Source organism: Dyella silvae (assembly GCF_026421305.1).
Classification (GTDB): Bacteria; Pseudomonadota; Gammaproteobacteria; order Xanthomonadales; family Rhodanobacteraceae; genus Dyella; species Dyella silvae.
This window is the reverse complement of sequence record NZ_JAPJBQ010000002.1, coordinates 339,960-396,487: the sequence shown is the minus strand read 5'-3', so window position 1 is coordinate 396,487 and position 56,528 is coordinate 339,960. Positions and strand designations below refer to the sequence as shown.

Below are 56,528 nucleotides of genomic sequence, written 5' to 3'. Positions count from 1 at the left end.
CTGCGTGGTGGCACTGGGTGGCGGGGTCGTGGGCGATCTCGCCGGTTTCACGGCGGCGTGCTGGATGCGCGGCATCGACTTCATCCAGATGCCCACCACCTTGCTGTCGATGGTGGACTCCTCCGTTGGCGGCAAAACCGGCGTGAATCTGCCCGCGGGCAAGAACCTGGTGGGCGCCTTCCACCAGCCGCGCGCCGTGGTGGCCGACACCGACACGCTGACCACCCTGCCCCAGCGCGAATATCGGGCGGGGCTCGCCGAAGTGGTGAAAGGAGCGGCGATTGGCGATCCCGCCGTCTTCGCCTGGATGGAGCAGAACGCCGATGCGTTGAACGCACGCGAGACGGCGCCGCTGATCGAGGCCATCGCGCGCAAGGTGCAGTACAAGGCCGGCGTCGTTGCACGCGATGAAACCGAACTGGGCGAGCGTGCCTTGCTCAATCTCGGCCATACCTTCGGCCATGCACTGGAAACCGCAGGCAAGTACAAAGTGCTGCTGCATGGTGAGGGCGTGGCTATCGGCATGCTGCTGGCCGCGCAACTGTCCGAGCGCCTGGGCATGAGCAACGCGGCCGATACCGGGCGGCTGCATCGGCTTCTCGACGCGGTGGGGCTTCCGACAGCGATCCCGGGCGGCATGGACCCCGAGCAGTTGCTCGCCCTGATGCGACTGGACAAGAAGAACCTGGCCGGCACACTGCGGCTGATTCTGTGGCGAGGCATCGGCCGCGCGGAGATCGTCAGTGGCGTGAATGAAGCGGACGTGATGGCGGTGCTGGAGGCCGCTACTCACTGACAGACCCGCTTCGTCGGTGGTCGCGCACATGTGCGCTCCTACGGGGCGAGCGCTCTTTTGCAGGAGTGCACGTGTGCGCGACCACGCCACGCGACGCATCGCCGCACTCGCCCCTGGGGGGCCAAGCCTTCTAGAATGCGGGTTCTGCGGCATCGTGCCCTCTTCCTTCGACACTGAACTCCATGCGCCTATACCTGCAAGCCATGCCCGCCAACACCGAGGCACCGCGCTATGTCCAGATCGCACTGGAGCAGGATCTGCTGGGCGGCTGGACGCTTTATCGCGAATCTGGCGTGCAGGGCGGCAAGGCCACGCTTAAGCGCGATCAGTTTCTTGAACGCGACGACGCCATCGCCGCCTTCGAGAAGGCTCGCGACGCGCAGCTGAAACGCGGCTTCCGCGTGATGTTCAGCCAGGGCATGGATGGCCCTTATGGTTCTTGAGGAGTGAGTGGAGAGGAGCGAGAAGTGAGAGAAAGGCATGTATTGGCGAGGCGCCCTTTGCTCTCTCTCACCTCTCACTCCTCTTAACTCACTCCTCGCTTTCAGGATTTGTCATGACCGAAGCGCTTCAAAACGACCGTTTCCTGCGCGCGCTGCGCCGCGAAGCCACCGACACCACGCCCGTCTGGGTCATGCGCCAGGCCGGCCGCTACCTGCCGGAATACCGCGCCACCCGCGCCCGCGCCGGCAGCTTCATGGCGCTGGCGCAGAGCCCGGAACTGGCTTGCGAAGTAACCCTGCAGCCGCTGGAACGCTTCGAACTGGATGCGGCGATCCTGTTCTCCGACATCCTCACCATTCCCGATGCGATGGGCCTGGGGCTGAGCTTTGCCCACGGCGAAGGCCCGCAGTTCGCCCACCCTGTGCGCACCAAGGCCGACATCGACAAGCTCGGCGTGCCGGACATGGAAGGTGAGCTGCGCTACGTCATGGATGCGGTGCGCCTGATCCGCAAAGAACTGCATGGCCGCGTGCCGCTGATCGGCTTTTCCGGCAGCCCCTGGACACTGGCCTGCTACATGGTGGAAGGCCATGGCTCCCGCGACTTCGGCCATCTCAAGGCTATGTGCTGGAACGAGCCCGTGCTCGCCCACCAGCTGCTGGAAACCCTGGCGCAGTCGGTGGCGGCCTATCTGATCGCCCAGGCCACCGCCGGCGCCCAGGCGCTGATGGTGTTCGACACCTGGGGCGGCATGCTCGGCCCGGCTCCCTACCGCGAGTTCTCCCTGCGCTACATGGCCCAGGTGGTGGACGCTCTCAAGGCTCACCCGGCTAGCCGCGAGCTGCCGGTGATCCTGTTCTCCAAGGGCGCCGGCCAGCACCTGGCCACCATGGCCGACACCGGCTGTGCGGCGCTGGGCGTGGACTGGACCGTCGACTTGGCCGCCGCCCGTCAGGCCGTGGCAGGCCGGGTTGCCCTGCAGGGCAACCTCGACCCCTCCATTCTGCTGGCCGGCCCGGACGTCATCCGCCACGAAGTGCGCCGCGTGCTCGACAGCTACGGCAACCACCCCGGCCACGTATTCAACCTGGGCCACGGCATCACGCCCGAGGTCAACCCGGAGCACGTGAAGGTGCTGGTGGACGAAGTCCACGCTTACGGGCGCCAGCTGCGGGGCTGAAGCAACCTGTTTAACTCCCTCTCCCCTCCGGGGAGAGGGCTGGGGTGAGGGGCGGGTGCTCGCGAGAGCGCTACCTACCGAAAATCCTCTCCCTTTTTGCACGGTATACCGAGGCAAGCCCCGCCCCCTCACCCCAACCCTCTCCCCGGAGGGGAGAGGGAGCAAATGAGCGGCTCTTTTGGCACCCCACGCCCCCCGCCCGTACAATCGACCCTTCCATAACAATTCCCCCCGCGCCCAGCCCGGCGCGCACTGACGAGCCCCCGATGGACAAGAGTTTCGAGCCCAGCCAGATCGAGTCGAAGTGGTATGCCCGCTGGGAAGCCAGCGGCGATTTCAAACCCTCCGGTCAAGGCGAGCCGTACTGCATCCTGCTGCCCCCGCCGAACGTCACCGGCACGCTGCACATGGGCCATGCCTTCCAGCAGACCGTGATGGACATGCTGATCCGCTACCAGCGCATGCGCGGCATGAACACGCTGTGGCAGGTGGGCACGGACCACGCAGGTATCGCTACCCAGAAGATCGTGGAGAACCAGCTGGCCGCCGTCGACCAGACCCGCCATGACCTGGGCCGCGAAGCCTTTATCGAACGCGTGTGGCGCTGGAAGGAGGAGTCAGGCTCCACCATCACCAACCAGATGCGCCGCATCGGTGCTGCCGCTGACTGGTCGCGCGAACGCTTCACCATGGACGACGGTCTCTCGGAAGCCGTGCGCAAGGTGTTCGTGGAGTGGTACCGCGCCGGCTTGATCTATCGCGGCAACCGTCTGGTGAACTGGGATCCGCTGCTCGGCACGGCCGTCTCCGATCTCGAAGTGAACAACGTCGAGCGTGATGGCCATCTGTGGTCGATCCGCTACCTCACGGTCGATGGCACCGACAGCGTCGTGGTCGCTACCACGCGTCCGGAAACCATGCTGGGCGACGTTGCCGTGGCGGTGCATCCGGAAGACGAGCGCCATGCCCGCCTGATCGGCAAGATGCTGCGTCTGCCGCTGAGCGGGCGCGAGATTCCGGTGATTGCCGACGACTACGTCGACCGCGAGTTCGGCACCGGCTTCGTCAAGATCACCCCGGCGCACGACTTCAACGACTACGCTATTGGCCAGCGTCACAACCTGGCGCCGATCAACATTTTCACGCTGGACGCCAAGGTCAACGAGAACGCGCCTGAGAAGTATCGCGGCATGGATCGTTATGAAGCGCGCAAGGCCGTGCTGGCGGATCTGGAAGCGGAAGGCCTGCTGGTCGAAACCAAGCCGCATAAGCTGCAGGTGCCGGTGAGCCAGCGATCGGATGCGGTGATCGAGCCGATGCTCACCGATCAGTGGTTCCTCGACCTCACCACCGACGTGCAGGCGGATGGACGTCCGGGCGGCCGCAAGGCCATCACCGAGCCGGCGCTGGACGCCGTGCGCGGCGGCGACATCAAGTTCGTGCCGGACAACTGGAGCACCACTTACACGCAGTGGCTGGACAACATCCAGGACTGGTGCATCAGCCGCCAGCTGTGGTGGGGCCATCGCATTCCGGCGTGGTACGACGAGGCGGGCAACATCTTCGTCGGCGAAGACGAGGCCGATGCACTGGCGCATGCCACCATCAAGCCGGTCGGCGCGCTGTCGCAGGATCACGACGTGCTCGATACCTGGTTCAGTTCGGCGCTGTGGCCGTTTTCCACCATGGGCTGGCCGATGCAGGGCCCGGTGAAAAACGAGCGCGGCGAGATCGTGGCCGACTGGCAGCACGACCAGATCTTCCTGCCCAGCGCAGTGCTGGTCACCGGCTTCGACATCATCTTCTTCTGGGTCGCCCGCATGGTGATGGCGACCAAGTATTTCACCGGTCGCGTGCCCTTCCGCGAGGTCTACATCAACGCCATCGTGCGTGATGCGGAAGGCCAGAAGATGTCCAAATCCAAGGGCAATACGCTGGACCCGCTCGACCTCATCGACGGCATTGCGCTGGAGCCGCTGGTGGAAAAGTCCACCAAGTCGCTGCTGATTCCGCAGGTCCGCGAGAAGGTGGAGAAGCGTATTCGCAAGGATTACCCGAGCGGCATTCCCGCCATCGGCACCGACGCGTTGCGCTTCACCTTCGCCGCGCTGGCCAGCTACAGCCGCACCATCAACTTCGACATCAAGCGTGCCGAAGGCTACAAGGCGTTCTGCAACAAGCTGTGGAATGCCGCCCGCTTCGTGCTGATGAACCTGCCGGAAGGCCCGCTGCCCGCGCCGAACGGCGCGCCGGTGACTGAGGCCGAGCGCTGGATTCTCACGCGCCTCAAGCAGACGCTGGCCGACGTGGAACAGCATTTCGCCAGCTATCGCTTCGATCTGCTGGCGCAGGAGCTGTACGAGTTCACCTGGAACGAGTTCTGCGACTGGTTCCTGGAGCTTTCCAAGCCCGCGTTGAATGGCGACGACGCTGCAGCCGCCGCTTCCACCCGCCATACGCTGGTGGTGGTGCTGGAAACCGTGCTGCGTGCGCTACACCCCATCGTGCCGTTCATCAGCGAGGAAATCTGGCAGTCCGTTGCGCCGAAGCTCGGCCTCACCGGCGACGTGCTGATGCAGCGCCCGTGGCCGCGTGCTGACGACATCACCGCGGACGACGCGGCGACCGCCGAGATCGAATGGTTCAAGAACGTGCTCAGCGGCATCCGCCGCATCCGCGCGGAAATGAACATCGCGCCGGGCAAGACCATTCCGTTGCTGCTCGCCGACGGCGACGCCACCGATCGCGCGCGTGCTGCCAAGTTCGCCGCGCAGATCAGCTTCCTTGCACGCGTCGATGCACCCCAATGGATCGAATCCGGCGCCAACGAACCTGCCGCTGCCGCCGCCGTGGTGGGTTCGATGCGCGTGCTGATTCCGCTCGAAGGACTGATCGATCTGGGTGCGGAAAAGACCCGCCTGAGCAAGGAAATTGCCCGCATCGAAAGCGAGATCAAGAAGTGCGAAGGCAAGCTGGGCAACGCCAACTTCGTGGCGAATGCACCGGCGGAAGTCGTGGCGCAGGAGCGTCAGCGCATCACCGATTGGAGCATGCAGCTCACGGCGCTTCGCGAGCAGTCGCAGAAGCTGGGCTAAGCGGGAGAAAATAGTGAAGAGGAGTGAGAAGTGAGAGAAAAGCGGCCTGCTCTCTCTCGTTTCTCACTTCTCTTCACTCACTCCTCTCGACAAGGTCGAACGCCATCACAATGGCGTCCTCCCGCCCATCCTTGGCCGGGTAATACCTCGGCCGGCGGCCAATCTCCTCGAAGCCGATCGACCGGTATAGATTCTGCGCCACCGGATTCGACGGACGCACTTCCAGAAACACACGCCCTGCGCCGTTCCAGCGCGCAATATCCAGCAGGCGCCGCAGCAGCACTCGCCCCAGCCCCAACCCGCGATGAGCAGGCCCGACACACACGTTGAGCACATGCGCCTCGCCGGCAGCAACGGACAGCACGCCGTAGCCGGCCATGACACCTTCCACCCACATCACCCAGCACGGATGGCCTGCTTTCAGGCAGTCGCCGAAGATGCCCTGGGTCCACGGAAAGTCATAAGACGCCGCCTCCATGGCCGCCACGGCCGGAAGGTCATCACGCCGCATGGCACGGATCTCAGCATGAGGGCGGGCTACGGCGACCATAAGCGGTCACTCCGTTGGCTGCGCCAAGGCGCGCCGCAGGCTACGCAGCGCATTCCAGAGGCGACGCTTGCTTACCGCCGAGCCCAGCACACTGGACGGCTCGTCAGCCAACACGATGTGCGCCTTGCTGAGCGCCGCAGCGGGCAACTCACGGCCCAGCGCATGCGCCTGCGCTTCGCCGAATACCAGATAGGCACGCGCCTCGGGTGTAGCAGGCAACTTGCCGTCTGCGACTTCGATGCGCGGAGCTCGCGCCACGGCCGGGCCAAAGCTCAACAACGCGCGGCCAACCAGATCCAGTTCTCGCGGCGAGCAGCCTGCAGGCAGCAATACCACACACTCGCCCGCGACCATGGCGCCCACGGCTTCGGGCACCAGCTCCTCAGCGACCACACTGGCTGACGCAGCCACACGGCGCACCCACGGCGTCACGCCCAGCGCGCGCAACACGCGTTCGCGGTGGGCCATGGGAGCGTGGGCAGCGGCCATCAGGCCACACCCCGGCGGCGGCGATGCGTGGCGCGACCCCACAGGGTCATCACCGGGCCGGACAAGAGATACAACGTGAACACCACAAACAGCACGCGCGGCGGATCAATAAAGAACGGTATCAGCACCAGCACGCCGATCAGCACCCACAGGAACGGCACGCGGTCTCCCATCGGCAACGACTTGAAGCTGTAGTAGCGGAAGCGGCTGACCATCAGCAGGCCCACCACCACCGCGATCACCGGTGTGATGAAACACAGCTCGGCGCCCAGGATGCCGAACTTGTCCATGCTCCAGACAAACGACATGCACACTGCCGCCGCCGCCGGACTGGCCAGGCCCTGGAAATACCGCTTGTCGATCACGCCGACCTGGGTGTTGAAGCGGGCCAGGCGCAAGGCAGCGCAGGCGGCATAGATAAAGGCGGCAGCCCAGCCGATCTTGCCCCAGGTCGGGCCATAGTCGCGCAGCGCCGCCAGCGACCAGGTGTACATCACCAGCGACGGCGCCAGGCCAAAGCTGATCAGGTCGGAAAGGGAGTCGTACTGCACGCCGAATTCGGTCTGCGTGTTGGTCAAACGCGCGACCCGGCCGTCCATGCCGTCCAGCAGGGCCGCCACGAACACGGCAATGGCCGCCGAGCTGTAATCCCCGCCGATGCTCGCCACGATCGCGTAGAAACCCGCAAACATCGCGCCGGTGGTAAACAGGTTCGGCAGCAGGTAAATGCCCCGGTGACGAGGGGCCCGGACGGGCGTACTGTCGCTCATGAATCAATCCGTGACGGAATACGCGCAGTGTAAACCATCCTCCGCTTGAGTCCGGCCGAAGGCAGTGTTAACAAATGCGCACCCTGTCAAAAGCCTCGGAGTACACCATGCGTCGCCTGTTGATTGCCACCGCGCTGCTGCTCGCTGCGCCCCTGGTCGCCGCCCAGGCTTATAAGTGGACCGATGCCAAGGGCACGGTGCACTACTCCGATGCCCCGCCGCCGCAGGGCACCAAATACAGCAAGGTCACCACCTCTGGCGCAGTGGAGCCGTTGGCCTCCCCGGAGCCCGCCTCGCCCAGCAGCAACGCCAGCCAGACCGCTGCCAAGCCGGCCCAGTCCTCGCTGCCGGTGCAGGACACGCCGGAAAACCGCGCCAAACTGTGCGACTCGCTAAAGCACAACATCGACACGCTCAAGGGCAGCGGCCCGGTGGTGATGCAACAGGACGGCCAGGACAAGCTGATCGACGCCGACCAGCGCCAGCAGCAGACCACGACGGCCGAAGCCCAGTACCGGCAGTTCTGCCCGGGCGGCTGAGCCGGGGTTCCACATCGCTGCATAGCCCATCGTCACCCCGCCGCCATCCCTGCGAGGCGCGTTTCAGCAGCCGAAGGCTGGTCAAGCGGGGATGGCGGTAAGGGGTCGATACGGACACGACGGTGGGTAACCCGTGGATTTTGTACGGGCCCCCAGGCACCACGCATCGCTATAATCGGCCTCTTTCACCGCCGGATCCGTTCGCATGCGCCTTAGCCAGTTCCACTTGGCCACCGTCAAGGAAGTCCCCGCCGACGCCGAAATCGCCAGCCATCGGTTGATGCTGCGTGCCGGCATGATCCGCAAGCTGGCCGCCGGCCTGTACACCTGGGCACCGCTGGGCCTGCGCGTGTTGCGCAAGGTCGAACAGGTGGTGCGCGAGGAAATGGATCGCGCGGGTGCCGTCGAACTGCTGATGCCCACCATCCAGCCCAAGGAGCTGTGGGAAGAAAGCGGCCGCTGGGCAAAATTCGGCCCGCAACTGCTGAAGATCAAGGATCGCAAAGAGCAGGAGTTCTGCTACGCGCCCACCGCCGAAGAAGTGATCACCGACTACGCGCGCAATGAGCTCAAGAGCTACAAGCAGCTGCCGGTGAACTTCTATCAAATCCAGACCAAATTCCGCGACGAAATCCGCCCGCGTTTCGGCGTGATGCGCGCGCGCGAATTCCTGATGAAGGACGCCTACTCCTTCCACCTGACGCAGGACTCGCTGGCCGGCACGTATGACGCCATGTACCAGGCCTACTCGCGCATCTTCACCCGTCTGGGCCTGACGTTCCGCGCGGTACAGGCCGATACCGGCGCCATTGGCGGCAACGCCAGCCACGAGTTCCAGGTGCTGGCCGAGTCGGGCGAAGACGCCATCGCGTTCTCCGACGGCTCCGACTACGCCGCCAATATCGAGAAAGCCGAGGCCCTGCCCCCGACCACGGCGCGCCCGGCACCGGCTGCCGCGCTGCAGCGCGTGGACACGCCGATCCAGAAGACCATCGATGACGTCGCCGCCTTCCTCAAGGTGTCGCCGCAGCAGTGCATAAAGACCATTCTCGTGCGCGGCACCGACGGCCTGGTGGCACTGTGCGTGCGCGGCGATCACGAGATCAACGAAGTGAAGGCCGGCAAGCTGGCCGAGATGCCGGGCGAATCGGTGCTGGCGTCCGAAGAAGAGATCCTCGCCCTTACCGGCACACGCCCGGGCTTTATCGGCCCGGCGGGTCTGCCTGCTGGCATCCCGGTCATTGTTGATCGCAGCGCGGCCGTGCTTGCCGACTTCGTCTGCGGCGGCAACCAGGACGGTACCCACTACACCGGCGCCAACTGGGATCGCGATGCCCGCGTCACCCGCGTGGATGACATCCGCAAAGTGGTCGAGGGCGACCCCTCGCCGGACGGCAAGGGCACTCTGCGCATGGCGCGCGGCATCGAAGTGGGCCATGTGTTCCAGCTCGGCAACAAGTACGCCGAAGCGATGAAGGCCACGGTGCTCGACGAGAACGGCAAGGCCCAGGTGATGCTGATGGGCTGCTACGGCATCGGCGTCAGCCGCATCGTGGCTGCCGCTATCGAACAGCGCCATGACGAGGCCGGCATCATCTGGCCCGAACCCATGGCGCCGTGGCGCGTGGCGGTGTGCGTGATCAACCCCAAGAACTCGCCGGAGATCGCCCAGGCCGCTGAAACGCTCTATCGCGAGCTGCAGCAGCGCGGCATCGAAGCCGTGCTCGACGACCGCGGCCTGCGCCCGGGCGCCATGTTTGCTGACATGGAGCTGATTGGCATCCCGCACCGCGTGGTGGTCAGCGAACGCGGCCTCGCCGCCGGCACGCTGGAATACCGCGCTCGCCATGAAGCGGAAGCGCGTGCCATTACCCAGGATGAGCTGTTTACGCTGCTGGGATAAGCGGCATTGTCATGGGTGACGGAAAACGGCCGCTATAGCGGCCGTTTTCTTTTTGCACGCCAGAATGCGAGCTTCAGCCCATGAGTGGGCCCTGCATTGCGCGAAATAATCCCAGCTGCAACTAATTCATTTGCATCTTCATTAATACTTCTTAATGTTTTGCAATAAGCGTATCTATCAGCGAGAATCAAAAACCCCTAAAGATGTCCCGCCTAATGTCGCGGCACACGCTTTATGCAGCCACACTTACCCCCGGGAGTCACGTATGGCAGTTGACATCAAGAGTCTCAACCATAATCAGCTGAACGACCTGATCAACAAAGCCCAGCAACGCCAGAACGAATTGCGCAAAGAAAAAGTGGCCAAGCTGCGCGAAAAGATCCATGCGCTGATCAAAGCTGAAGGTTATGCGTTCGAGGATATTTTCGGCCACGCGCGTACCACCAAGGGCCGCCGCAGCGGCGGCACGGTAGCCCCGAAATACCGCAACCCGGCTGACCCGGAGCAGACCTGGTCGGGCCGCGGCAAGCGCCCGCGCTGGTTCAGCGATGCGCTGAAGGCCGGCAAAAAAGAAAAGGATCTGGCGATCTGATCGCCATCCGTTCTGCCAATAAAAAACGCCGGCCATGCGCCGGCGTTTTTCATTTCAATATCCGATTCAAAGAGAGCGGCGCGGCGCGACCAGCAAATCGCCAAACAACAATCCCGCCACCAATGCAATCAACAGCGTAATGAGCAGCATGCCGGTATCCAGTCCCAGCGTGGTATCGCGTTCGAGTAAAGACGATACGCTGCGGAATCCCACACTACCCGGCACCAGCAGGATAATGCCCGGCTCGCGAATGATCGCACCCGGCCGATGCACAAAGCGCGCATAAAGATTGGCCAGGCTGCCCAGCGTAAGTCCACCAAGGAATACGCCAAACGGCGCCGCGGGAATTTTCCCTGCCAACGCACCACCCCAGCGGGTTGCCAGATAACCCAGCACCACCGCCGCCATCACCACCAGCCAATCGCGCCGCGCGGCGCGGAAGGAAATGGCGAAAGCAAAGGCGCCGACGATCAGCGCCGGATAATCCGTCCACGCGGGCAACGGCGGCAGTGCATAGTCTCGCCCTTCAACACCAAACGCATGGCACAGCTGCGTTGCCGCCACCGTACCGAAAGTCAGTTTGATCAACGTCGCAATGGCACCACCCATGCGTGCCACGCCCGACACCAGATGCTGACTGGAAATCTCACGCACCGCCGTGGTCAGCGCCATACCCGGCATCAACACAATCAAGCCCGCCAGAATCACCGACTTGATCGCCAATGGCACCACAAACTGGCTGACCACGATGGCAATGATCGTCCCCACCAGCGCACTGATCGCCTCACTGGCCACCGCCAGCCGGGGTCGCGTCGCCGACAGCACGGTAATGCTGCCGATGATCAGACCGATCAGTGCCGCCGTGATGAGATCCGCCCACGAACTGTGCAACAGCAACGCCACCACGCTGGCGGCCGCCAACCCGTAGCTGGCAATCACACCCGCCTGCGCGCGACGGGTATCGGGACGCCCCAGATCACGCAGCAAGCGAAACCCTTCTCGCAACTCGATATCGCCCGCGATCACCTTGTCGGCGATGGCATCTGCCTCACACAGCCGGGCCAGATTCACGTCGCCCGGCGCGAGCCGCATCACCTGCGTGACCTGCGCCACCTCGTCCTCGCCCTGAGCGAGATCCGTAAAGGAAATGATGATGGCCGTAGGACTGGACCACACATCCGCCTGCAAGCCCAAGCGCTGCGCCGACCCCAAAATGGCGCCTTCCAGGCGAGGTGCCGCCGTACCGTACTGGTGCAAGCGACGCGCCAGCTCCAGCAGAAACGCGATGCGCGTGTTCAGCGGTGCCAAAACCAACGGGGTGACGATGGCGGGGTGAGTCATCGCGTTGCGGTCCACGAGGTGGCGGCCGCGAGCGGCGTGATGCGGGAGATGTGTGAGGCGAGGTGCATGGGGGTAGTAGAACTGATTTGGATGGCTATTGTCAGCGGCGTGGATGCCGGGTGTTTGGGTTTGGTTTGTGTGTCTTCTCGTTTTTATGCACGACGTCTGTTGGCGCTCGTTGCGGACGAAGTGCGCTCTTGGCTCCCTCTCCCCGCCGGGGAGAGGGTTGGGGTGAGGGGTGGGTGCTCGCGGTAACGTTTCTATCTCTGGCCTTTGCTTTTTGGCGCTGATGTGGTGCTTTCGCGACCTGGCTCGCCTGCGGCGGGCTTCCGACGATCTGCCGATCGCCGGGTCACTTTTCTTTGCTTGCTCAAAGAAAAGTAACCAAAAGAAAGAGCACCCCGCTTGGCGCTTGCCGGGCTGATAGCCCGGCAAGTCCGTGAGGGTCGGCCGGGCTTTTCGACAGGGCTTCCTGCCCTGACGAAAAGTGCCTGGCATCCATGCCAGGCACCCCTGCGGGGCCTGATCGTCCAACCCTCACCGCCGCACAGGGGCCCCTCAGATCAAGAGCGTCAGGCTCGCGCAGCGAAGCTGCGCATCGCACTTGGCGAAGCCGTGTCCATGTTCCACGCGCACGTACGCCTCGATGCCCTTTGGCTTTGGCTTTGGCTTTGGCTTTGGCTTTGGCTTTGGCTTTGGCTTTGGCTTTGGCTTTGGCTTTGGCTTTGGCTTTGGCCTCCGCTCTGCACTTGGCTTCTGGCGCGCGTCGCGCGCCGCCCTGGCTCTGGCTTTCGCTCTTGACCTCCGGGCCCCTATGGCGCGGCGGGCGGGTGGAGGAATAGCCCGCAGGGTGGCCGGCATGGATGCCGGCCAGTTTTTCGTCAGGGCAGGAAGCCCTGTCGAAAAACCCCGTAACCCGCCCGCGTACCTTCCGGGCTATCAGCCCGGAAGGCGCGCCATCGGGGTGGCCTTTCTCTTGGTTACTTCTCTTTGGCCACGCAAAGAGAAGTGACCCGGCCTCCGGCAGGAGGGCGGAAGCCCGCCGCAGGCGAGCCAGGGTGCGGTATCGCTAAGTTACGGCGAAAGAGCAAAGTCACTGGATGACCAGCCTTCGGCTGTTGTGAAGCGCTTCCAGCCTTCGCTGGGATGACGGTGAGGGGAATAAACGTTACCGCGAGCACCCACCCCTCACCCCAACCCTCTCCCCGGAGGGGAGAGGGAGCTAAAAGCGTACCTCACGCTTGTCCGACATTCGTCAGAACGACGAGTAAGCGCACAAACCCCCTACTCCACCGCCCTCACCAACAACGTCGTCCCATCCACCCCAACCACCTCCACCATGCTCCCCACCGGCAAATCCGGTCCGCGAACCAGCCACTGGCTATCCCCCACCTTGGCCTTGCCACGCCCGTTAACGATGGCCTCCACCAACACGTAACGCTGCCCGATCTTCTGCTCCCCACGCCGGTTCAGCCGCGCATCGCCCGGCTCATTACGCATCAGTCGCGGACGCAGGCCGTACCAGTACGCAGCGCAGGACAAAAACGCCAACACCACGAACACCAGCGCCTGCCCGAGTGTCGACAGGCCAGGAAAAACCAGCACCACCAGCCCCGTGGCGCCGGCAGCAATGCCGATCCACAACATGAAGTAGCCCGGCAGGATCACCTCCACGGCGATCAGCACCAGCGCGAGAATCCACCACCAGTAATGCAGCGCGACGGCTTCCATCAGGCGACTCCGCTCAGCGCACCGGGGGTGGAGCTTGCCGACCCGTACCACCGCTTTGCTGCTGCCCCAATGACTCCTTGGCCAGCTCAGCAATACCGGCAAGCGAGCCCAGAATGCCGGTAGCTTCAATCGGCAACAGCAACATTTTCTGGTTGGGTGAATGAGCCATTTCCTTCAGCGCCTCGACGTACTTGTTGGCGACGAAGTAGTTCAACGCGTTGACGTTACCGTTGGCGATAGCTTCGGACACCATCTTGGTCGCCTCCGCTTCGGCCTCGGCAAGGCGGATACGTGCTTCGGCTTCGCGGAACGCAGCCTCTTTCTTGCCTTCGGCTTCAAGGATGGCCGACTGCTTTTCGCCATCTGCCTTCAACACGGCTGCCTGGCGAAAACCTTCCGCTTCAAGAATGTTGGCGCGCTTTTCGCGCTCGGCCTTCATCTGGCGTGCCATCGAGTCAACGAGATCGCGCGGCGGCGCAATGTCCTTGATCTCGATGCGGTTGACCTTGACGCCCCAGGGATGGGTCGCTTCGTCCACGACAGTCAGCAGCTTGGCGTTGATGGCATCGCGCTGACTCAACGATTCGTCGAGATCCATCGAGCCGAGCACGGTGCGGATGTTCGTCATCACCAATGCCAGTGCTGCCTGCTCGAGGTTGGCCACTTCATAAGCGGCCTTGGCGGCATCGAGCACCTGGTAGAACACCACGCCGTCGACACGCACCACGGCGTTGTCCTTGGTGATCACGTCCTGCGATGGAACATCCAGCACTTGTTCCATCATGTTCATCTTGCGCCCGATGTTGTAGATGAAGGGCGCCAGAAAATGCAGACCGGGGGTGAGCGTGCGCGTATAGCGACCGAAGCGCTCCACTGTCCATTCGTAACCTTGCGGCACGATGCGCACCAGTTTGGCGAGCACGATAACCGCCACCACCACCACGACCAACGCAAACAGCTGTCCCATTGCCTGACCCTCACATCCTTGAACGATGTCCGGAGTATAGGCGAGGCTTGCGCCCGCCTGACAATGGGTTACCTGGGCCCCAGTGGAAGTAGCAGAGACACCCGCAGGCCACCCTCTTCCCGATTAGCCAGGGCAATGCGCCCGCCATGGGCTTCCACGATCTCGCGTGCCAACGCCAGACCGAGGCCGGTGCCCGAACGCTTGGTGGAATAGAACGGCAACAGCGCTTGCGCCAGCACCGTCTCGCTCATGCCCGGGCCACGGTCGGCCACCTCGATGCGCAGGTCGCGGCCGATCACGATCAGCGCGATGGACACGCCGTCTTCCGCACTGCCCGATTCGTGTGCGTTCTTCACCAGGTTGATCAGCACCTGTTCGATCTGTGCTGCATCGAACCAGCCGGGTTGCTCGGGTATAGCGCTCGTAAGCTGGAATTTGCAGTGCAGCGCGAGGCTATCGAGGAATGGTTGCCATGCGATCGCCACCGGTTGCGGCGCGGGCAGCTTGGCGAAACTGGCATAGCCGGCGATAAACCCGTGCAGATGACGGGCGCGTTCGCCGATGGTCGCAAACACGCCCGGCAAGCGCGTGGTGTCACCGCGACGCGCAAGCTCGGCACCGGAGTGCGCCAACGAGGAGATGGGCGCCAGCGAATTGTTCAACTCGTGACTGATCACGCGGATGACGCGCTTCCACGTCGCCACTTCCTGTCGCGACAGCTCGCGCGTCATGCGGCGGAACAGCTGCAAACGATGCGGGCGGCCTTGCAGGCGGAAGCTGCGCTGCGACAGGTGGAACGTTTCCTCGCCACCGTCCATTTCCACGGTGAGCAACGCATCCTCGCCGCCTTCCACCGCGCGGCGCAGCGCCTCCGGGCTATCGCTGAGCAGCTCGACGAAATTCAGGCCGTGCAGCGTGCGGCCGTCGTTGAACAGGTGACGCGCGGCGATGTTGGCATAGGTGACACGGCCACTGTTGTCGGTAAGTACCAAGGCTACCGGCGTGTTCTGCACCACCGTATCGAGCAGCAACTCGCGTTGCGCCAGATTCTGGCGTTGCTCGCGCAGGGTCTGGCCGAGCGCGTTGTGCATGCGGATCAACTCGCCCAGCTCATCACGGCGCGTGGCCGCGATGGAGAAACTGAAATCGCCGTCGCGGTAACTGGCCACGGCGCCTTCCAGCGCACGCAGCAGGCGCGTGACGGGCGACATCACGCGGTGCCCCAGCCAGATCGACAGCGGCAGCAATACGGCTACCGACACGAGCATGCCGCCGTAGAAGTCGAAACGCTTCGGTGCGCCGAAGTCGATGCCCAGGTCGTGTTTCATCCACACCAGCATCTGCGGCAACGGCCATTGCGTTACGCCGGCAAAAATGAGTGCGCCCGCCACGCCGGCAAAGCCGAGCAATAGCACCATGCGCGACTCGAGCGAACGAAAGCCGCTCAGCATCCCCTCTCTCCCCCTGTACCGGTGTGCATCAATGACACGCGCCGCTTACTCCCATCGGCACGCAATTGATGTGCGGTCCATGTCCGTTATTGATGATCACGCGAATCGGCGTCTGGTCAGGTGGCGCCTTGTCCTTGCCGGGCTGGTCACTGAAATTGAAATGCTGCGCATCAGCCGCCGCAGTACTCAAGGTATCCCGATAAGCGCCGGCTGTGGTCGACGCCGGCGAGGGTACCGGACCCCAACGGTCGCTGCCTTGCACGGCCTTGGGGGCAGCCTGCTGGGCCGCCACGTTGGCGCACAGCAAAGCGGTTATCAGCAGCAGGTGGCGATAGCGCATGGCAGACTCCATCGGCACAACCCACATCATGCTAGCCCGTGGCGCCGGCGGCAATCCGCGAGCCAGCAATCAGGCCTGCGCCAGCCCGTAGCGCTCCATGCGGCGATACAACGCCTGCCGGGACAGGCCCAGCGCAGTAGCCGCCCGGCTGACCACGCCACCGGCTTTTTCCAGCGCCGCCTCCACCGATTCACGGCTGGGCTCGTCCAGGTTGCGCACGGCCGAGGCAGCGAGCTGCGGCAGGTTGAGCTGCTCCGGCGAAATGCGGCCGTCGCTGGTCAGCAGCGCGGCGCGTTCGATCGCGTTCTTGAGTTCGCGCACGTTGCCCGGCCACGCATAGGCCAGCAAAGCTTCGCGCGCGACGTCGCTCAGCTCGGCACGGCCGCCGAGGAAATGCTCGGCCAGCGGCAGGATGTCGTCGACGCGCTCGGACAGCGGCGGCAGATTCACTTCGATCACGTTGAGGCGGTAGTAAAGATCCTCGCGGAAGGTTCCCGCGCGAATCATGGCCTTCAGGTCGGCATTGGTCGCGCTGAGCACGCGCACTTTCACGTGGCGGGTCTTGCCGGACCCCAACCGCTCGAACTGGCCGGTTTCCAGCACGCGCAGCAGCTTCACCTGCCCTGACAGCGGCAGGTTGCCTATCTCGTCGAGGAACAGCGTGCCGCCATCGGCCAGTTCAAAGCGGCCTTCACGCGCCTTGTTGGCGCCGGTATAGGCCCCCGCATCCGCGCCAAACAATTCGGCTTCGATCAGCTCACCGGGCAGCGCGCCACAGTTCACCGCCACGAAAGCGCCGCGTTTGACGGCGGAGTTGGCGTGCACGATGGCCGCAATGCGCTCCTTGCCGGCGCCGTTGGGGCCGGTGATGAGCACCGGCACATCCGAACGCGCTACCTGGCAGGCCAGATCCAGCGTGCGCGCCATGGCCTCGGAGGCAAACACCAGCCCATCGAGCTCGTAGCGGCGCTGCAAATCCTCGCGGCGTTTGCGGCGCTCGTTGCGCGCCCGGGTGACTTCCCGCGTGGACTCGGACAGCTCCAGCAGGTTCTCCACCGTTTGCAGCAGCTTGGCGTCGTCCCACGGCTTGGCGAGATAGTCGGCAGCGCCGGCCTTCACCAGCTCCACCGCCGTCTCCAGGTGGGTCCAGGCGGTAAGCAGGATCACCGGCAGGTCGGTATGGCGCTGGCGGATGGCGCGGAACAGCGCAATACCCTCCTCGCCCGAGGTGGTATCGGCGGTGAAATTCATGTCCTGGATCACCACGTCGATCCGCTCGCTTTCCAGCAACGCCAGGCCCTGTTCGGGCGTCAGCGCGGTCAGCGGGCGGATCTCATGCAGCGATAGAGCGAGCGAAAGCGCTTCGCCCACGGCCGGGTTGTCGTCGATGATCAGTACAGTTCGCATTCGTCGCTTGCACATGTAGACGTGGATGCAGCTCCACGCCAAAAGGTTGCCATGTTCGACACGATTTTTCGCCGGTCAGGCAAATCGTCATCCCCACGCAAGGCTGGATGACGGCTGGAGCGAGGTTCAGCCCTCCCCTGTCTTCACAGGGGAGGGCTGCGGATGTCCTCAGCTCTTCGCCGGATGCGCCGGCGCCTTGCCGGCCTTCACAGCGGCGATCCAGGTATCGATGCGCGTCTCCAGCACATCCAGCGGCAGCGCGCCGCCGTTGAGGATCTCATCGTGGAAGGAGCGGATGTCGAACTGGTTGCCCAGCTCCTTCTTGGCGTGCTCGCGCAGCTCAAGAATCTTCAGCTGGCCCATCTTGTACGCCAGCGCCTGACCCGGCCAGGTGATGTAACGGTCGGTTTCGGCCTGCACGTCCGGCTCGTCCTCGCTGGAGTGTGCGTGGAAGAAGTCCACCATCTGCTGGCGCGTCCAGTGCTTGTAGTGCACGCCGGTATCGAGCACCAGGCGGTCGGCACGCAGCAGTTCGTCAGAGAGACGGCCGTAGTCGGACAGCGGGTCCTTGTAGAAGCCCACTTCCTTGCCCAGTCGCTCGGCGTACAGCGCCCAGCCCTCGATGTAGGCGTTGTAGCCCGCCTGCTGACGGAACGGCGGCAGGCCCGGCAGAGTCTGCGCAATGGCGATCTGCATGTGATGGCCGGGGACGCCTTCGTGATACGCGGTGGACTCGATGGTCAGCACGCTGCGATGGGCGAAATCACTCGTGTTGACGAACACCTTGCCCGGACGCGAACCATCCGGCGTGCCCTGCTGATATTCGGCGGCAGCCGCTTCCTTCTCGCGGAACGCCTCCACCGGCACCACTTCCACCTTGGTCTTGGGCAGCAGGCCAAACAGCTTGGGCAGTTCCGGCTGCATGCCTGCGATGTAGGTGCGGTAACGGTTGAGAATGTCGTCGCGCGAGGTGGCGTGCGTCTTCGGGTTGCTGTTCAGCGACGCGCGGAAGCTGGCCAGGTCCTTGAAGCCCTGCGACTTGGCGATCACCGTCATCTCGTCTTCGATGCGCTTCACTTCGGAGAGGCCAATCTCGTGAATGCGCTCGGGCGTTTCATGGGTGGTGGTCATCGTCGCCACCTGGTGACGGTAGATCTCATCACCCTTCGGCAACTGCCAGACACCCGGTTCGGTGCGTCCATGCGGCGCATAATCTTTCGCCACGAACTGGCCGAGCTTGCTGTACGCCGGGCGCACCTGCTGATCGATCGCGGCAAGAATCGCGTCATGCAGGCGCTTCTGATCCGCCGCCGACACCGACTTGGGGAAATGCTTCAGCGGTTCGGCAAACAGGCTGTCCATGCCGGCCGGCTTGGCGATGCTGTCGATCTGCGTGACCACCTTTTCCAGCAGATACTTCGGCGGCATCATGCCGTCCTTCATACCCAGCCGAGCGGTTTCGGTGGCCTGATCAAGCAGCACCGGCACTGACTTCAGGCGCGCGAGGTAGTCGTCGTATTCCTTGGTGTTGTCGAACGGAATAGAGCTGACGAAACCGGCCAGGCGCAGATGGATACCGCTCATCTGCTCCAGCGGCATCTCGTCGATCTTCAGGTCGTGCTCCTCCACGGCATCGGAGAGGCGGCGCACCATCAGCTGCTGGTTGAGCTTGTCCTCTTCAGAGAAGCCGGTGGTATCGATGGCCTTGAAGCGCTGCAAGAACGCCTTGTCCGCAGCGTACTCGCGGTCGTTATAGGCGGGCGATGCATCCGTCCAGCGGTCGTTGTAGCGCAGATCGCCGAGGATCGTGGCGAATTCGGGCTGCGTTTCCAGGGTGTGTTGCCACTGCTCGGCGAGCAGGTCGTTGAGTGCCTTCACACGCGTGGAAACATCCGCCGTGGCGGCCTGTACCGAGGCGGCGCAAGCCGCCGACATCATCACGCTCGCCAACAGCATGCGCGGTCCGATCTTCATGTAGCCATCCCTCCGGTTGAATTGGACAGTTATTCTCCACCCGCGCCCGCCTGGCAACCCGTGCCGAACTGCACGGTTGGGCTTACCCGAAGCCTACACGGACCGCGTAGCCACCACCGGCGGCACAGCCGCAGCGCGCATGGCCGGGCCGAGCACCGCCAGCTGGCCGATGATCCACAGCAGCACGGCACCCACCGGGAAATAGATGACCGGCAGGCGTGGCAGCTCGTAATGCAGCATCAGCAGCAGGTTGATGCCGTACGCCATCACCATACCGAGCACGATGCCGATGGTGGCCAGCAGGAAGTTCTCGGTCTGGAAGTAACGCAGGATATTGCTGCGCGTGGCACCCAGGGCACGGCGCACGCCGATCTGCCGGCGGCGTTGTGCCACCCAGAAGCTACCAAGGCCCACGATGCCCAGCGCCGTCACCACCAGCAGCGCAATGCAGACGCCCACCAGCAGGCCGGTCATGGCACGGTCATTCTGGAAGAAGTCGTGGCGCATCTCGTCCAGGGTCTGCTTCTTGAGTACGACGCGATGCGAGTTGATCTCTTTGAGCTTGGCCACCGCCGCCGTCAACACGCTGTCGCGATCCTGCGGCGACTTGGTGCGGATGATGTACTCACCCCGCGACTCGCGCATTGGCAGGATCATGCTGTAGCTGCGTTCGGCGTCGTTCTCGATGTACGGACGAATCAGTTCCTTGACCACGCCCACCACGGTCAACGGCCAGTCCGAAATGTAGAGCTGTTTGCCCAGTGCCTGCTGCCCCGGCCACAGCCGTTCCGCCAGGCCCTGCGTGATGACCACCACATGAGGAACCGACTTGGCATCCTTGGCTGCCGCGGCGCGCACGACGTCATCGAAATCGATGTACTCGTCCGGCATCAGGTCACGACCGGCCATCAACTGCAGCCCCAGCGTGCGCACGACATTCACGCCGGAATACAGCGTGGCGTTCAGCGTCGGCTGATTCTGCTTGGGATCGAGTTTGATGCCTGCGTTTGACGACGAATTGCCAAACGGCACCTGCATCACCGAGCTGACACTGGCCACACCGGGAATTTGCCGCAAGGTGGCAAGGTCTTCCTGCGAACGTGCCTTCTGGTCTTTGGTTACCCCGATGTCCGCCATCAGCACATGCACCAGATGGTGCTCATCAATGCCGCTCTGCATGCTCATGCGATCCAGGCGCTGATTGATGATGAACACGGCGTTGCACACGATGGCGCAGGTCAGCGCGATCTCGATGATCACCAGAAATGCGGTGATCTTGTGGCGGCGCAGCGTGGAAAGAATGGGAAGAATATCCATGGCGTAATCCTCACTGGCTCTTCAGTTGCAGCGCGGGGGTGATCTGGCAGGCGCGCCAGGCGGGCAGCAAGCCCGCCAGCAGAGTCGAGCCCACCGCCAGCAAGAACGTGGTCAGCAGCATCTTCAGATCAAGGTGGGCGAGTGAGGCGTAGTCCGACGGCTGCAGACGTACCAGCCACAAGCCGAGAACGGCCAACAGCAAGCCAGCTATGCCACCGGCCAGACCGATCACGCCCGACTCGACCAGCAACTGGATAAACACCTCGCGCTTGGAGGCGCCCAGTGCGCGGCGCACACCCAGTTCGCCAGCGCGGCGCAGGAACTTCGCCAGCATCAGGCCCACCGTATTGACCAGGCACACCAGCAGGAAGCCAAACGCCAACCAGGTCTGCAGCTTCACGTCGCCCGGCACCACCTTGTTGATGTCCAGCCACTCCATGAGCACGGGCAGGCGCACATTCACCGGCCGCTGAAAGCGGCCCAGCGCTTTCTGTTCCTGCGAGTAATGCGTCAGGAAGTCCTTGTAGGCGGCGACCTTGGTGGCGCTATCCAACTGCACCCAGAACTGCAGCCATACGCAGGGTTGGGTTTCCGCGTGCTCTTCGTCGCCACCGCCTGAGCCCCAGCAATCCGTGGAACCGTCATGCTCCAGGCGGGTATCACGCGAGGTGGTCAGCGGAACGAACACATCCTCCGACGCCGAGTACCGCCCCATGTACAGGTCGTAGAAATGTGGATTGGGCCGCCAGGTGTCGAGCACGCCAATCACCTGAAAAGCGACGTCCTTGATGCGCAACGTCTGCCCGGTGCTGTCCTTGCCGCCGAACAATTTGTCGTTGAGCGTGCGCGAAATCACCACCACGCGCGCTTTGGCGTCATCTTCCGACTGGCTCCAGCCATGCCCAAAGAGAAACGGCACGTGGAACATGGGGAAGAACTCGTTGGTGGTGTAACGCGCATTGCTATAGAAGGGATCGACGTTCGACTGGTTCGGCTGCAACGGCACGGACCCACCCGTCATCAGCGCCTGATGGTCCGCGCGCTTGGCGTGCAGCAGGTTCATGCCATCGATCCACGTGACCTGACTAGGTGGCTCCTTGCCCGGTTCATAGCCATCCAGCTCCCGCGGATCCACTTGCGGATAGAACAGCGACGCACTGGTGCCCGGCAACGGATCGCCCGACAACACATGCAGCACGGTCAGCGTGGTCATGCTCGCGCCGATGCCCAGGGCAATAGCCAGCACCATCAGCGCGGTCAACATCTTGTTGCGCCTGAGGCTGCGCAACGCGAGGTCCAGGTAATAACTCAGCATACGTCTCCCCTCTTCTTACGTTGCATAACCTGCGGTCACACCGACCGCGTAGCCTCGACCGGCGGCACTCGCGATGCGCGCATCGCCGGCGCCAGCACCGCGCCCTGACCCAACAACAGCAAAATCACCACGCCTATCAGCAGGTAGACCATCGACAGCCGATGCATTTCAAAGCGCGTCACCAGCCAGAGGTTGATCGCGATCGCCAGGAATGCGCCCAGCAGCACACCGCCGAAACTGATCAGCAGGTTCTCCGTCATGAAGTAGCGCAGGATGTCATCGCGCGTGGCGCCCAACGCACGGCGCACGCCAATCTGCTTGCGCCGCTGACCCACCCAGAAGCTGGTCAGGCCCACGATGCCCGCCGCCGTAATCGCCAGCAGCACGACGCTGATCACGCCCATCAGGATGGCCATGCCGCGGTCGCGCTCGTAAGCACGCGATCGCACCTCGGTGAAGCTCAGCATGCCGTCATCGTCATTGATCACGCGCCGCGGGTTGTGCGCAAACAGCGCCGTGTAGGCCGCACGCATGGCCGCATCCCGCTGCCCCGGCTTGGTGCGCACGATGTAGAACGAACCCAGCGACATGGCCAGCCGCTCGGGGATGATCACCGATCGATAGGCAAAGCCCGAGGCCCAGCGGTCGACGCTCTGGGCCTGCAGCAGATCCACCACACCCACGACGGTGCCAGGGCCGCCAATCAGATAAATGGTCTTGCCCACCGCATTCCCATCCGGGAACAACTTGTCCGCCAGCGCCTTGGTGATGATGACGACCGGCGGCGCGAGCTTGTAGCGCATATCCATACGGCCAATTTCTTCCGCACGGAAGTTGCGCCCCGCGGTGAGTTTCAGGCCCAGCGTGTCGATGAAGTGTTCGTCGGCGAAGTAGATGGTCGCCCCGGAGGTGTCCTGCAGCTGCTCCGGATTAAGCTTGACGGCGTCGTCCCAGCCGTTGCCGCGCAAGGGGTACGAATTGCTCGGCGTCACGTCCTGCACGCCAGGTACTTGCCGCAGCACCTGCAAGTCCTCGCGCATCATGGCATCGACCTTGATGGTATCCGGCGCCCCCACCCATTCGTTTTTGACGACGAAGATGTTGGCCTCGTCGATGCCCGTGGGCTCGGACAAGTGGGCAAGGCGCTCCTGGATGATGAACAGCGCGTTGCAGACGATGGCCAGCGTGAGTGCGATCTGCATCGCAATCAGTAGCGTGCCTGCCTTGTGACGGCGAAGTGCGGCGAGGATTGGTTTGATCTGCATAGTTCGTTCCTCCCCTCAGTTCGACTTCAACTGCCAGGCCGGCTGCACTTGCGCCGCCCGCCAGGTGGGATAGAACGCTGCCAGCACCGTGGCCACGATTGCCACCAGCAGAGTCAGCAGTACCAGCGATGCATCCAGCTGAGCCAGACGCGCGATCTGCGGCTCAAACACCAGCCCAAGCCCCAACATGCCCATCGCCGTGAGCACCAGACCCAGAGCGCCGCCGGCCAGACCGACCATGGCCGCTTCCGCCAGAAACTGGCGATAGATGTCCGCACGCGACGCGCCCAGCGCACGGCGCACACCGATTTCGGGCGCACGACGCATGAATTTCGCCAACAGCAGACCGATGGTATTGACAAGGCAGATCACCAGGAAACCCAGCGCAAGCGAGAGCGAGATGCGGCTCTCCGGCGGCACGGCATGCTGAAAGTCGAGCCACTCACGCACGTCGCGAAGGCGGTTGTTGGGCGCCCAGTTGAAGCGGCCGGCATCACGCTGCTCGCGCGCATAGCCATCGAGGAACTGCCGGTAAGCCTGCACCTGCGCGGCATCGTCCAGCTCTACCCACGGGCTGATCCACACACACTCGCCCTGCAGCCAGCTATCCCAGCTGTCGCCGCGCTTGCCGTCGCTGCCACAATTGTTGCTGCCGTAAGTGTCGATGTGCTGTGTCATGGCATAGGTAAAGGGGATATAGATCTGCGACGGATCGGCATAGAGGTTGCCGTTGAAAATGTCGAAGAAACGCGGCTTGGGATCCCAGGTGTCAGTCACGCCGACGATGCGGTACTGGCGATCGTCCAGCGTAATCTGGCGCCCCACGCTGTTGCTGCCGCCAAACAACTTCTGGTTGAGCGCGCGGCTGATCACGATCACCGGTGCGCGCGCATCGTCCTGTTCGCCACCCCAACCATTCCCGTACAGAAACGGCACGTCGAACATCGCGAAGAAGTCGCTATAGGTGGCGTAGCCGACCGCCTTGAAGGGCATACGGTGCGGGTCGTCAGGCATCACCGAAAGGCCCACCGGGAACAGCATGGTCTGCCGCGCTGCCTTGTGCGCGCGCATCAGCGCCATCGCATCGACGTAGTTGAGCGCCGACGGCGGCTCGCCATGACGGTTGTACTGCGGACCCCGGTTATCGATCAGCGGCACGAACAACCTGGACGACTTCTGCGGAATCGGATCGCCCGACACCGCCCGGAACACGGCGAACGTCACCATCGACGCCGCAACGCCGAAGCCGATCGACATGATCATCAATGCCGTCAGCAGGACGTTGCGCCGAAGGCTGGCCGCGCCCAGTCGCAAGTTATGGACAAACATGCCGCTCATTGATCCCTCGCCACATTCAGGGCCCGTGCCCGTGCCAAACCAGCCATGCCGTACCTGCGCATCATCGTCATGCCTTACACCGACCGCGTCGCTTCCACCGGCTGCACGCGCGAGGCGCGCATCGCCGGCGCGAGTACCGCGCCCTGCCCCAGCAGCAGCAAGGCCACCACGCCAATCGCCACATAAGCCAGCGACAACCGCGCCATTTCGAACTGCGTCACCAGCCACAGATTCATGCCAATGGCCATCAGCGCACCGATCAGCACACCTACGGTGCCGATCAGCAGGTTCTCCGTGAGGAAGTAACTCAGGATGTCGCGCTTGGTCGCACCCAGCGCGCGGCGCACGCCGATCTGCTTGCGGCGCTGACCCACCCAGAAGCTGGTCAGGCCCACGATGCCTGCCGCGGTAATACCCAACAACACCAGGCACACCACACCCATCAGGATGGCCATGCCGCGATCGCGCTTGTAGATGCTCTCGCGCTGATTGGCAAAGGTGCGCACGCCGTTTTCCTTCGGAAACACGCGCATGCGGTTAAGTTTGAACAGCATCTCCGGCGCCGACTTCATTACGGCATCCTGCTGACCGGGCTTGGTGCGGATCAGTAGCACGTTGCCCGAATACATGAGCACGTATGGCTGGAACACAGCATTCTCGGCCCATGCATCGGCCCAACTGGAGTTCCAGGGGACCTGCATGCGCTCGACGATGCCGACGATGGTGCTCGGCTTCTTGGTGTCGCTGACATAGACCGACTTGCCCAGTGCGGAACCGTCCGGAAACAGGTCGTGGGCCAACGCCTTGGTGATGATGATCACCGCGGGCGTATCCACCGCATTGGCCTTGGCGTCCGTGACCTCATCCGGCGTGAAGTTGCGGCCTGCAATCAACCGGGCGCCCATCGTGGGCAACATGTGTTCGTCGGAGAAGTACAGCGTGGTGTGCGCCTTGGATTTCTTGTCATCCACATTGACGCGGACACCGGTAGACCAGCCACCACCGGCCAGCGGATAGGAGTTGATCGAGATCGCGTCCTGCACGCCCGGCAACTGGCGCAACGCCTGCACGTCGCCATGAATCAGTGGGCCGGTCGCTTCGTCCGTCACGCCCACCCAGCGGTTGCGGATGATCACCAGATTCGATTCGTCCAGGCCAGTCGGCCGCGCAATGCGATCGAGGCGCTGATCGATGATGAACAGCGCATTGCAGACGATGGCCAGGGTCAGCGCGATCTGCATGGCGATGAGAATCGTGCCCGCCTTGTGGCGCTTGAGGGCAACGAGAATAGGTTTGATATGCAGCATGGTCGAAAGCCTCAGTTGGATTTCAGCTGCCAGGCCGGCTGTACTTGCGCCGCACGCCAGGTCGGATAGAAAGCCGCCAGCACGGTGGCGAGCACGGCCACTAGCAGGGTCAGGGCCACCAGCGAGGTGTCCAGTTCGGCAAGGCGCGCGATCTGCGGGTCGAATACCAGCGACACACCGATCACCCCGACCCCGGTCAACAGCAAGCCAACCACGCCACCGGCCAGGCCCACCGCACCTGCCTCGATCAGGAACTGCGTGTAGATCTCTTTGCGCGACGCACCGAGTGCGCGGCGCACGCCGATTTCCGGTGCGCGGCGCATGAACTTGGCAAGCAGCAGGCCCACCGTGTTAACCAGGCAGATCAGCAGAAAGCCCATGGAAACCAGCAGCGACACTTTGGCTTCCTGTGGCACGACCTTCTGGAAGTCCAGCCACTCGGTCACATTGCGGAGACGATTGTTCTTCGGCCATTTGAAGCGGCCGCTACGTTGCTGCTCGGCCACATACCCGTCGAGGTACCGGCGATAGGCATCGGCATCGGCCTTGGTAGGCAGCTCGACCCAGAACCCCGTCCACACACACTCCGAATGCACCCAGGAATCCCAGCCATTGCCCGGGTCCTTGTTGCAGTTGTTATTGCCGAACGTGGGCATTTCCAGCTCGATCGCACGGGTGTACGGAATGAACACCTCGGTGGGGTCGGCAAAAGCGTTGGTGTTCACCGGGTCGTAGAACATCGGCTCCGGATTCCAGGTATCCATCACACCCGTGATGCGGTAAGTGCGCCCATTGAGGTTGATCTCACGGCCCACGCTGTTGGCGCCATGGAACAGCTTGTCATTGAGCTCGCGGCCGATCACCGCCACGGCGGCATGCGCGTTGTCTTCGCTGGCTGTCCAGCCGCCACCGAACAGAAACGGCACATCGAACATCGGGAACGCATCCGCGTAGACGGCGTAGCTGTTCTCGCGGAACGGCAGCATATTCATGTCGTCGGGAACGATCGATAGCGCGACCGGGTACAGCGCGGTTTGCCGCTTGGCGCGCTTGTCCCGCATCAGGTTGATAGCGTCGGTATAGCTCAATGAGCTCGGCGGCTCACCCTTGTTTTCGGCAGCCTCCTCCGGGCCCCAGTTATCGATCTGAGGCACGTAGAGCTGCGATGACTTGTTCGGAATCGGGTTATTGGAGGTGGCGCGAAACACCGAGTACGTGGTCATCGATGCCGCCACGCCGCACCCGATCGCCATCACCATCAACACCGTCAGCAACGGGTTCTTTCGCAGACTGCGCAATCCAAGCTGGAGGTAGTAGGCAAACATGTGGTCGTCCGCTCAAGGGCGATAGCGGCCTCCCGTTCCCGGGAGGCTCCCGATGCAAAAGGTTCAGGCTGGCGAGTTGGCGCGCGCCGCGTGCACGGCATGGTGGAAGCGCGGATCCTCGGCGAGATCGACCACCTGGCCGTCGATAATGTGCACGTTGCGCTGTGCGCGGGCCGCAAGTTCCGGATCGTGCGTGACCATGACGATGGTGGCGCCTTCGCGATGGATTTCTTCCAGCAACTCCATCACGCCGCGGGCCATCTGCGTATCCAGGTTGCCGGTCGGTTCGTCCGCCAGCAGCAGACGCGGCGAGCCTGCCAGCGCACGCGCAATGGCAACGCGCTGCTGCTGACCGCCCGAGAGTTCCGCCGGATAGTGCTTGGCGCGCGAGGCGAGACCGACGCGCTCCAGGGCGTCCATGATGCGCTGCTTGCGTTCCGGCGCCTTCATGCCGCGATAGCGCAGCGGCACTTCAACGTTGTCGAACACGTTGAGGTCGGGAATGAGGTTGAACGCCTGGAAGATGAAGCCGATCTTCTCGTTGCGGATGCGCGAGCGCTCGTTGTCATTGAGGTTGCTCACCTCCACGCCATCGAGGTGGTACTGGCCGCCGGTGAAGGTTTCCAGCAGACCGGCGATGGTGAGGAAGGTGGTCTTGCCCGAACCGGACGGACCGGTCACGGCCACGAACTCGCCTTCGTTCACGTTGATGTTGAAGTCGCGCAGCGCATAGGTCTCCACCACTTCGGTGCGGTAGACCTTGGACAGATGAGTCATCTTGAGCATGGTGTTGTCCCTTGGTGGTGGTTAGTTGCTGATGGCGACGCGCTGGGCGCCCTTGAAGCTGTCGGTACCGGAGATCACGATGTTGTCGCCTTCATTCAGGCCCTCGAGAATCTCCACTTTGTCGATGCTGCTGGCGCCGACGCGGATCGGATGTTTCTCCGCCACGCCGTCGTGCACGATGTAGGCGTAGCTGCCGCCGGATTCGTCCACAAAGGAGCCGCGCTGCACGGTCAACACGTTGTCGCGCTTGTCGAGCAGGATGCGCACGGACAGGCGCTGGTTCTGGCGCAACTGCTTGGGCGTCTGGCCGTCGAAGCGCAGGCGGGCAGCCACTTCACCATTGACCACTTCAGGCGAGATGGCGCTGACCAGGCCCTTCCAGGTGCTGCCGTTGCCGCTGATCTCGCCGGTCATGCCGATGCCGAGATCACGCGCGAAGCTTTCCGGCACCTTCATTTCCACTTCCAGCGCACTGAGGTCGATGACGCTCAGCAGCTGGGCATCCTTGGCGACGGTGGCGCGTTCGGCGATAAACAGCTGACCCACCTGGCCGTCTACCGGCGACTTCACGTTGAGGTCGTCCACCTGGCGCTGCAAATCCTTCACCAACAACAGCTGGCGATCATGCGCAAGCTTCTTGGACTGGATGTCGAAGTTGAGGCTGTCGGTATTGGTGGAGAGGTCTGCCTTGGCGTGCTCCATGGTGATGCGAGCTTTCTCCAGCTCGTCCTTGGAGCGATCGACATTCATGCTCGGCACAGCGCCCTGGGCAAAGGCCTTCTGGTAACGCGCGAGGTCGCGCTGCGCGCCCTGCTCGTCGATCTGCGCGTTGTCGTAAGCCTTCTGCAGCTCGCCGCGGGTCTTTCGCGCGTCGATCTGAGCACGCAGGTAATCGACCTGCATGGCATCGGCAGCGCTTTGTTCCTGCGCCAGCTTGTTGGTGAGTTCAGGGCTGTCGACGACAGCAAGCACCTGGCCCTTCTTCACCGCGTCGCCCGCGTGCACCTTGAGCGTTACCGCGCCGCCATAAGTGGCGTAGAGCGTGGGGCTGACTGCCGCCACGACCTTGCCCTCGGCGGAGATATCGCGCACGAACGGACCGCGCTGCACGGTCGCAAACGCCAGGCGCGAACTGCTGACCGACGCGTCCGCCGAAAACAGCCGGCCAATGCGCGGACCAAACAGCGCGAGCAGCGCCAGCGCGGCTACGCCGCAGCCAATCCATACCAGCCGGCGTTTAGGGTTGGCTTTGACCTCAACCAGCCGGTCTTGAGCGGAAGTGTCACGAATCATTGTGGGGTCCCTGGCCGCGGACAATGCGGCCCCTGAACCCATATGAGCAATCTGCGTGCCAAGCCAAAACACGCCAATTAAGGGCTTGTTTTCAATGAGTTGGAACAGGCGCTCGGCGACGGACAGCTGTCCGCGGACACCGGCACGGACAAGCGGACAAGCGTCCGCGAGCCGCTTAGTCGAGCGCGGACACCAGCGAAGCGCTGCGGGCTGCCTCGCGGGCAATGTCGTGGCCCAGCATGGAAACCTGCCTCAACGGCGCGGCGTCCAGCACATCGAACCCCGCGAACCGGCGCGTACTGAAGCAAACCATGTTGGCACTGCCTGCCGAGCAACTCAGTGCGCCGGGGCAAAGGGGCGCGGCAGGCAACGGCCTTGCGTGCTCCAGCAACGCATCCCAGGCGAGGTAGTCGGTGTCCGGCAACAAGTGCAGCCGCACACAGAAATGGCCGCTAGCATCGATGCCGTCGATCCATTCCCGCGGACCGCTGGCGCCGATCATGCTCGACACACGCAGTTCTGCCACGTGCAACAGGGGCGCCAGCTCGCGGCGGGCTACCAGCCAGCCAGGCGAGACGCATGCGTGATTAGGAGCACTCACTCGCGCCGGGAGATACAACACGCATCCGAGCAACGGCAGCTGCGCGGCCAACCTGGCGCCAGACATCGGCACCGCACATCGGCTGATGGTCCACGCCGTGCTGTTAGTGGAAGCGCGAACCGTGGCGAACGCGTGGGTGAGCCAGCCAAACATCATCAAGCTCCTTGATGAGAGGAGACCCGGCTGCCGTTTCGTGGGAACCGCGTGGCGATAGGCCTGGTGGTCGGCTCCGGCCTATGACCGGAAGCCGGGGAAAGGGCATCCATGCCCGCGAAGCATTCCTCGGGGGGGCGGTGGTTACTTGGTCAGGATCAACTTGTCGTTGCGCGTGAGCCGCAGGTGGTATTCGTTACCCTGGTGCTGGATCACCAGCTCGCGCTCGCCGTTGAGCAGCGACTGGCTGGAAACCCGGCGCACCAAGGCGTCCGGCACGGTGGACGCCCTGGGCTTGAGGCTGAGCAGGCGGAACGGACGAACCAGCCCGTCGGTGGTCTGGGGGAGAGGCAGAACCGTCGTAGTCATGGGAGTGCCCGGCGGGAAAGTGGTGACACCTAAATAATAATCATTCTCATTTGAGTGTCAACCCTCTGATTTACAGTGTGGCGTTCTGCCCCGCCCGCTCCTTGGCCAGCCGGGCGTCGAGCCGACGGGTGCCGTCTTCGGCATAGGCGCGGCACGCACCGGTATCGATCAACGGATCCGGCTTGGCCGCGGCGTCGCGACGCGCGACGCGCTCCAGGAAATCGCTCTGGTCGGGGTGTGGCGACATCAGGATGTCGCAAGGCAGCGCCGCCACCACGGCAATGCCATGCCGATAGTTCGTCACCCGTTCTGGATGGGCGGGGTCGCTGAATCGATAGCCGTCCGCCGCGTACGCACCGAAGCTGTCGGCGTAAACCATGTGGAGGCAGCGATCGCCTTCGCACGACTGCCACGTCCATGTCGTGCTGCCCGGCGTATGCCCGGGCGTGTAGTGCGCGGTCACCGCCACGTCACCCACACGCACGACACCGCCATCAGCTACCACCTCGACGTTTGCGACAGGCGGAAACAACGGCGCCTCGCCAAACTGCGGGTCGTCCGGATACTTGCCGCCCGCCATCAGCTCTTTCGCACCCGCATCGCTAGCCGCCACGCGTGCCCCGCTATCGTGCGCAATGGCTGCGATGGCCCCGGCGTGATCGAAATGCGCATGCGTGTTGAGGATCAGCTTCACGTCGTGCAGCTGAAATCCAAGCGCCTTGATGTTGGCCTCTACCTGCGCCGCGTTCTGCGGCAGCGTGCCGTCGATGAGCACCAGGCCTTTCGGCGAACCGATAAGAAACGCGCTGAGTCCGCGCGTACCGACATAGTACGTATCGCCGTAGACACGAAAAGGTTTCTGCGGCTGCTTCCAGTCTGGATGATCGTCGGCATGGGCCGATGTGACGGCGAAGAGGGCGAGACAACCAAACAGTGCGTTACGAATGGGTTTCATGCGATGACCTTCCCTGAAGAGTCTGCGCAGCATGCCCGCGACGCGCGAACGGATGGGACGGTAACGAGGCATGCCGCGGGCAAAGTCTGGCAGGACCCGGGCAATGACTCGTTGGCACCGGATCCCACATCACATCGCTGTTGTTACGCCACCGCTTGCTCGATCTGCCGCAGCACATCGCCCGTCAGGCGCGGCAACACGTCCAGCGCGCCGAGGTTCTGCTGCAACTGCTCCAGCTTGCTCGCGCCCAGCATCACCGTCGACACGTGCGGATTGACCAGACACCACGCAACGGCCAGCTGCGCCATCGACACACCCAGCTCCTGCGCGACCGGCACCAGGCGACGCACCTTGTCGAGCCGGGCCGGGTCGTTTTCCAGAATCGCCTCGCGCAGCCACTCATAACCCGGCTGGCTCAGGCGCGCGTCGGCAGGCAGGCCCTCGTTGTACTTGCCGCTCAGCAACCCCGACGCAAGCGGCGACCAGATGGTGGTGCCCATGCCGTAGCTGTCGTACAACGGCGCGTACTCGCGTTCTACGCGCTCGCGATGCAGCAGGTTGTACTGCGGCTGCTCCATGACTGGCGCCGTCATATGGTTCTCGCGCGCCACCTGATGCGCTTCGATAATCGCCTCGGCCGGCCACTCGCTGGTACCCCAGTAGAGCACCTTGCCCTGCCGCACCAACATATCCATCGCCGCCACGGTTTCGGCAATCGGCGTGTCCGGGTCGGGGCGATGGCAGAAGTACAGGTCCAGATGCTCCACCCGCAGGCGTTGCAGTGCCTGATGGCAGGCCTCGATCACGTGTTTGCGCGAAAGGCCGCGCTGGGTCGGCAGCGGATTGTTCACCGCGCCGAAGTACACCTTGCTCGATACGCAATAGCTGTCGCGCGGAAAGCGCAGATCGGCAAGCACATCGCCCATAAGGGTTTCGGCAACGCCGTTGTTGTAGGTCTCGGCGTTGTCGAAGAAATTGATGCCGTGGTCATGAGCCATCGCCAGCAGATCGCGCGCCAGCGACCGCCCCACCTGCGTGCCAAACGTTACCCAGGCACCAAACGAGAGTGCCGACAGTTGCAAGCCGGATTTGCCTAGACGTCGATACAACATGGGAGGGCACTCCATAAGGGGATGGATCAGCATGCCAAGAGCAGGCCGCTCGCGTCCATCGCTATCGCCTGCGCATCAGGCTCTGGAGTGGTAGCTTTCCGTTATGCCCTCACACAGAAGTCACACCGGGAGTACGAAGCCATGACAGTTGACTTGCTGCGCGCGGTATTGGGCTGGGGTGCCATCCTCAATCTGGCACTGGTCTCGGTGTGGTTCTTCCTGTTTCTGGGCATGCATGAACGCATGTACGCCATCCACCATCGCTGGTTCCCAGGGCTGAAGGTGGAAACCTTCGACGCCATCCATTACGCCGGCATGGCCTGGTACAAGATATCGACCTGGCGGCTCTTCATCATGCCGTACGTGGCATTGCGCCTGGCAGCGTGAGCCCCTTCACCAGACGAACGGCAACAGGCGATAACGAACCCGTTGCCGGTACTCGCGGTAACCGGGCAACTCGCGTTCCAGCAGGCGCTCTTCATCCAGCAGACGCCACCACAGAAACGGCAGCATGGCGGCGAGCGGGATAAAGGCCCACCAGGACGCCAGCGCCAGCGGCGTGCCCACCAGGTACAACAACGCGAAGGCATACATGGGATGACGGACCACGGCATAAGGCCCGGTCGAAATCACCCGTTGATCCGGGGCCAGCTCCACCGTGGCCGCACTGAAAGGATTTTCCCGGTAAACCCGGGCAATGCCGGCGAAGCCGAGGACCATTAGCGCATCGCCGAAGAGCGACGCGACGGGCGGTACCGCCGACCACCCAAACCGCCGGTCCAGTGCCGGCACCAGCATCAATAGCGCAAAGCCAACGGACATGAACGCCATGATCACGCGCTGCGCGGGCCGCTTCTCGGCCGCAGGCCCGCCGCGCAGGCGCCGCTCGAGCAAGGCCGGATCGCGCCGGATGAGGTCCACGGTAGTGAGCGCCGAGCAACCGACGAACACGGCGAGATACACCCACGCTTGCCAGTAACGCAGCGTGCCAGCCGGCACGAACAACAACGCGCTCGTAATCACAGCGAGTACGAGCATCGATGTCCACGCGCGGGCACCAAGTGTTTTCATGATCGTTGCGTGCTAACGCCCGCGCGCCGGCCATCCGGCGCGCTATTCAGTCAAGAACGCACGTGGTGCTCAAGGCAATACGTGGATGCTTGTGCGCCCATCGATGCCGTTATCGGCGTCGGTGCTCGGCAAGGTCTTGCGTAACGAATCGCTGGTCGCCCAATTCTTCAGCGCAGCGATCAGCGGATCGTTGTCGCCATTCTTGCGCACGTAGAAGTCCAGGTGCCGATAGTCGTCGCACGCGGCATCGCAATGGAAGCTGGAGAAACCCAGCGCCTCGATCTGCCCGTATTCGTTGACGATGATGGCCGCCGCACTACCCCGGCAATCGCGGGAAGGGCAAGCGGAAAACAGATACCGCTTGTCCGCCAACGTCACCACACCCGCCCCAGCCCCGCCGAGGCCTGACATGGCCTGCCCGCTCAGCGAGCGATCGGACTGGAAATAGCTCACCTTGCTGCTGCCGATGAAATGACCCAGCGCCTCCGAAAAACCCGAGGCGTGCGAGAAGTCTTTGGCATTGACGCACGTGGACGGATCGATCATTCGGCACGGTCCCGCTGGCACCCCCTCTGCCGACGACGCGGACCAAGGCATGATCAACAGCAATGCGATCAGGCATACCGCCTGCAGTAGCTTGCACATGACATCCCCCTTGAATGTACTGTCCCCTTGAAACGCCCCTTCTGAATCCGCGTCAGGCGGGTTCGGTGCTGGCGTCACTCGCGATGCCGCCGATGGCGGGTGCCGCTACCCGTGCCGGTTTCAGAAAACGCTGGCGCAGCTGCAGAAACGGGCGCTCCACGCCGTAATGCAACAACGCGCCCACCAGCAATACGGCTAGCGCATATCCCGCGAATGTCAGCACACCATGGCCATCCAAACGCGCCCCCTGGCTGGATTCAACCAGATGAAACACTGCTTTGTGTGACAGATAGAGGCTGTAGGAGGCGGCAGCCAGCCAGGCCGCACCCGGCACCTTGATTCGCGACAACACACTCGTCGCCTGCGCGCCGGAAAACACCAACAACCCCATGCCCAACGAAAGCAGCGGATACCCCAACAGGGTGGCCAGGAAACCCGTGCGATCCAGAAACACCAGGATCGCCAGGCCGACCACGACCAACCCGGTCAGCATGACCACGTTGGCGTACTGCCCCCAGCGCCCCCACAGTACCGGCCGGTAAGTTTTAACCACCGCCAGTACGACGCCTGCCAGCAGGCCATCCAAGCGTGACCATGTGGGGTAGTAAATGTCCTCAAGGAAATATTTTCCATAGGAATTTTGGTCAACACCCTTGGCCGGCGCCATGAAATGCAGCCACACAAACCCTCGCACCAGCATGCCGAATGCCACCACGGCCACGCACACCGCCATGAATTTCACGAACGAGGGACGCCGCGCCAGCCACCACGCCATCAGCGGAAACAGCAGGTAGAAGTGCTCCTCCACGCAGAGCGACCAGACGTGCGAGAACGCCAGGTTGTGCTGCACATCGATAAACAGATTCACGGTGAAGGTAAGGAACTGCCACAAAGGCTGAATGCCCGACGCTTCGCGGATGGATGGCCAAATGAAGTACGAGGCCACGACCAGCAGGTACACCGGCAGAATGCGGAAGGCGCGCCGCAGGTAGAAATCCGCGAATGACAGCCCCTTCCCTTCCGCCAACGGCTTTAGCACCTGGGAGCCGATCAGGAACCCGCTGAGCACGAAAAACAGATCCACACCCATCCAGCCGTGCTTTTCGATACCCCCGAAATGGCCCCATCCATCGATCAGGAAGGAGTGGAAGATCATCACCCAGACGATGGCGATGGCACGCAACAGGTCCAACCCTGGCAATCGGTTCACGCAAGCCCCCAATGGCATCCATGCGGCATCCGATGCGATGGCATCGGACGAAATCTTGACCGGGCAATATATCGCAGGGCATGGGCTTGGCCATGCCGGATTTATGGCTAGAACAGGGCTGTTGTTACGACGCGATGCTGTGCTGGCCTGACGATGGCTCTTATGACGCCACCCGGCAAGATTGGCCCCTCACCCCAGCCCTCTCCCCGGAGGGGAGAGGGAGCAAAAGCGCGCAGCGCTCCGCTTTAAGTCCTCTCCGCGATGGCGCGTTGCGAAGCGCTTGGAAGTACCCGCTGTGTGGCGGCGGAGGTTGCCAAGCAACAACGCGCCTCGAGCGTTCGGGCTTATCCCTGCGCAATGCTGCCAGCACTTAAGGCCATTTTCTTTGGGTTACTTTTCTTTTGGGCCAGCAAAAGAAAAGTGACTCGAGCGTCGGCAGACGATCGAAACGCCCGGCGCGTAGGCGGCCAGATCGCGGGATCGCGCGAGGCGACAGCCGACCACTACGGAAACTGGATCCCGGCCTGCGCCGGGATGACGGCGCGGATGAAACGTCGAGGCCAATATCGGCAAACGCTCAGCGCAATAGCGCCGACACCAGCGCAAGCACAACGGCAGCAAACACCCCCGCCACCACATCATCCACCATCACGCCCATCCCCCCTTTCAACCGACGATCCAGCAAGCGGATCGGCCAGGGCTTCCACACATCAAACAGGCGAAACAACGCAAAACCCAGCACCACCATCCACCAAGGCCCCATCAGGACCGGTATCAGCGCAATCCACAAGCCAACAAACTCATCCCACACAATGCTGCGGTGATCATCCACACCTACCGCACGGCCCGCGATACCACAGGCCAACACGCCGATACCGAACGCCACCACCACGGCGAACATGTAAAGCTGCATCGGCAACGTGCGCAGCAGCAGCCACGGCAAGATGGCGGCAAGTGAACCGAAGGTGCCCTGCGCCACTGGCGCAAGACCGGAGCCGAAACCGCAGGCCAGCCATCCCGCCGGCGTAGCGAGCAACTGTTTGCGCTGCTCGGGGGTGAGGGTTGTCTTGTCGCTCATGCGAAGTGATCCCAGCCGCGATGGGTGGATTCCAACCAATGCCCGTGTTCATCCCGCACACGTACGCCAGAGCCATCGACCATGCGCCCGATGCGCGTGGCGCCGCAGCCCAGGCGCGCGAGATCCGTCTGCACGTCAGCTACCAGCGAGGCGGGCACGGTGAAGCAAAGTTCGTAGTCATCGCCACCCGCCAATGCAAAGTCGCGCACGGTCAGATCGTCGAACGTGGCCATCAGCATCGAGGAGCAGGGTAGCAGAGCCGCTTCGATCTCCGCACCCAGCCCGCTTTCCTCGCAGATATGGCCAAGATCGGCGAGCAGACCATCCGATACGTCGATGCAAGCGGTGGCGCGGTCACGTAATGCGAGTCCAACGGACAGCCGCGGTGTGGGGCGATGAAGCCTTTCGATCAGGTACGCGGCGCGGCCATCACCTTCATCCACGCGCGCGCTACGCTGCAGCAGTTGCAGGCCGCCAGCGGCGTCGCCCAGCGTGCCGGTGACCAGCACCACGTCGCCTGCGCGTGCGCCGGCCCGCGTGAGCGCCTTGCCCGGCGGCACAAAACCGTGCACCGCCACACTGACCGACAGCGCACCGCGTGTGGTGTCGCCGCCGATCAAAGCCAGCCGGTGCGGCTGCGCCAACTGCGCGAAGCCTTCGGCAAAGCCATCGATGAACTGTTGGATTTGTTCCGCCGGTTGTGAAGGCAGCGTGAGCGCCAGCAAGGCCCATGCGGGGCTCGCGCCCATGGCGGCGAGGTCGGAGAGATTGACTGCCAGCGACTTCCAGCCGATATCGGCGGGTGCGGTGCCGTGCGGAAAGTGGACGCCTTCGACCATGGTGTCGATGGCAATGGCGAGCTCCTGCCCCGCCGGCGGCGCCACCAGGGCGGCGTCATCGCCAATACCCAGCTTCACATCCTCGCGGCCCTGCGCGGTGCGTTCGCGAATGCGGTCGATCAGTCGGAATTCCATGGCTAACGACTCGTACGCGGGAAAGGCAATAAAGCCATTATCGGCGGAATACGACCGTCGGACCGCCGTGGTAGGTGGTTTCCTGCCACCGCTTGAAGCCGGCTTTCTCGGCGACGCGGATCGACGGCAGGTTCTGCGGGTCGATGATGCACACCGCCGTCAACGCGCTCAGGTGCTTGTCCGCCCAGGCCGTGGCGGCCGCGACGGCTTCGCTCGCATAACCCTTGCCGTGCGCATGCGGCGCCAGCACCCAGCCGAACTCCAGCATGCCCATCAGCGAGGGCTCGATCTCTCGCTTGAAGTCGGCGAAACCGATGTCGCCGATGTAGCGGCCGGTGGCCTTTTCTTCCACGGCCCAATAGCCGAAGCCGAGTACGGTCCACAGCCCCATGTACTGCAGAAAGCGGCGCCACACCTCTTCCGCGGTCTGGGGGCGGCCACCGATGTAACGGGTTACTTCCGGGTCGGACCAGATCGCGGTGCGCTCGGCGTGATCTTCAACGCGATGCTCGCGCAGGCGCAAACGTTCGGTTTCGAGCACAGGGACCAGAGTCAGCCGCTCCATGGCCCCGTCCATCAGCCGCGCTTCTCAGTGGAACGCAGCACGGCGGCCAGCTTGTCCAGCACGCCATTGACGTAGCTGTGACCATGGTCGGCACCGAAGCGCTTCGTAACTTCGATGGCCTCGTTGATGATCACGCGGTACGGCACGTCCGGGCGGTACTTCAGTTCGTACGTCGCCAGACGCAGCGCCGCGCGCTCGATCGGATCGATCTGCCCCACTTCACGGTCCACATAAGGCTTGAGGGCGTCGTCGATGACCTCGACATGGCGCTCCACACCGTGCAGCAGATCCTCAAAGTATTCGAGGTCGGCCACTTCCATGTCCTGCTCGTGGCGGAACTGCTCGATCACTGCATTCATGTGGCTGCCGCTGATCTGCCACGCATACAGCGCCTGCAGCGCACGGCGGCGGGCACGCGAGCGTGCGGCCAGATCGATGCCTTCGGGACGCTGGTTCATCACAGCTTTCCGTACAGGTTGACCATCTCGAGCGCGGCCAGCGCGGCATCGGCGCCCTTGTTGCCCGCCTTGGTGCCCGAACGCTCGATGGCCTGTTCGATGTTGTCGGTGGTCAGCACGCCGAAGGACACCGGCACGCCAGAAGCATAAGCCGCCTGGGCCAGGCCCTTGGCGCATTCACCGGCCACATAGTCGAAGTGCGGCGTGGAACCACGGATCACCGCGCCCAGTGCGATCACGGCGGCGTACTTGCCGGAGTTGGCGACCTTGTGGGCGGCCAGCGCAATTTCCCAGGCGCCCGGCACGCGGATCAGCTCGATCTCGTCGTCCTTCACGCCATGGCGCACCAGCACGTCACGCGCGCCGGCCACCAGAGGCTCGACGACGAAACCGTTGAAACGGCCGGCGACGATGGCAAAACGGCCTTTGGGCGTGGCGAAATCGCCTTCGATGATCTTCATGGATAAGGGTTTCCTGGGCTCTGGCCCTACGGGGCCGACTATTTTACGGGATTTGGGGCAGCGTGCCCGGATCAGGCCGGGAAACCGTCCCGGCGAGGTGGGGATGGCCGCCAAAGTGCAGGCTGGCCTGCCCTGCCGCCACGCGCAGGCGGGCCGGCACGCCAAACGGCAAGGTGAACTTGTCCGGCTCATGACCGAACGGCAGGCCGCGGATCACCGGCACGCGGGCAACGCGGCTGATCTGATCAAAGGCGGCATCGGTGTCGTAACCGTTGTCGTAGCTGTGCGGGCGGCAATGGGTGAAGTGCCCGAGCACCAAAGCCCGCTGGCGATCCAGCACACCTGACAGATGCAGCTGATACAGCAGCCGCTCGATGCGGAACGGTGGCTCGCCGACATCTTCCACGAACAGGATGCCGCCCTCGATGGCGGGGAAGTACGGCGTGCCGATCAGGCTGCACAGCACGGCAAGATTGCCACCCCACAGAGGACCTTCGACCTCCAGTTCGGCAGTGGTGGGCGTCGCCCAGCTCGCCGTGGCTTCGGCCTGGCTGACGGCGCACCAGAAGTGCTCCCACATCAGTCCATTGAGCTCCGGCGCACCAAAGTCGGGGCCCAGCATGGGGCCACCGAAGGTGGTCAGCCCGCTCTTGGTGTACAGCGCCATCTGGATGGCGGTGAAATCACTATGACCGACCAGCAAGGTCGACGCATCGCTCAACCGCTCGCGCAGCGCGCCGTAGTGAAGGTGTTCCAGCAGGCGTGTTGCGCCATAACCGCCGCGCACTGCCAGCGCGATATCCGGCAGGGACGGTTGGATGGCCAGACGATTGAGATCGGCAACGCGGTCGGCATCGCTGCCCGCATAGCGCTGCTCGACGCGATCGAGCACTTCGGTGCCCTCCACCACGCAACCGGCAGCACGCAGACGCGCCACGCCGCGGGTCATCGCATCAGGATCGTGCGGGTAACCCGAGGGAGCAATGAGACGGACGGTCGGAGAGGTCATGGCGTTCGTTATGTGGTGAAAGCCTGAGTATGCCGGCGATGGGGTGGCGTGGAAGTGGCAAGACTGAGCCCGCCTTCTGCAGGAGCGCACTTGTGCGCGACAAACTCACGACACGATGACGACGTGGCGCCGCGGTCGCGCACAAGTGCGCTCCTACAGGAGGGAATCGTTACACGTACTCGGTTACTTCAAGCCCGAAGCCGCCAAGGCCCACCATCTTGCGCGGCGTGCCGAGCACGCGCAGCTGATGGATGCCCAGATCAGCCAGCATCTGCGCGCCCAGCCCGAGCTGACGCCATTCCTGCTGCTGCGCTTCCTCCGGTGCCTGAATTGCCGGCTGGCGATTAAGCCGGCGCAGCAAAGCGTCGGCCGTGTCTTCGCCAGAAAGCACCAGCAATGCGCCACGGCCTTCGTCGGCGATGCGGCGCAATGCGGACGTCACGGTGAGGCCAAGATCATCGCGCTGCAGATGCAGCACATCCGACAGCGTGTTGCGCACATGCACGCGCGTCAGCACCGGCTTGCCGTCGCCTACCTCGCCACGCACCAGCGCGAAGTGAAGACCGTGACGGATCGCATCGCGATAGGCCACGAGGCGGAACGGGCCGAATTCGGTCTGCACGTCTTCCTCGTACACGCGCTGCACCGTCTTCTCGGTTTCCAGGCGGTAGCGGATCAGGTCGGCGATGGTGCCGATCTTCAGGCCGTGCTTTTTCGCGAACACTTCCAGCTCGGGGCGACGTGCCATCGAGCCATCTTCATGCAGGATTTCGATCAGCACCGCCGACGGCTCAAGGCCTGCCAGCGCCGCCAGGTCGCAACCGGCTTCGGTGTGACCGGCACGCGTGAGCACGCCACCCGGCTGCGCGGTGAGCGGGAAGATGTGGCCCGGCTGCGAGAGGTCCTGCGGCTTCGCATCCGACTTCACCGCCACCTGGATGGTGCGTGCGCGGTCGTGCGCCGAGATGCCAGTAGTCACGCCTTCTGCCGCCTCAATGGAGACGGTGAAGTTGGTCTGATACGGCGAGGTGTTGTCGACCACCATGGGCTTGAGGCCCAGCTGCCGCGTGCGCTGTTCGGTCAAGGTAAGGCAGACGAGGCCGCGTGCCTCGCGCACCATGAAGTTGATGTCCTCGGGCCGCACCATCTGTGCCGCCATGATGAGGTCGCCTTCGTTCTCGCGGTCTTCGTCGTCGAGAATCACGACCATGCGGCCGGCGCGGATGTCTTCGAGGATTTCGGGGATGGTGTTGAAGCTCATGGCGTTTCAAATCCAATTGCGTTGCATTGCATCGCTGCCGTCATCCCGGCGAAGGCCGGGATCCAGTAGCGATGAGTTCGAGGACTCAGCGGGCCATCAGCCTTAAAAACCCCGGTATACGCTTGGCGACAACCGCACCAAGGCGCCACTGGATTCCGGCCTTCGCCGGAATGACGGCTCATTTGATGTGATCAGGCAAAACCGTGCTGCTTGAGAAACCCTTCATCGAGCTTCGGCGCGTCGCCACTGGCAATCAGCCGCTCGATGTACCGCGCCACCACGTCTACCTCGATGTTCACCGCATCCCCGGCGCGGCGCGCATGGAATGCCGTGTGTTCCACGGTGTGCGGAATCAGGTTGACGCCGAAGCGATGACCGTTCACTTCATTGACAGTGAGGCTGGTGCCATCGATACAGATGGAGCCCTTGGCCGCGATATAGCGCGACAGCGTGGCCGGCACTTCGAACACCCAGCGCAACGAACGGCCGTCCGGCGTGATCGACACCACCTTGCCCAGGCCATCAACGTGACCGGACACGAGGTGGCCACCCAGACGATCGGCAAGGCGCAGTGCCTTCTCGAGATTCACCGGGTCGCCGGCTTTCAGCTTGCCCAGCGTGGTGAGCGACAGCGTTTCGTTGGAGACGTCCGCGCTGAAACCACGCGACTCCAGCGTCACGGCGGTCAGGCACACACCGGAGACAGCAATGCTGTCACCCAGCTGCACGTCGGTGAGATCGAGGCCGGCCGTGTCCACGTGCAGGCGCACGTCGCCGCCACGTGGTTCAAGCCGCGCAATGCGGCCCACGCTCTGGATGATGCCGGTAAACATCAGCGCACCTCCCGGAGAGAGGCCGCGACATAGTTGGAACGATGCTTGGACATGAAACGTTTCCCGCGTCAAAAACATGCGAAAAACGCCTCAAGGCGTCAGGCAGGCGCGCGCCAGCGAGACATGCGCCGTACCGTCTTCTCTCATCCGGACTTTCTGGAAGCCATCGCTGGCTTCCAACCGTCGGCTCCGGCATTGGACCGGATCTGCTGACCTTCCGATGACCTGGAAGCGCTCGCGGGCTCGTGCCTTACGGCACCTACCGCCGGTGGGGAATCGCACCCCGCCCTGAAGACGTCGTTGGTGGTTTTGCCGGCGGACCGGCCCGGGGATTCTATCATCAACCGCTGGCCGCCCCGCCCGCTCCTTTTGTCCACCGTGGTGAACACCGCGTCCCTACGGCCGTGCCATGGCCTGGACCAGGAAGTCGATCAGCAGGCGCACCGCCGGCACACGATCCGCCCCCGGCAACCAGATGAGGTGGATCGGCGATTCGCTCAGTTGCCATGGCGGCAGCACTTCAACCAGCTGTTTTTTCGCCACCAGCGCATCGCCCATGTAGTCGCCCATGATGCCGATACCGACACCCGCGAGCAGCGCATCGCGCACGGCCTGCACATCGTTGCTCCACATGACCGGTTCGATGCGCACGGACCGGCGCCGGCGTTGCTGATGGAGCTGCCAGAGTGTGCCGGTACGCAGTCCGCTGAAGGCAATGCAGCGATGGAGCTTGAGGTCCGCGGGGTCCGCCAGCGGCGGTGCCGTCTTCAGGTACTGGGGCGAGGCGCAGAGATAACGCCGCATCGTGCCCACTTGCCGGGCTACCACCTGCGCATCTGCCAGCCGGCCCACACGTACGGCCAGATCGACCTTTCCGGCGACGAGATCGACGTAGGTGTCGTCATAGGTAACGTCGAGGCGAATCTGCGGATGCAGTGCCATAAAACGTGCCACCAAAGGTGCCATACGCTCGCGCCCATAGGTGCGCGGCATATGCAGGCACAGGCGTCCTTGCGGCTCGCCATCTTGCGGGCGCAAATCCACCGCCAGATCCGTCATCACCTGTTCCAGCCGCTCGCAATGTTCCAGCAGTTGCTCGCCGCGTGCGCTCAACATGACCCTGCGCGTAGTGCGCATAAATAGTTTGGTACCGACGGCATCTTCCAGTGACGCAATGCGCCGGCTCAGCACGGACGGCGTGCACCCGGCCTCGCGCGCGGCCTGCGAGAAATTCAGCTGTCGGGCCGCGATGGCGAAGGCCCGAAGTTCACGCACCCGTGTTGGCGTCAGCTCGAATGATTTATTCATATCCTGAACAAATAAAGTGCCTTTTCCGTAGATTATCATCACCACCACATAGACTGACCATGGCGGCATTCCAACCACGGAGTGTCGTCATGCGTGCTTATCAGCTACCTGCTTTTGGCCTTGAACACCTGCGCCGCATCGAACTGCCGGAACCGCAGCCCGGTCCGGGCCAGGTTCTGGTGAAGCTGGAAGCAGCCTCCCTCAACTATCGTGACCTGCTGATGGCCAAAGGGCAGCTCTATCGCGCCGTGGAGCTTCCGATCGTCCCGGTGTCGGATGGCGCGGGCACGGTGTGCGCCATCGGAGAAGGCGTCACCCGCTTCAAGCCCGGGGATAAAGTGACCACGCTCTATAAATCGCGCTGGCTCGCCGGTGCCATCCGGCCGGAGTGGGCAGGCATCGAACCCGGCGGCCCCGACGACGGCGTGATGCGCGAATTCGCCTGCTTCGATGCTTATGCGCTCGTCCACGCACCATCGCACCTGAGTCACCTGCAGGCGGCCACGTTGCCCATCGCCGCACTGACCGCATGGCAAGCGCTGGAGATGGCTCATGTCACCAGCGGACAGTCCGTGCTGATTCTCGGTACCGGCGGTGTTTCATTGTTCGCGCTGCAGTTCGCGAAACTGCGGGGCGCCCGCGCCATCGTGCTTTCTTCCAGCGACGAAAAACTGAAACGCGCCAAGACCCTCGGCGCCGATGTGGGCATCAACTACGTGACCCATCCGCAATGGAGTCCTCTGGTACGCGAGGCTACCGGCGGGCGTGGCGTCGATGCGGTGATCGAAACGGTGGGCGCCTCCACATTGCCGCAGTCCATGGATGCCGTGGCCATCCATGGCTTCATAGGTATGGTGGGCTTTATGGGTGGCAACGAGGCCTCCATCACCCTCACCCAGGCCCTGCTCAAGCGTGTGCACCTGCAGGGCATTTCGGTCGCGCCGCTGGAACAGCACGAGCGGATGAATGCTGCCATCGAGCAGGCGAGGCTCGAGCCGGTCATCGACCACGTTTACGGATTTGAGCAGTTGCGCGAAGGCTTCGACCTGATGGCCACCGGCAAGCATTTCGGCAAGATCGCCATCGATTTCTCGAAGTAATGCCGCCAGCCATGCCCGCGCTTCCTCGCCGGGAAGCGCGGGCACGTATTACGCGCCGATGGTCTGCCCGGTATCCCGGCGATACTGGCGCAGCACCTGATCCATGACCCAGTTCGTACGTGCGCCACTCTCCGCCGTCGACGGGCATGCACCCTTCTGCCCGGTCAGCTCGGCCACGATGGTTTCGATCAACGGCTGCTGGATATGCGCCGGGTTCGCCACGTGGTGTTCACGCACCCCATCGGCGTTTTCCACGCGAATGGGGCCATCGCCAAAGGTGGCGAAGGTGATGCGGCCTTGGTCGCCGATCACTTCGATCTGGTCGTGATGCTTGTAGCTGTCGAAATTCCACAGACCGGTGCCAAGCATGCCGTTGCCAAAGGCGAACGACATGGCAACGCCATCTTCCACGGAATAAGCCTTCAGCTGATTGCTGGCCTGCCCACTCACCGACACGATGGGGCCGAACAGCCAGTCGAGGATATCGAGCGTGTGGCAACCGATATCCATGAAGACGCCACCGCCGGAGACATCCGCCTGCACATGCCAGGGCAGGTTCTTGGCGTCGTGATAGCGCGGATGGTGCGGCTCGTACAACACCGTATTGACGATGCGTGGCGTACCGATCACGCGCTGATCGAATATCAGACCGCGCACCGCGGAGAAGCGCGGAAGGCTGCGGCGGTAATACGCTACAAAGACCGGCACGTTGGCCTCGCGTCCCGCCCGAATGATGACTTCGCACTCGGCGGCATCGAGTGCCATCGGCTTTTCCACATACACCGGCTTGCCGGCCGCAATGCTCATCAACGCGTACTGCTTGTGCGTCGAGGGCGGCGTGGCCACATAAACCGCGTTGACTTCGGGATCGGCGATCAACCTGGCGGCATCGTCATACCAGCGCGGCACACCGTGGCGCTGCGCATAATCGCGCGCCTTGTCGCCGTCGCGGCGCATCACTGCCACCAGGGCGGAGTTGGGCGTCTTGCTGAAACCCGGCCCGCTCTTCACCTCGGTGACGTTGCCGCAACCGATGATGCCCCAGCGTATCGCTGCCGTCGTCATGTGGTCTTGAACTCCTTGGTCAGGAACTGCTGGTGGTAGGCGTGAAACACGTTCACTTCCGGATGCCGAGCGCGTTCGACCAGATGCGCACGCAACGCTTCGCGCACGCATGGCGCCAGCGATGACAGGTACTCCACGGTGTACTCGGTGTGGTCGAGCACACCGAAATGAAGCGTCGGCGCATGGTCGGTGGAGTGAAAGCCCAGATGAATGGTGATGCGCTTGTCTTTCAGCACGCCACCGTAACCGCGATGCACGGCGTAGTTGTTGTAGAACACGGCCTCGCCCGGCTGCAGCACCAGCTGCTTGCCGCCGCTGAGCTCCGGCGCATCCACTGGCGCCATCTTTTCGGTGTTTCCGAAGATTGCGCGCTCCTCCGCATTGAGCTGACGGCGATGGCTGCCCGGCACGATCCACAGGCAACCGTCTACCGTCAGCGGCATGTTCATTTGCACGTAGTTGTAGTGGTAGCTATCGCTGAACCAGCTCAGATCCACCTGATCGTCCGGCACCTGCAGCACGTCACGATGCCAACCCTGGCGGTAATCCACGCCCGCCTCACCGTAGAACAGCGAAGCGCCATCCACCACGATGCCATGACCCAACAGGCCACGGCACACGGCCAGAATATCGTCGTTGCAGACGATGTCCTGGATATCGCGAATCGCTTTGCCCGGCTGCAGAAACTGCAAGGCGCTCATGCGCTGCGCGTCCCCACGCTCACGGCGCGAAGCCTCGATGGCCGCCACATAGCGCGCGACGCTGGCATCGTCGAGAATCTTGCGAACGAGATAACCCTGTTCGCGAAAGAGCGCGCGTTCTGCGTCGCTGAGTACGGTGGCCGGCATCGTCATCGGTGGCATCCTGGTGATCAAAGACAAGTCAAAGGAACGGGGCCGGACTCAGGCAACGGGCCGCAGCTGAAGGCGCAGATCGTCACCCAACACACGCCGGTCCACCGTGCGCAGTTTCCATCGCGCGGCCATATCCGTCAGTGATGGCAAGCCCAATAACGGCCGCGCCGTGTCGCCCAGCAGCACGGGCGCGACGTAGAGCAATAGCTCATCGGCGAGACCCGCGGCGAACAGCGCGCCACACAAACGCGGGCCAGCTTCCACATGCACTTCGCTCACGTGGCGCCGCGCCAGCTCGGCCATCACCGCATGCAGATCCAGTGCGCTGCCCTGCGCTTCTATGGCCGCCAACTCCACCGCGTGAAAGCGCGCATCGGCTGGCTTCGCATGCGCTTCGTGTAGCACGAGAGTCGGCGCGGTGCCATCCAGCACATGGCTATCTGACGGGGTGCGCAACTGGCTATCCAGCAACACACGCCACGTCGGCGTGAATGCCTCGTTCGCGGGCAGGCGCACGGTCAACCGTGGATTGTCCGCCAGCACCGTGCCTGAGCCACTCAGAATGGCCGAGCTACGCGCCCGCCAGCGCTGCACATCTGCCCTGGCGGCTTCGCCGGTAATCCATTTCGAATCGCCGTTGCTCAGCGCGGTACGCCCGTCCAGACTCATGGCGAGCTTCACGCGCACCCACGGCCGGCCACGCTCGATGCGGCTGAAGAAGCCGATGTTGAGTTCTCGCGCCTGCTCGCGCATGAGGCCGGTTTCGACCACGATGCCCGCGTCGCGAAGTTTGCCGATGCCACGCCCTGCCACCTGCGGGAACGGATCCTCCGCTGCGATCACCACGCGCGATACGCCGGCGGCAATCAGTGCATCGGCACACGGCGGCGTGCGGCCGTGATGCGCACACGGTTCCAGGGTGACGTAGGCCGTGGCGCCCCGCGCCTTGTCGCCCGCTTCGCGCAGGGCATAAACCTCGGCATGCGGCTCACCCGCGCGCTGGTGATAACCCGTGCCGACCACCTGTTCGCCATGCGCAATAACGCAGCCGACGCGCGGATTGGGTTGCGTGGTGTAGAGCCCGCGTTCGGCGAGGCGCAGCGCGTGCGCCATGTGGGCGTGATCGATGGCGGTGAAGGAAGGAGCCATGCGGGTCGCTTCGGAATGCGGAGGCGCCAGTTTAGGTGAAGTGGCCGAGGGGCTCACAGCGCTTCTTTTCCAAAGAGGAAAAGCACTGGCATGAATCACCACCGGGCCAAGATTGGCCCCTCACCCCGGCCCTCTCCCCGGAGGGGAGAGGGAGAAGTGGGGTGCCTCGCGAAAATCACGAGAGGAAACGAAGTGATGTTCCGCTTTAAGTCCTCTCCGCTATGGCGCGTTGCGGTGTAGCCGTACCGCATGTCGGATGGATCGATAGGTGCCGATTGCCGAGGCCGCCAAGGCTTGTATTAAACACGACGCTACGAGCCTTTCAGGCCATTTTCTTTGGGTTACTTTTCTTTTGGGCCAACAAAAGAAAAGTGACTCGGCCTCCGGCAGGAGGTCGAAACGCCCGCCGCGTAGGCGGCACGCTGGCGGGATCGCCAGATCAGGTCCAAGAGCAAAGGCACTGGATGACTCGCTGCGCTCGCCCCTTCGGGGCCGCCCTGCGGGCGTTCTGCGCGCTTCGCGCTTGTCCAGCCTTCGCTGGGATGACGGTGAGGGGGAACCTACGTAGTCGCGAGCACTTTCCCTCAACAGGAAGCAGAGCCCAGAGGCGTCAGGACTTCTTACGCCGCGCCACCGTCTCGCCGAGCAACGACAACTGCAGAGCTTCCAGCTCCGGCAGATCACGCTCGAGCTTCTCGATCTCTTCACGGAACGCCTGCACGTCCTCAAACTTGCGATAGACCGAAGCAAAACGCACGTAGGCAACCTGATCCAACTTCTTCAGCTCACGCATCACCAGCTCGCCGAGCTGGCGAGATGGCACTTCGCGTTCGCCGCAGCGGCGCAGGTCGTTGATGATTTCGCGCACGGCGCTATCGACCGAATCAGTCGACACCGGACGCTTCTGCAGCGCGCGCTCAAAGCTCACACGCAACTTGCGCTCATCGAACGATTCGCGGCGCTCGCCGCTCTTCACGATGGTCGGCAGCTTGAGCTCCGCCGTCTCGAACGTATTGAAGCGCTCACCGCATTTCGGACACTCGCGACGACGGCGCACGGTGGCGCCGTCTTCCGCGAGGCGCGAGTCGATCACGCGGGTGTCTTCGTGCTGGCAGAAAGGGCAATGCATGGTTTCAGGAGTCGGAAACGAGAAGTGAGAACATCGAGGAAACGCTTTCTCTCACTTCTCGCTCCTCTTCACTCGTTTCTCGCTCTCAGGCGTAAACCGGGAACTTGTGGCACTGCGCCGTGACCTTCTCGCGCACCTTGGCGATGAGGGCGTCATCGTTCGGCGCGTCCAGCACGTCGCAGATCCAATGGGTCAGCTCGACCACGTCTGCTTCCTTGTAGCCGCGGGTGGTGACGGCCGGGGTGCCCACGCGCAGGCCCGAGGTGACGAAGGGCTTGCGGGGGTCGTTCGGCACGGCATTCTTGTTGACCGTGATGTGTGCCTTGCCCAGCGCTTCTTCCGCGTCTTTGCCGGTGACGTCGCGGCCGATCATGTCCACCAGCATCAGGTGGTTTTCGGTGCCGCCGGAAACGATCTTGTAGCCGCGCTCGATAAAGGTCTTGGCCATCGCCTTGGCGTTCCTGACCACCTGTTCCTGGTAGGTCTTGAATTCCGGCTCCAGCGCTTCCTTGAACGCGACCGCCTTGGCGGCGATCACGTGCATCAGCGGACCACCCTGAATGCCCGGGAACACGATCGACTGCAGCTTCTTCTCGATCTCTTCGCCGGCGTCCTTGGCCACGATGATGCCGCCACGCGGACCACGCAGGGTCTTGTGCGTGGTGGAAGTGACCACGTGCGCGTGCGGCAGCGGGTTCGGGTAGACGCCTGCGGCCACCAGACCGGCAACGTGCGCCATGTCCACGAACAGGTAGGCACCGACCTTATCGGCGATGGCGCGGAAGCGCGCCCAGTCCATCACCTGCGAGTAGGCGCTGAAGCCGGCCACGATCATCTTCGGCTTGTGTTCGACGGCCAGACGCTCGACTTCGTCATAGTCGACCAGACCGTTCTCGTTAACGCCGTACTGCACGGCGTGGAACAGCTTGCCCGACACGTTGACCTTGGCACCGTGGGTGAGATGGCCGCCATGGGCCAGGCTCATCCCCAGAATGGTGTCGCCCGGGTTGAGCAGGGCGAGGTACACCGCCTGGTTGGCCTGCGAGCCGGAGTGCGGCTGCACATTGGCGTAGGTGGCGCCAAACAGCTTCTTGAGGCGGTCGATGGCCAGCGTCTCGGCCACGTCCACGAATTCGCAGCCACCGTAGTAGCGCTTGCCCGGGTAGCCTTCGGCGTACTTGTTGGTCAGCACGCTGCCCTGCGCTTCCATCACGCGCGGGCTGGCGTAGTTTTCCGAAGCGATCAGTTCGACGTGATCTTCCTGGCGACGGGCTTCGTCGGCCATGGCCTGGGCCAGTTCATTGTCATAACCGGCGATCGTCTCGTGCTTCGGAAACATCCTGACCTCGTAGGGTGGCTTGCGGGTTTGAACGAGAAAGTGTAGCGCCCCCAGCCCCTTGGGGCCACATCCGCTTGCTCCCCGTAGATCTTGTGCCCGGAACCCGGTTCCGCCGGGGTTGGAGGCACATGCCGGCCGCCCGGCCCCGGAGCACCATACGGGGATACCCCACGACGGAGCGCCCCATGAAGCACCGCACGCTCGGCCAGCATGGCCCCAAGGTTTCCGCCCTCGGCCTCGGTTGCATGGGCATGTCCGGCATGTACGGGGCCTCCGACCGCAGCGAAAGCATCGCCACCATCCATGCCGCGCTCGACGCAGGCGTCACCCTGCTGGATACCGGCGACTTCTATGGCATGGGCCACAACGAAATGCTGATCGGCGACGCCCTGGTGGGCCGTTCCCGCGACAGCTACCAGCTCAGCGTGAAGTTTGGCGCCCAGCGCGGGCCCGGCGGGGACTGGCTGGGTTACGACGCCCGGCCGGCCGCCGTAAAGACGGCCCTGGCCTACACGCTGCAGCGCCTGCGCGTGGATTACATCGACATTTACCGCCCCGCCCGGCTCGACCCGAACGTGCCGATCGAGGAGACCGTGGGCGCCATCGCCGATCTGGTGAAGGCTGGCTATGTGCGTTACCTGGGCCTGTCGGAAGTGGGCGCCGACGCCATTCGACGGGCCAACAGCGTGCTGCCCGTGGTGGATCTGCAGATCGAGTACTCGCTGATCTCGCGGGGCATTGAAGAACGCATCCTGCCCGCCTGCCGGGAGCTGGGCATCGGCATCACAGCCTATGGCGTGCTGTCGCGCGGGCTGATCAGCGGCCACTGGTCCACGGATCGCGCCACCGACGCCCGCGATTTCCGGGCGCACAGCCCCCGTTTCCAGGGCGACAACCTCGCGCACAACCTGGCGCTGGTCGACAGCCTGCGACAGCTGGCCGAGGCGCATGGCGTCAGCGTGGCCCAGGTAGCGATTGCGTGGGTGCTGGCGCGCGGTGAGGACATCGTGCCCTTGGTCGGAGCCCGTACGCGAGACCGGCTGAAGGAGGCGCTGGGCGCGCTCGATGTGACGCTGTCCGCCGATGACCTGGCCACCCTGGAACGCGCCTTCCCACCCGGGGCGGCGGCGGGCGATCGGTACAACACCCAGGGGATGGCCTCGCTAGACAGCGAGAGGTAAACCCCTCCCTCACCGTCATCCCAGCTTTCGCTGGGATGACGAATCAATGGGCACCCGAGGCCAACGGAAGTTGTCCCACCGTCACCGGCCCGCCCCTACAACCCGCTATAATGCGCGGTTTGTTACCCACTCTGACGCACCTGCCAGCTTTGCCGGCCGGTGTCGTGCACGCCGCCGGAGGCTCCATGAGTTCGCAATTCATTTACACCATGAACGGGGTCAGCAAGATCGTTCCCCCGAAGCGCCACATCATCAAGGACATCTCGCTCAGCTTCTTCCCCGGCGCCAAGATCGGCCTGCTGGGCGTGAACGGCGCGGGCAAGTCCACGGTGCTGCGCATCATGGCCGGCGTCGATAAGGACTTTCAGGGTGAAGCCCGCCCGCAGCCGGGCATCAAGATCGGCTACCTGGCGCAGGAGCCGGAGCTGAATCCCGAGAAGACCGTGCGTGAATCGGTGGAAGAAGGCGTCTCCGTCATCCTGGACGCGCAAAAGCGTCTGGAAGAGGTCTACGCCGCCTACGCCGAGGATGGCGCCGACTTCGACAAGCTGGCCAAGGAACAGGAGCAGCTGGAAAACATCCTCGCGGTGAACGACGCCCACGCGCTGGAGCGCCAGCTGGAAGTGGCCGCCGACGCGCTGCGCCTGCCGGCGTGGGACGCCAAGATCGGCCCGCTGTCTGGTGGTGAGAAGCGCCGCGTGGCGCTGTGCCGCCTGCTGCTGTCCAAGCCGGACATGCTGCTGCTGGACGAGCCCACCAACCATCTGGACGCCGAGTCGGTGGACTGGCTGGAGCAGTTCCTGCAGAGCTATCCGGGCACCGTGGTGGCGGTCACCCATGACCGCTACTTCCTCGACAACGCTGCCGAGTGGATCCTCGAACTCGACCGCGGCCGCGGCATTCCGTGGAAGGGCAACTACACCGAGTGGCTGGAGCAGAAGGACGCCCGCCTCAAGCAGGAAGCCTCGCAGGAGAAGTCCCGTCAAAAGGCGATCGAGAAGGAACTGGAGTGGGTGCGTTCGGCTGCCAAGGGTCGTCAGTCCAAGGGCAAGGCGCGTCTCAACCGCTTCGAGGAGCTGAACTCGGTCGAGTACCAGCGCCGCAACGAAACCAATGAAATCTTCATTCCGCCCGGCGAGCGCCTGGGCCAGGAAGTGATCGAATTCAAGAACGTCTCCAAGTCGTTTGGCGATCGCCTGCTGATCGACGACCTGTCGTTCAAGATTCCGCCGGGCGCCATCGTTGGCGTGATCGGCCCGAACGGCGCCGGCAAGTCCACGTTCATGAAGATGATCATGGGCAAGGAGCAGGCGGATTCGGGCACGGTGAAGCTGGGCCACACGGTCAAGCTCGCCTACGTCGACCAGTCCCGCGACGCGCTCGATCCGAAGAACAACGTGTGGCAGGAAGTGTCCGGCGGTTCGGACATCCTCACCATCGGCAACTTCGAGATTCAGTCGCGCGCCTACATCGGCCGCTTCAACTTCAAGGGCACCGACCAGCAGAAGATCGTCGGTCAGCTGTCCGGCGGTGAGCGCGGCCGTCTGCACATGGCCAAGACCCTGCTGCAGGGCGGCAACGTGCTGCTGCTCGACGAACCGTCGAACGATCTGGACGTGGAAACCCTGCGCGCACTGGAAGACGCACTGCTTGAGTTCCCGGGCTGCGCGGTCGTCATCTCGCATGACCGCTGGTTCCTCGACCGCATCGCCACGCACATCATCGCGTTCGAAGGCGATTCGCACGTGGAGTTCTTCCCGGGCAACTACAACGAGTACGAGGCGGACAAGAAGCGCCGTCTCGGCGATGAGGCCGCCAAGCCGCATCGCGTGAAGTACAAGAAGCTGGCCTAAGGCCGCCTTTACTCCCTCTCCCCTCAGGGGAGAGGGCTGGGGTGAGGGGTCACGTCTGGCCCCAATCCTCAAAAGAACAGCACCACCATCAAGCGACACCGCAAGATTGACCCCTCACCCCAACCCTCTCCCCGGAGGGGCGAGGGAGTGAGATAGGCAGCGACGAGGAGATTCCGATGCACTTCATGCCATCCCTGCAAAACGCATGGACCCGCAACAACTCCCTCGTCTGCGTCGGCCTCGATCCGGAACCGGCAAAATTCCCCGCGCACCTCAAAGGCCGCGCGGATGCCGTATTCGAATTCTGTCGTGACATCGTCGATGCCACCGCTGATGTGGTGTGCACGTTCAAGCCGCAGATCGCCCACTTCGCCGCGTTGCGTGCAGAAGATGCGCTCGAACGGCTGATCGCGCATATCCACGACAAGCATCCGGGCGTGCCAGTCATTCTCGACGCCAAGCGCGGCGATATCGGCAGCACGGCGCAGCATTACGTCACCGAAGCGTTTGACCGCTTCAAGGCCGATGCCGTCACGCTGAATCCGTATCTCGGCCGCGATTCCATCCAGCCGTTCCTCGATCGCGCCGACAAGGGCGTGATCCTGCTGTGCCGCACCTCCAACCCGGGCGGCGCGGATTTCCAGGCGCTCGATTGCGGCGGCCTGCCGCTGTACCTGCGCGTGGCCGAAACCATCGCGCGTGACTGGAACAGCAACGGCAACTGCGCCCTGGTCACCGGCGCCACCTGGCCGGAAGAGCTGGGTAAAGTGCGCGCCATCGTGGGCGAGATGCCGCTGCTGGTTCCCGGCATTGGCGCCCAGGGCGGCGATGTGGAAGCCGTGCTCAAGCATGGCCGCAGCGCCAACGGCACAGGCCTGATGATCAGTTCGTCGCGCGCCATTCTCTACGCTGGCAACGGCGAAGATTTTGCCAACGCGGCGCGAGCGGCAGCCATCGAGCTGCGCGACACCATCAACCGCTTCCGCTAAGCCATCACGTCTTCTGTAGGAGCGCACAAGTGCGCTACTACGGTGTCGCAGCCTCGGCCATGACCGGAGCCGACACGGTCGTCGGCAACATGCGCGATCGCAGCCAGCGCTCCGAAGGCGTCGAGACATACCGCTCCACCGCCTTACCCAGCACCCAGCACAACAGCAACGCCGGCAGATACCACAGGTAGCCGTGCGCAATGTCGCTTCCCATCGCCTTGTACATACGCACCACCCCGAACACGACAAACATGTGGGTGAGGTAGATCTCGTAGCTCAGGCGCCCCCATGAGCGCAGCCAGTCCAGCCCGCGCCATGTCGCGCGGCCGGCGGGCGCCCAGGCACTCGCCAGCACGAGGCATAGCGCGGAACCCGTAAGCAGCAGCATGTAGCCGTTGTGCATCAGCGGCCACAACAACCTGCCTTCGAACATCACCAGGTAAAGCCCGACGCCTCCTGCGATACCAAGCGCTGATGCCGTGCCTCGTCGCACCGTTCGCCAACGCTGCACCAGCAAGGCACCGAGCACGCCCGTCGCAATAGCTGCCATGCCGGGCAAGTAAGCTTTTTCCTGCCAGATCTCGTTGTCCGCCAGCGCCGCGCGCGACCATGGCAGCGACACCGCGAGTACAACCAGCATCGGCACCAGTACCCACGTGCGCCGCGCAAGCAGGCAGACGATGGGGAAGCCGAGGTAGAACACCTCTTCGATCGACAGCGACCACAGCACGTCCCAGCCACCCGGCAGGTAGCCCGTCATGCCTTCGTACCAGTTCAGATGGACACCCAGCGCGGCGACGATGGCACGCGGCAGCGACTGCCCTTCCCGGCTGATGACATAGTCAGGAACACCCAGCAGGTGCAACAGACTGAGCACGGACACCAGCAACAACAGACACGGCGCGATGCGCGAGAAGCGGCGCGCGAAGAAAGCGCGCAGGTCGATGCTGACCAGCGCACCGTCACGTCGCAGCGTGTTGCTGGTGATGAGGAATCCGGAGATGACAAAGAAGATGAATACCGCTTCATAGCCGTTGAAATTGATGGCGCTCATCAGGTTCTTCGGCAAGATCGCAGCAAGCGACGTCTTCTTCAGCGGAATTCGCAAGCCAAGGTGATGCAGCACCACCAGCAGTATCGACAATCCGCGCAACAGGTCGATGCCTGCGTTGCGCGCGTAGGCGTGTTGATGCACCGGCGTCCGTTCCATCACCCCAATCGCTCCAGTACGAAATCGACAAACGTTCGAAGTTTGGCTGTGGGCCGCACCTCGCGCCGGCGGACGATCTGAATGTGTCGCGTAGGCAGGCTCCAGTCGGGCAGCAGCCGGACGAGTTGCCCTGACGCGATGGACGGCGCCAGCAACACGTCGGCCTGCACCACCACGCCGACGCCGTGCAACGCCGCCGTAAGCAGCGCTTGCCCGTTGTTGCACATCAAAGGCCCTTGCACCGGCACTTCCACCTGCCGACCTTCCTTTCTGAAACGCCAATGGTGGCGAGCGCCCCACGCCATGAAACCGAGACAGGCGTGCCCGGCCAGGTCCTCGGGTTGGTTCGGCGTGCCATGTGATTGCAGATACGCAGGACTCGCTACGGCGAACATTTCCGACGGCGACAACGAACGCGCCACCAGCGCTTCGTCATGGACGGGCCCGGAACGGATCGCCGCGTCGAAACCCTCCTCGTGCAGGTCGACCACGCGGTCGTTGAGGCTCAGCTCCACCTGCACCGTGGGATACGCCGCCATGTAGGCGCCGATGACCGGCATCAACCGATGCGCGCCCCACGTCACCGGCGCGGTGACGCGCAAGGTGCCCTGCGGTTCCGCACGCATCGCCTCGGCCACCTCGTCTGCCGCCTTCACGCTGCTGAGCACGTCGCGGCAGCGCTCCAGATAGGCCGCGCCAATTTCCGTCAGATGGTGGCGCCGCGTGGTGCGCTCGAGCAGTTGCGCGCCGAGTTGCTGCTCCAACGAACGCACGTGGTTGGCCACCATGGTTGTGGACAGCTCGAACTCATCCGCGACGGCGGCAAAACTGCCCTTCTCCACCACGCGGACGAATACCGCCATGCTGGTCAGTCGATCCATTCCAAATCCTTGCTTTGGAGTGAGGCAAGCATAGCCACATTTATCAATCAGGAGCGGTCAACGAACATCCGCGGCACCACCCAAGGAGAGACAAAGATGAAAGCCCTGCCGCGCCTCCGCCACCTTGCCCTGGCCTTCGCACTCACCTTCGCTGCCGCAGGCCATGCCGGGCAGGCGATTCCCACCACGCGCGCACTGCC

The 56,528-nt window shown here is 63.5% G+C and carries 55 protein-coding genes and 1 riboswitch (2 of these 56 cut by a window edge); of the genes, 14 read left to right on the top strand and 41 right to left on the bottom strand.

What is annotated here, in order from left to right; all coding sequences use genetic code 11:
• The 4 genes from aroB to OQE56_RS05995 form a co-directional block, all read left to right on the top strand.
• Nucleotides 1-796: the 3' portion of a 3-dehydroquinate synthase gene (gene aroB, locus OQE56_RS06010; RefSeq protein ID WP_267222536.1), read on the top strand. 305 nt of this gene lie to the left of the window's left edge; only the last 796 of its 1,101 coding nucleotides appear in the window; its start codon lies off the left edge, out of view; the stop codon is at nt 794-796.
• Nucleotides 797-978: 182 nt separating this feature from the next.
• Nucleotides 979-1,239, top strand: a complete 261-nt coding sequence (locus OQE56_RS06005) for a WGR domain-containing protein (RefSeq protein ID WP_267222534.1) — start codon at nt 979-981, stop codon at nt 1,237-1,239.
• 113 nt (nt 1,240-1,352) lie between these two features.
• The gene (gene hemE, locus OQE56_RS06000) at nt 1,353-2,420 is read left to right on the top strand and encodes a uroporphyrinogen decarboxylase (RefSeq protein ID WP_267222532.1); all 1,068 of its coding nucleotides are present in this window, start codon (nt 1,353-1,355) and stop codon (nt 2,418-2,420) included.
• A 266-nt stretch (nt 2,421-2,686) separates the two neighbouring features.
• The gene (locus OQE56_RS05995) at nt 2,687-5,515 is read left to right on the top strand and encodes a valine--tRNA ligase (RefSeq protein ID WP_267222530.1); all 2,829 of its coding nucleotides are present in this window, start codon (nt 2,687-2,689) and stop codon (nt 5,513-5,515) included.
• A 73-nt stretch (nt 5,516-5,588) separates the two neighbouring features.
• On the opposite strand, the gene rimI is transcribed toward OQE56_RS05995, so the two are convergent.
• The 3 genes from rimI to OQE56_RS05980 are packed head-to-tail and all read right to left on the bottom strand — an operon-like array spanning nt 5,589 to nt 7,324.
• Nucleotides 5,589-6,065, bottom strand: coding sequence for a ribosomal protein S18-alanine N-acetyltransferase (gene rimI / locus OQE56_RS05990; protein WP_267222528.1), 477 nt, complete (start codon nt 6,063-6,065; stop codon nt 5,589-5,591).
• A 6-nt stretch (nt 6,066-6,071) separates the two neighbouring features.
• A complete protein-coding gene (locus tag OQE56_RS05985; RefSeq protein WP_267222526.1) occupies nt 6,072-6,554 on the bottom strand; it encodes a hypothetical protein in 483 nt (160 codons plus the stop codon).
• Nucleotides 6,554-7,324, bottom strand: coding sequence for a CDP-alcohol phosphatidyltransferase family protein (locus OQE56_RS05980; protein WP_267222524.1), 771 nt, complete (start codon nt 7,322-7,324; stop codon nt 6,554-6,556). Before OQE56_RS05980 ends, OQE56_RS05985 begins: the two co-directional genes overlap by 1 nt.
• A gap of 107 nt (nt 7,325-7,431) precedes the next feature.
• Between OQE56_RS05980 and OQE56_RS05975 the strand changes: the two genes are divergently transcribed.
• The 3 genes from OQE56_RS05975 to OQE56_RS05965 all read left to right on the top strand — a co-directional run bounded on the left by OQE56_RS05975 (nt 7,432) and on the right by OQE56_RS05965 (nt 10,358).
• Nucleotides 7,432-7,863 carry a DUF4124 domain-containing protein gene (locus OQE56_RS05975; protein ID WP_267222522.1) on the top strand — a complete coding sequence of 144 codons (432 nt, stop codon included), beginning with the start codon at nt 7,432-7,434 and terminating at the stop codon, nt 7,861-7,863.
• A gap of 205 nt (nt 7,864-8,068) precedes the next feature.
• Nucleotides 8,069-9,766 carry a proline--tRNA ligase gene (locus OQE56_RS05970; RefSeq protein WP_267222520.1) on the top strand — a complete coding sequence of 566 codons (1,698 nt, stop codon included), beginning with the start codon at nt 8,069-8,071 and terminating at the stop codon, nt 9,764-9,766.
• Between the two features lie 265 nt (nt 9,767-10,031).
• Nucleotides 10,032-10,358: an H-NS histone family protein gene (locus OQE56_RS05965; RefSeq protein ID WP_267222519.1), complete on the top strand. Its 327-nt coding sequence runs from the start codon at nt 10,032-10,034 to the stop codon at nt 10,356-10,358.
• Between the two features lie 66 nt (nt 10,359-10,424).
• On the opposite strand, the gene OQE56_RS05960 is transcribed toward OQE56_RS05965, so the two are convergent.
• Complete coding sequence (locus tag OQE56_RS05960) at nt 10,425-11,699, bottom strand: threonine/serine exporter family protein (RefSeq protein ID WP_267222517.1); 1,275 nt, start codon at nt 11,697-11,699, stop codon at nt 10,425-10,427.
• A 646-nt stretch (nt 11,700-12,345) separates the two neighbouring features.
• Here OQE56_RS05960 and OQE56_RS05955 point away from each other — a divergent pair.
• Entirely contained in the window at nt 12,346-12,711 is a 366-nt protein-coding gene (locus OQE56_RS05955) for a hypothetical protein (RefSeq protein ID WP_267222515.1), read from the top strand.
• A gap of 272 nt (nt 12,712-12,983) precedes the next feature.
• On the opposite strand, the gene OQE56_RS05950 is transcribed toward OQE56_RS05955, so the two are convergent.
• The 18 genes from OQE56_RS05950 to OQE56_RS05865 all read right to left on the bottom strand — a co-directional run bounded on the left by OQE56_RS05950 (nt 12,984) and on the right by OQE56_RS05865 (nt 32,705).
• A complete protein-coding gene (locus OQE56_RS05950) occupies nt 12,984-13,430 on the bottom strand; it encodes an NfeD family protein (protein ID WP_267222513.1) in 447 nt (148 codons plus the stop codon).
• 13 nt (nt 13,431-13,443) lie between these two features.
• Nucleotides 13,444-14,397 (bottom strand): SPFH domain-containing protein, encoded by a 954-nt coding sequence (locus OQE56_RS05945; RefSeq protein WP_267222511.1) that lies wholly within the window; start codon nt 14,395-14,397, stop codon nt 13,444-13,446.
• 68 nt (nt 14,398-14,465) lie between these two features.
• Nucleotides 14,466-15,848 (bottom strand): sensor histidine kinase, encoded by a 1,383-nt coding sequence (locus OQE56_RS05940; RefSeq protein WP_267222509.1) that lies wholly within the window; start codon nt 15,846-15,848, stop codon nt 14,466-14,468.
• A 28-nt stretch (nt 15,849-15,876) separates the two neighbouring features.
• Nucleotides 15,877-16,188, bottom strand: coding sequence for a hypothetical protein (locus OQE56_RS05935; RefSeq protein WP_267222507.1), 312 nt, complete (start codon nt 16,186-16,188; stop codon nt 15,877-15,879).
• Nucleotides 16,189-16,257: 69 nt separating this feature from the next.
• Nucleotides 16,258-17,595, bottom strand: coding sequence for a sigma-54-dependent transcriptional regulator (locus tag OQE56_RS05930; RefSeq protein ID WP_267222505.1), 1,338 nt, complete (start codon nt 17,593-17,595; stop codon nt 16,258-16,260).
• Nucleotides 17,596-17,763: 168 nt separating this feature from the next.
• Nucleotides 17,764-19,569 carry a DUF885 domain-containing protein gene (locus OQE56_RS05925; protein WP_267222503.1) on the bottom strand — a complete coding sequence of 602 codons (1,806 nt, stop codon included), beginning with the start codon at nt 19,567-19,569 and terminating at the stop codon, nt 17,764-17,766.
• 93 nt (nt 19,570-19,662) lie between these two features.
• Nucleotides 19,663-20,886 carry an ABC transporter permease gene (locus OQE56_RS05920; RefSeq protein ID WP_267222501.1) on the bottom strand — a complete coding sequence of 408 codons (1,224 nt, stop codon included), beginning with the start codon at nt 20,884-20,886 and terminating at the stop codon, nt 19,663-19,665.
• A gap of 10 nt (nt 20,887-20,896) precedes the next feature.
• Entirely contained in the window at nt 20,897-22,201 is a 1,305-nt protein-coding gene (locus tag OQE56_RS05915; RefSeq protein ID WP_267222499.1) for an ABC transporter permease, read from the bottom strand.
• Nucleotides 22,202-22,236: 35 nt separating this feature from the next.
• A complete protein-coding gene (locus OQE56_RS05910) occupies nt 22,237-23,466 on the bottom strand; it encodes an ABC transporter permease (RefSeq protein WP_267222497.1) in 1,230 nt (409 codons plus the stop codon).
• A 15-nt stretch (nt 23,467-23,481) separates the two neighbouring features.
• Complete coding sequence (locus OQE56_RS05905) at nt 23,482-24,795, bottom strand: ABC transporter permease (RefSeq protein WP_267222496.1); 1,314 nt, start codon at nt 24,793-24,795, stop codon at nt 23,482-23,484.
• An 83-nt stretch (nt 24,796-24,878) separates the two neighbouring features.
• Nucleotides 24,879-26,111, bottom strand: a complete 1,233-nt coding sequence (locus tag OQE56_RS05900; protein WP_267222495.1) for an ABC transporter permease — start codon at nt 26,109-26,111, stop codon at nt 24,879-24,881.
• A gap of 11 nt (nt 26,112-26,122) precedes the next feature.
• Nucleotides 26,123-27,436, bottom strand: a complete 1,314-nt coding sequence (locus OQE56_RS05895) for an ABC transporter permease (RefSeq protein ID WP_267222494.1) — start codon at nt 27,434-27,436, stop codon at nt 26,123-26,125.
• A gap of 63 nt (nt 27,437-27,499) precedes the next feature.
• The gene (locus OQE56_RS05890; protein WP_267222492.1) at nt 27,500-28,222 is read right to left on the bottom strand and encodes an ABC transporter ATP-binding protein; all 723 of its coding nucleotides are present in this window, start codon (nt 28,220-28,222) and stop codon (nt 27,500-27,502) included.
• Nucleotides 28,223-28,243: 21 nt separating this feature from the next.
• On the bottom strand, nt 28,244-29,515 hold the full coding sequence (locus OQE56_RS05885; RefSeq protein ID WP_267222490.1) for an efflux RND transporter periplasmic adaptor subunit: 1,272 nt from the start codon (nt 29,513-29,515) through the stop codon (nt 28,244-28,246).
• 175 nt (nt 29,516-29,690) lie between these two features.
• A complete protein-coding gene (locus OQE56_RS05880; protein ID WP_267222488.1) occupies nt 29,691-30,269 on the bottom strand; it encodes a hypothetical protein in 579 nt (192 codons plus the stop codon).
• A gap of 144 nt (nt 30,270-30,413) precedes the next feature.
• Nucleotides 30,414-30,638 (bottom strand): hemin uptake protein HemP, encoded by a 225-nt coding sequence (gene hemP / locus OQE56_RS05875; RefSeq protein WP_267222486.1) that lies wholly within the window; start codon nt 30,636-30,638, stop codon nt 30,414-30,416.
• A 70-nt stretch (nt 30,639-30,708) separates the two neighbouring features.
• Complete coding sequence (bla, locus tag OQE56_RS05870; protein WP_267222484.1) at nt 30,709-31,593, bottom strand: subclass B3 metallo-beta-lactamase; 885 nt, start codon at nt 31,591-31,593, stop codon at nt 30,709-30,711.
• A gap of 143 nt (nt 31,594-31,736) precedes the next feature.
• On the bottom strand, nt 31,737-32,705 hold the full coding sequence (locus tag OQE56_RS05865; protein WP_267222483.1) for a potassium channel beta subunit family protein: 969 nt from the start codon (nt 32,703-32,705) through the stop codon (nt 31,737-31,739).
• A 141-nt stretch (nt 32,706-32,846) separates the two neighbouring features.
• On the opposite strand from OQE56_RS05865, the gene OQE56_RS05860 reads away from it, so the two are divergent.
• Entirely contained in the window at nt 32,847-33,092 is a 246-nt protein-coding gene (locus OQE56_RS05860) for a DUF6868 family protein (RefSeq protein WP_267222481.1), read from the top strand.
• A gap of 6 nt (nt 33,093-33,098) precedes the next feature.
• On the opposite strand, the gene OQE56_RS05855 is transcribed toward OQE56_RS05860, so the two are convergent.
• The 12 genes from OQE56_RS05855 to OQE56_RS05800 all read right to left on the bottom strand — a co-directional run bounded on the left by OQE56_RS05855 (nt 33,099) and on the right by OQE56_RS05800 (nt 43,578).
• Nucleotides 33,099-33,776 (bottom strand): methyltransferase family protein, encoded by a 678-nt coding sequence (locus OQE56_RS05855; RefSeq protein ID WP_267222479.1) that lies wholly within the window; start codon nt 33,774-33,776, stop codon nt 33,099-33,101.
• Between the two features lie 69 nt (nt 33,777-33,845).
• On the bottom strand, nt 33,846-34,421 hold the full coding sequence (locus OQE56_RS05850) for a hypothetical protein (protein WP_267222477.1): 576 nt from the start codon (nt 34,419-34,421) through the stop codon (nt 33,846-33,848).
• A gap of 52 nt (nt 34,422-34,473) precedes the next feature.
• A complete protein-coding gene (locus OQE56_RS05845) occupies nt 34,474-35,649 on the bottom strand; it encodes an acyltransferase family protein (RefSeq protein ID WP_425601599.1) in 1,176 nt (391 codons plus the stop codon).
• A 559-nt stretch (nt 35,650-36,208) separates the two neighbouring features.
• The gene (locus OQE56_RS05840; protein WP_267222473.1) at nt 36,209-36,709 is read right to left on the bottom strand and encodes a phosphatidylglycerophosphatase A family protein; all 501 of its coding nucleotides are present in this window, start codon (nt 36,707-36,709) and stop codon (nt 36,209-36,211) included.
• Nucleotides 36,706-37,683, bottom strand: coding sequence for a thiamine-phosphate kinase (thiL, locus tag OQE56_RS05835; RefSeq protein ID WP_267222471.1), 978 nt, complete (start codon nt 37,681-37,683; stop codon nt 36,706-36,708). The genes OQE56_RS05840 and thiL overlap by 4 nt, the downstream gene beginning before the upstream one ends.
• A gap of 37 nt (nt 37,684-37,720) precedes the next feature.
• Nucleotides 37,721-38,248 carry a GNAT family N-acetyltransferase gene (locus OQE56_RS05830; protein ID WP_267222469.1) on the bottom strand — a complete coding sequence of 176 codons (528 nt, stop codon included), beginning with the start codon at nt 38,246-38,248 and terminating at the stop codon, nt 37,721-37,723.
• A gap of 11 nt (nt 38,249-38,259) precedes the next feature.
• The gene (gene nusB / locus OQE56_RS05825) at nt 38,260-38,706 is read right to left on the bottom strand and encodes a transcription antitermination factor NusB (RefSeq protein WP_267222466.1); all 447 of its coding nucleotides are present in this window, start codon (nt 38,704-38,706) and stop codon (nt 38,260-38,262) included.
• Entirely contained in the window at nt 38,706-39,167 is a 462-nt protein-coding gene (ribH, locus tag OQE56_RS05820) for a 6,7-dimethyl-8-ribityllumazine synthase (RefSeq protein ID WP_267222464.1), read from the bottom strand. The genes nusB and ribH overlap by 1 nt, the downstream gene beginning before the upstream one ends.
• 43 nt (nt 39,168-39,210) lie before the next feature.
• On the bottom strand, nt 39,211-40,176 hold the full coding sequence (ldcA, locus tag OQE56_RS05815; RefSeq protein ID WP_267222462.1) for a muramoyltetrapeptide carboxypeptidase: 966 nt from the start codon (nt 40,174-40,176) through the stop codon (nt 39,211-39,213).
• Nucleotides 40,177-40,345: 169 nt separating this feature from the next.
• Nucleotides 40,346-41,437 (bottom strand): bifunctional 3,4-dihydroxy-2-butanone-4-phosphate synthase/GTP cyclohydrolase II, encoded by a 1,092-nt coding sequence (gene ribBA / locus OQE56_RS05810; RefSeq protein WP_267222460.1) that lies wholly within the window; start codon nt 41,435-41,437, stop codon nt 40,346-40,348.
• Nucleotides 41,438-41,628: 191 nt separating this feature from the next.
• On the bottom strand, nt 41,629-42,270 hold the full coding sequence (locus tag OQE56_RS05805) for a riboflavin synthase (RefSeq protein WP_267222458.1): 642 nt from the start codon (nt 42,268-42,270) through the stop codon (nt 41,629-41,631).
• 131 nt (nt 42,271-42,401) lie between these two features.
• A riboswitch (FMN riboswitch) is annotated at nt 42,402-42,570 on the bottom strand.
• A gap of 96 nt (nt 42,571-42,666) precedes the next feature.
• On the bottom strand, nt 42,667-43,578 hold the full coding sequence (locus OQE56_RS05800) for a LysR family transcriptional regulator (RefSeq protein WP_267222455.1): 912 nt from the start codon (nt 43,576-43,578) through the stop codon (nt 42,667-42,669).
• Between the two features lie 89 nt (nt 43,579-43,667).
• Between OQE56_RS05800 and OQE56_RS05795 the strand changes: the two genes are divergently transcribed.
• Nucleotides 43,668-44,678: a zinc-dependent alcohol dehydrogenase family protein gene (locus tag OQE56_RS05795; protein WP_267222453.1), complete on the top strand. Its 1,011-nt coding sequence runs from the start codon at nt 43,668-43,670 to the stop codon at nt 44,676-44,678.
• Nucleotides 44,679-44,726: 48 nt separating this feature from the next.
• Here the strand turns inward: OQE56_RS05795 and OQE56_RS05790 are convergent, their stop codons facing one another.
• The 5 genes from OQE56_RS05790 to glyA all read right to left on the bottom strand — a co-directional run bounded on the left by OQE56_RS05790 (nt 44,727) and on the right by glyA (nt 50,214).
• Nucleotides 44,727-45,743, bottom strand: coding sequence for a Gfo/Idh/MocA family protein (locus OQE56_RS05790; RefSeq protein ID WP_267222451.1), 1,017 nt, complete (start codon nt 45,741-45,743; stop codon nt 44,727-44,729).
• Entirely contained in the window at nt 45,740-46,597 is an 858-nt protein-coding gene (locus tag OQE56_RS05785) for a phytanoyl-CoA dioxygenase family protein (protein ID WP_267222449.1), read from the bottom strand. Before OQE56_RS05785 ends, OQE56_RS05790 begins: the two co-directional genes overlap by 4 nt.
• Before the next feature lie 48 nt (nt 46,598-46,645).
• A complete protein-coding gene (gene ribD / locus OQE56_RS05780; protein WP_425601608.1) occupies nt 46,646-47,710 on the bottom strand; it encodes a bifunctional diaminohydroxyphosphoribosylaminopyrimidine deaminase/5-amino-6-(5-phosphoribosylamino)uracil reductase RibD in 1,065 nt (354 codons plus the stop codon).
• A gap of 646 nt (nt 47,711-48,356) precedes the next feature.
• The gene (gene nrdR / locus OQE56_RS05775; RefSeq protein ID WP_267222445.1) at nt 48,357-48,875 is read right to left on the bottom strand and encodes a transcriptional regulator NrdR; all 519 of its coding nucleotides are present in this window, start codon (nt 48,873-48,875) and stop codon (nt 48,357-48,359) included.
• 85 nt (nt 48,876-48,960) lie between these two features.
• The gene (gene glyA, locus OQE56_RS05770) at nt 48,961-50,214 is read right to left on the bottom strand and encodes a serine hydroxymethyltransferase (RefSeq protein WP_267222443.1); all 1,254 of its coding nucleotides are present in this window, start codon (nt 50,212-50,214) and stop codon (nt 48,961-48,963) included.
• 185 nt (nt 50,215-50,399) lie between these two features.
• On the opposite strand from glyA, the gene OQE56_RS05765 reads away from it, so the two are divergent.
• From OQE56_RS05765 to pyrF, 3 genes are all read left to right on the top strand, one after another.
• Entirely contained in the window at nt 50,400-51,395 is a 996-nt protein-coding gene (locus OQE56_RS05765) for an aldo/keto reductase (RefSeq protein ID WP_267222441.1), read from the top strand.
• 185 nt (nt 51,396-51,580) lie between these two features.
• On the top strand, nt 51,581-53,248 hold the full coding sequence (gene ettA, locus OQE56_RS05760) for an energy-dependent translational throttle protein EttA (RefSeq protein WP_267222439.1): 1,668 nt from the start codon (nt 51,581-51,583) through the stop codon (nt 53,246-53,248).
• A gap of 176 nt (nt 53,249-53,424) precedes the next feature.
• Nucleotides 53,425-54,237: an orotidine-5'-phosphate decarboxylase gene (gene pyrF, locus OQE56_RS05755; RefSeq protein WP_267222437.1), complete on the top strand. Its 813-nt coding sequence runs from the start codon at nt 53,425-53,427 to the stop codon at nt 54,235-54,237.
• A gap of 37 nt (nt 54,238-54,274) precedes the next feature.
• On the opposite strand, the gene OQE56_RS05750 is transcribed toward pyrF, so the two are convergent.
• A complete protein-coding gene (locus OQE56_RS05750; protein WP_267222435.1) occupies nt 54,275-55,447 on the bottom strand; it encodes an acyltransferase family protein in 1,173 nt (390 codons plus the stop codon).
• Nucleotides 55,447-56,328, bottom strand: a complete 882-nt coding sequence (locus tag OQE56_RS05745) for a LysR family transcriptional regulator (RefSeq protein WP_267222433.1) — start codon at nt 56,326-56,328, stop codon at nt 55,447-55,449. Before OQE56_RS05745 ends, OQE56_RS05750 begins: the two co-directional genes overlap by 1 nt.
• 96 nt (nt 56,329-56,424) lie before the next feature.
• Here OQE56_RS05745 and OQE56_RS05740 point away from each other — a divergent pair, with 96 nt between their 5' ends.
• Nucleotides 56,425-56,528 carry the 5' portion of an SMP-30/gluconolactonase/LRE family protein gene (locus tag OQE56_RS05740; protein WP_267222432.1) on the top strand. Its footprint extends 892 nt past the window's final position, so the window shows 104 of its 996 coding nt (coding positions 1-104); its start codon is at nt 56,425-56,427; the stop codon falls past the right edge of the window.

Coding starts and splice junctions, on each gene's coding strand:
- OQE56_RS06005 (WP_267222534.1), top strand. CDS start 979: ATGCGCCTATACCTGCAAGCCATGCCCGCCAACACCGAGGCACCGCGC.
- hemE (WP_267222532.1), top strand. CDS start 1,353: ATGACCGAAGCGCTTCAAAACGACCGTTTCCTGCGCGCGCTGCGCCGC.
- OQE56_RS05995 (WP_267222530.1), top strand. CDS start 2,687: ATGGACAAGAGTTTCGAGCCCAGCCAGATCGAGTCGAAGTGGTATGCC.
- rimI (WP_267222528.1), bottom strand. CDS start 6,065: ATGGTCGCCGTAGCCCGCCCTCATGCTGAGATCCGTGCCATGCGGCGT.
- OQE56_RS05985 (WP_267222526.1), bottom strand. CDS start 6,554: ATGGCCGCTGCCCACGCTCCCATGGCCCACCGCGAACGCGTGTTGCGC.
- OQE56_RS05980 (WP_267222524.1), bottom strand. CDS start 7,324: ATGAGCGACAGTACGCCCGTCCGGGCCCCTCGTCACCGGGGCATTTAC.
- OQE56_RS05975 (WP_267222522.1), top strand. CDS start 7,432: ATGCGTCGCCTGTTGATTGCCACCGCGCTGCTGCTCGCTGCGCCCCTG.
- OQE56_RS05970 (WP_267222520.1), top strand. CDS start 8,069: ATGCGCCTTAGCCAGTTCCACTTGGCCACCGTCAAGGAAGTCCCCGCC.
- OQE56_RS05965 (WP_267222519.1), top strand. CDS start 10,032: ATGGCAGTTGACATCAAGAGTCTCAACCATAATCAGCTGAACGACCTG.
- OQE56_RS05960 (WP_267222517.1), bottom strand. CDS start 11,699: ATGACTCACCCCGCCATCGTCACCCCGTTGGTTTTGGCACCGCTGAAC.
- OQE56_RS05955 (WP_267222515.1), top strand. CDS start 12,346: ATGCCCTTTGGCTTTGGCTTTGGCTTTGGCTTTGGCTTTGGCTTTGGC.
- OQE56_RS05950 (WP_267222513.1), bottom strand. CDS start 13,430: ATGGAAGCCGTCGCGCTGCATTACTGGTGGTGGATTCTCGCGCTGGTG.
- OQE56_RS05945 (WP_267222511.1), bottom strand. CDS start 14,397: ATGGGACAGCTGTTTGCGTTGGTCGTGGTGGTGGTGGCGGTTATCGTG.
- OQE56_RS05940 (WP_267222509.1), bottom strand. CDS start 15,848: ATGCTGAGCGGCTTTCGTTCGCTCGAGTCGCGCATGGTGCTATTGCTC.
- OQE56_RS05935 (WP_267222507.1), bottom strand. CDS start 16,188: ATGCGCTATCGCCACCTGCTGCTGATAACCGCTTTGCTGTGCGCCAAC.
- OQE56_RS05930 (WP_267222505.1), bottom strand. CDS start 17,595: ATGCGAACTGTACTGATCATCGACGACAACCCGGCCGTGGGCGAAGCG.
- OQE56_RS05925 (WP_267222503.1), bottom strand. CDS start 19,569: ATGAAGATCGGACCGCGCATGCTGTTGGCGAGCGTGATGATGTCGGCG.
- OQE56_RS05920 (WP_267222501.1), bottom strand. CDS start 20,886: ATGGATATTCTTCCCATTCTTTCCACGCTGCGCCGCCACAAGATCACC.
- OQE56_RS05915 (WP_267222499.1), bottom strand. CDS start 22,201: ATGCTGAGTTATTACCTGGACCTCGCGTTGCGCAGCCTCAGGCGCAAC.
- OQE56_RS05910 (WP_267222497.1), bottom strand. CDS start 23,466: ATGCAGATCAAACCAATCCTCGCCGCACTTCGCCGTCACAAGGCAGGC.
- OQE56_RS05905 (WP_267222496.1), bottom strand. CDS start 24,795: ATGTTTGTCCATAACTTGCGACTGGGCGCGGCCAGCCTTCGGCGCAAC.
- OQE56_RS05900 (WP_267222495.1), bottom strand. CDS start 26,111: ATGCTGCATATCAAACCTATTCTCGTTGCCCTCAAGCGCCACAAGGCG.
- OQE56_RS05895 (WP_267222494.1), bottom strand. CDS start 27,436: ATGTTTGCCTACTACCTCCAGCTTGGATTGCGCAGTCTGCGAAAGAAC.
- OQE56_RS05890 (WP_267222492.1), bottom strand. CDS start 28,222: ATGCTCAAGATGACTCATCTGTCCAAGGTCTACCGCACCGAAGTGGTG.
- OQE56_RS05885 (WP_267222490.1), bottom strand. CDS start 29,515: ATGATTCGTGACACTTCCGCTCAAGACCGGCTGGTTGAGGTCAAAGCC.
- OQE56_RS05880 (WP_267222488.1), bottom strand. CDS start 30,269: ATGTTTGGCTGGCTCACCCACGCGTTCGCCACGGTTCGCGCTTCCACT.
- hemP (WP_267222486.1), bottom strand. CDS start 30,638: ATGACTACGACGGTTCTGCCTCTCCCCCAGACCACCGACGGGCTGGTT.
- bla (WP_267222484.1), bottom strand. CDS start 31,593: ATGAAACCCATTCGTAACGCACTGTTTGGTTGTCTCGCCCTCTTCGCC.
- OQE56_RS05865 (WP_267222483.1), bottom strand. CDS start 32,705: ATGTTGTATCGACGTCTAGGCAAATCCGGCTTGCAACTGTCGGCACTC.
- OQE56_RS05860 (WP_267222481.1), top strand. CDS start 32,847: ATGACAGTTGACTTGCTGCGCGCGGTATTGGGCTGGGGTGCCATCCTC.
- OQE56_RS05855 (WP_267222479.1), bottom strand. CDS start 33,776: ATGAAAACACTTGGTGCCCGCGCGTGGACATCGATGCTCGTACTCGCT.
- OQE56_RS05850 (WP_267222477.1), bottom strand. CDS start 34,421: ATGTGCAAGCTACTGCAGGCGGTATGCCTGATCGCATTGCTGTTGATC.
- OQE56_RS05845 (WP_425601599.1), bottom strand. CDS start 35,649: ATGCCATTGGGGGCTTGCGTGAACCGATTGCCAGGGTTGGACCTGTTG.
- OQE56_RS05840 (WP_267222473.1), bottom strand. CDS start 36,709: ATGAGCGACAAGACAACCCTCACCCCCGAGCAGCGCAAACAGTTGCTC.
- thiL (WP_267222471.1), bottom strand. CDS start 37,683: ATGGAATTCCGACTGATCGACCGCATTCGCGAACGCACCGCGCAGGGC.
- OQE56_RS05830 (WP_267222469.1), bottom strand. CDS start 38,248: ATGGAGCGGCTGACTCTGGTCCCTGTGCTCGAAACCGAACGTTTGCGC.
- nusB (WP_267222466.1), bottom strand. CDS start 38,706: ATGAACCAGCGTCCCGAAGGCATCGATCTGGCCGCACGCTCGCGTGCC.
- ribH (WP_267222464.1), bottom strand. CDS start 39,167: ATGAAGATCATCGAAGGCGATTTCGCCACGCCCAAAGGCCGTTTTGCC.
- ldcA (WP_267222462.1), bottom strand. CDS start 40,176: ATGACCTCTCCGACCGTCCGTCTCATTGCTCCCTCGGGTTACCCGCAC.
- ribBA (WP_267222460.1), bottom strand. CDS start 41,437: ATGAGCTTCAACACCATCCCCGAAATCCTCGAAGACATCCGCGCCGGC.
- OQE56_RS05805 (WP_267222458.1), bottom strand. CDS start 42,270: ATGTTTACCGGCATCATCCAGAGCGTGGGCCGCATTGCGCGGCTTGAA.
- OQE56_RS05800 (WP_267222455.1), bottom strand. CDS start 43,578: ATGAATAAATCATTCGAGCTGACGCCAACACGGGTGCGTGAACTTCGG.
- OQE56_RS05795 (WP_267222453.1), top strand. CDS start 43,668: ATGCGTGCTTATCAGCTACCTGCTTTTGGCCTTGAACACCTGCGCCGC.
- OQE56_RS05790 (WP_267222451.1), bottom strand. CDS start 45,743: ATGACGACGGCAGCGATACGCTGGGGCATCATCGGTTGCGGCAACGTC.
- OQE56_RS05785 (WP_267222449.1), bottom strand. CDS start 46,597: ATGACGATGCCGGCCACCGTACTCAGCGACGCAGAACGCGCGCTCTTT.
- ribD (WP_425601608.1), bottom strand. CDS start 47,710: ATGGCGCACGCGCTGCGCCTCGCCGAACGCGGGCTCTACACCACGCAA.
- nrdR (WP_267222445.1), bottom strand. CDS start 48,875: ATGCATTGCCCTTTCTGCCAGCACGAAGACACCCGCGTGATCGACTCG.
- glyA (WP_267222443.1), bottom strand. CDS start 50,214: ATGTTTCCGAAGCACGAGACGATCGCCGGTTATGACAATGAACTGGCC.
- OQE56_RS05765 (WP_267222441.1), top strand. CDS start 50,400: ATGAAGCACCGCACGCTCGGCCAGCATGGCCCCAAGGTTTCCGCCCTC.
- ettA (WP_267222439.1), top strand. CDS start 51,581: ATGAGTTCGCAATTCATTTACACCATGAACGGGGTCAGCAAGATCGTT.
- pyrF (WP_267222437.1), top strand. CDS start 53,425: ATGCACTTCATGCCATCCCTGCAAAACGCATGGACCCGCAACAACTCC.
- OQE56_RS05750 (WP_267222435.1), bottom strand. CDS start 55,447: ATGGAACGGACGCCGGTGCATCAACACGCCTACGCGCGCAACGCAGGC.
- OQE56_RS05745 (WP_267222433.1), bottom strand. CDS start 56,328: ATGGATCGACTGACCAGCATGGCGGTATTCGTCCGCGTGGTGGAGAAG.